At 43.4% G+C, this 57,671-nt stretch carries 28 protein-coding genes (2 of these 28 running past the window's edge); 23 read left to right on the top strand and 5 right to left on the bottom strand.

What is annotated here, in order from left to right:
- Positions 1-604, bottom strand: partial view of an FMN-binding glutamate synthase family protein gene (locus C6Y07_RS17520; RefSeq protein ID WP_066031215.1) — the 5' end (the start) only. The gene continues 977 nt to the left of window position 1, outside the view; 604 of the gene's 1,581 nt are visible here — the first part of the coding sequence; it begins with the start codon at positions 602-604; its stop codon lies beyond the left edge, outside the window.
- A gap of 139 nt (positions 605-743) precedes the next feature.
- Here C6Y07_RS17520 and C6Y07_RS17515 point away from each other — a divergent pair, with 139 nt between their 5' ends.
- On the top strand, positions 744-974 hold the full coding sequence (locus C6Y07_RS17515) for a hypothetical protein (RefSeq protein ID WP_003214314.1): 231 nt from the start codon (positions 744-746) through the stop codon (positions 972-974).
- Here the strand turns inward: C6Y07_RS17515 and C6Y07_RS17510 are convergent.
- Positions 955-1,377 carry a DUF2283 domain-containing protein gene (locus tag C6Y07_RS17510; protein WP_223254163.1) on the bottom strand — a complete coding sequence of 141 codons (423 nt, stop codon included), beginning with the start codon at positions 1,375-1,377 and terminating at the stop codon, positions 955-957. The two genes, C6Y07_RS17515 and C6Y07_RS17510, sit on opposite strands and share 20 nt — an antisense overlap.
- Before the next feature lie 272 nt (positions 1,378-1,649).
- Here C6Y07_RS17510 and pcrB point away from each other — a divergent pair, with 272 nt between their 5' ends.
- The 19 genes from pcrB to C6Y07_RS17415 all read left to right on the top strand — a co-directional run bounded on the left by pcrB (position 1,650) and on the right by C6Y07_RS17415 (position 51,253).
- Complete coding sequence (gene pcrB, locus C6Y07_RS17505) at positions 1,650-2,342, top strand: heptaprenylglyceryl phosphate synthase (RefSeq protein ID WP_066031213.1); 693 nt, start codon at positions 1,650-1,652, stop codon at positions 2,340-2,342.
- Positions 2,343-2,399: 57 nt separating this feature from the next.
- Positions 2,400-4,622, top strand: coding sequence for a DNA helicase PcrA (gene pcrA / locus C6Y07_RS17500; RefSeq protein WP_060595698.1), 2,223 nt, complete (start codon positions 2,400-2,402; stop codon positions 4,620-4,622).
- Positions 4,623-4,666: 44 nt separating this feature from the next.
- A complete protein-coding gene (gene ligA / locus C6Y07_RS17495; RefSeq protein ID WP_066031212.1) occupies positions 4,667-6,673 on the top strand; it encodes an NAD-dependent DNA ligase LigA in 2,007 nt (668 codons plus the stop codon).
- A 15-nt stretch (positions 6,674-6,688) separates the two neighbouring features.
- The gene (locus C6Y07_RS17490; protein WP_060595700.1) at positions 6,689-7,876 is read left to right on the top strand and encodes a CamS family sex pheromone protein; all 1,188 of its coding nucleotides are present in this window, start codon (positions 6,689-6,691) and stop codon (positions 7,874-7,876) included.
- Between the two features lie 133 nt (positions 7,877-8,009).
- On the top strand, positions 8,010-9,209 hold the full coding sequence (locus C6Y07_RS17485; RefSeq protein WP_060595701.1) for an MFS transporter: 1,200 nt from the start codon (positions 8,010-8,012) through the stop codon (positions 9,207-9,209).
- 91 nt (positions 9,210-9,300) lie between these two features.
- Entirely contained in the window at positions 9,301-13,770 is a 4,470-nt protein-coding gene (locus tag C6Y07_RS17480; protein WP_106157132.1) for a non-ribosomal peptide synthetase, read from the top strand.
- Positions 13,771-13,793: 23 nt separating this feature from the next.
- Positions 13,794-15,308, top strand: a complete 1,515-nt coding sequence (locus C6Y07_RS17475) for a serine hydrolase domain-containing protein (protein ID WP_223254162.1) — start codon at positions 13,794-13,796, stop codon at positions 15,306-15,308.
- Entirely contained in the window at positions 15,271-16,251 is a 981-nt protein-coding gene (locus C6Y07_RS17470; RefSeq protein WP_106037210.1) for a C39 family peptidase, read from the top strand. The genes C6Y07_RS17475 and C6Y07_RS17470 overlap by 38 nt, the downstream gene beginning before the upstream one ends.
- Positions 16,248-16,958: a thioesterase II family protein gene (locus C6Y07_RS17465; protein WP_034664703.1), complete on the top strand. Its 711-nt coding sequence runs from the start codon at positions 16,248-16,250 to the stop codon at positions 16,956-16,958. The genes C6Y07_RS17470 and C6Y07_RS17465 overlap by 4 nt, the downstream gene beginning before the upstream one ends.
- On the top strand, positions 16,955-17,812 hold the full coding sequence (locus C6Y07_RS17460) for a 3-hydroxyacyl-CoA dehydrogenase family protein (RefSeq protein WP_066031209.1): 858 nt from the start codon (positions 16,955-16,957) through the stop codon (positions 17,810-17,812). The genes C6Y07_RS17465 and C6Y07_RS17460 overlap by 4 nt, the downstream gene beginning before the upstream one ends.
- Before the next feature lie 14 nt (positions 17,813-17,826).
- Complete coding sequence (locus C6Y07_RS17455) at positions 17,827-18,882, top strand: HAD-IIIC family phosphatase (protein ID WP_034664698.1); 1,056 nt, start codon at positions 17,827-17,829, stop codon at positions 18,880-18,882.
- A gap of 27 nt (positions 18,883-18,909) precedes the next feature.
- Positions 18,910-19,179 carry an acyl carrier protein gene (locus C6Y07_RS17450; RefSeq protein WP_106157128.1) on the top strand — a complete coding sequence of 90 codons (270 nt, stop codon included), beginning with the start codon at positions 18,910-18,912 and terminating at the stop codon, positions 19,177-19,179.
- The gene (locus C6Y07_RS17445) at positions 19,166-20,308 is read left to right on the top strand and encodes an acyl-CoA dehydrogenase family protein (RefSeq protein WP_106157127.1); all 1,143 of its coding nucleotides are present in this window, start codon (positions 19,166-19,168) and stop codon (positions 20,306-20,308) included. Before C6Y07_RS17450 ends, C6Y07_RS17445 begins: the two co-directional genes overlap by 14 nt.
- Positions 20,309-20,327: 19 nt before the next feature.
- Positions 20,328-29,417 (top strand): hybrid non-ribosomal peptide synthetase/type I polyketide synthase, encoded by a 9,090-nt coding sequence (locus C6Y07_RS17440; RefSeq protein ID WP_106157125.1) that lies wholly within the window; start codon positions 20,328-20,330, stop codon positions 29,415-29,417.
- Between the two features lie 20 nt (positions 29,418-29,437).
- Positions 29,438-32,107 (top strand): non-ribosomal peptide synthetase, encoded by a 2,670-nt coding sequence (locus tag C6Y07_RS17435; protein WP_066031206.1) that lies wholly within the window; start codon positions 29,438-29,440, stop codon positions 32,105-32,107.
- Complete coding sequence (locus C6Y07_RS17430) at positions 32,100-36,605, top strand: SDR family NAD(P)-dependent oxidoreductase (protein WP_106157123.1); 4,506 nt, start codon at positions 32,100-32,102, stop codon at positions 36,603-36,605. The genes C6Y07_RS17435 and C6Y07_RS17430 overlap by 8 nt, the downstream gene beginning before the upstream one ends.
- Before the next feature lie 18 nt (positions 36,606-36,623).
- A complete protein-coding gene (locus C6Y07_RS17425) occupies positions 36,624-43,850 on the top strand; it encodes a type I polyketide synthase (RefSeq protein ID WP_223254161.1) in 7,227 nt (2,408 codons plus the stop codon).
- Positions 43,843-50,253 carry a type I polyketide synthase gene (locus C6Y07_RS17420; protein WP_106157120.1) on the top strand — a complete coding sequence of 2,137 codons (6,411 nt, stop codon included), beginning with the start codon at positions 43,843-43,845 and terminating at the stop codon, positions 50,251-50,253. The genes C6Y07_RS17425 and C6Y07_RS17420 overlap by 8 nt, the downstream gene beginning before the upstream one ends.
- On the top strand, positions 50,246-51,253 hold the full coding sequence (locus tag C6Y07_RS17415) for a phosphotransferase enzyme family protein (protein WP_060595710.1): 1,008 nt from the start codon (positions 50,246-50,248) through the stop codon (positions 51,251-51,253). The genes C6Y07_RS17420 and C6Y07_RS17415 overlap by 8 nt, the downstream gene beginning before the upstream one ends.
- A gap of 41 nt (positions 51,254-51,294) precedes the next feature.
- Here the strand turns inward: C6Y07_RS17415 and C6Y07_RS17410 are convergent, their stop codons facing one another.
- The 3 genes from C6Y07_RS17410 to putP form a co-directional block, all read right to left on the bottom strand.
- On the bottom strand, positions 51,295-52,701 hold the full coding sequence (locus C6Y07_RS17410; protein ID WP_106157119.1) for an alkaline phosphatase: 1,407 nt from the start codon (positions 52,699-52,701) through the stop codon (positions 51,295-51,297).
- Positions 52,702-52,813: 112 nt separating this feature from the next.
- Positions 52,814-53,506, bottom strand: a complete 693-nt coding sequence (locus C6Y07_RS17405) for an MgtC/SapB family protein (protein WP_034664661.1) — start codon at positions 53,504-53,506, stop codon at positions 52,814-52,816.
- A gap of 167 nt (positions 53,507-53,673) precedes the next feature.
- Positions 53,674-55,155 carry a sodium/proline symporter PutP gene (gene putP, locus C6Y07_RS17400; protein WP_012009183.1) on the bottom strand — a complete coding sequence of 494 codons (1,482 nt, stop codon included), beginning with the start codon at positions 55,153-55,155 and terminating at the stop codon, positions 53,674-53,676.
- A gap of 402 nt (positions 55,156-55,557) precedes the next feature.
- Here putP and gatC point away from each other — a divergent pair, with 402 nt between their 5' ends.
- The 3 genes in view from gatC to gatB are tightly spaced (at most 14 nt apart) and all read left to right on the top strand, a layout consistent with a single transcriptional unit that may run on beyond the window.
- A complete protein-coding gene (gatC, locus tag C6Y07_RS17395) occupies positions 55,558-55,848 on the top strand; it encodes an Asp-tRNA(Asn)/Glu-tRNA(Gln) amidotransferase subunit GatC (protein WP_003213898.1) in 291 nt (96 codons plus the stop codon).
- 14 nt (positions 55,849-55,862) lie between these two features.
- Positions 55,863-57,320, top strand: a complete 1,458-nt coding sequence (gene gatA, locus C6Y07_RS17390) for an Asp-tRNA(Asn)/Glu-tRNA(Gln) amidotransferase subunit GatA (protein WP_060595712.1) — start codon at positions 55,863-55,865, stop codon at positions 57,318-57,320.
- 13 nt (positions 57,321-57,333) lie between these two features.
- Positions 57,334-57,671, top strand: the start of a protein-coding gene (gene gatB / locus C6Y07_RS17385; protein WP_003214292.1) for an Asp-tRNA(Asn)/Glu-tRNA(Gln) amidotransferase subunit GatB. Its footprint extends 1,093 nt past the window's final position; only the first 338 of its 1,431 coding nucleotides appear in the window; it begins with the start codon at positions 57,334-57,336; its stop codon lies off the right edge, out of view.

Genomic DNA, 57,671 nt, shown 5'->3' with positions numbered 1-57,671 from the left:
TTAATCCAGAGGATAGTGCTGTAATGGCCCTGTCGCCTAAAGATCCGTAGCTCATGGCAGACTGTCCAATCAGGCCTTTTACACGGAAAGGCTTTTGACATGTGTGTTCGCCAATCACTTGTACATCGTCTTGATGGAGATAGTAAGGTTTTGCTTCGACCTCTTTGGTATGTTCACTTCTTCGCAGTAAATTGTCTTGATCAATCTGATACACTTTTGTATGAATTTTTTCAGATTGATCGATGCGTAACTCATCTCGTTGCTTTGGAAAAAGGACGTTGCGAATGTAGTAACCAGGCTTGTCAAAATCACGTTTTGATCCAAAGCCCATCGTCCGGCTTTTGTACTTCCCAGACATGACAGCTTGCTCATATTCTCTTCTTGAGAAAGGAAGCTCCTCCCGATCATTCAGAAAAAGATATTGGCGCAGCTCAGGTCCTATTTTTTCAAAAATAAACCGCAGCTTTCCAATGACCGGATAATTTCGCAGGACAGAATGCTCTTCCTGTTTTTCATCTCGCATCCAAATCCAGATGAATAAAATGATTGGTAAGATGAAACAAATCACTAATAGTGCGCCAATGACAATGAAAGTTGTTGTCACGAAGATCCCCTCTTTTCTCTATCATTGCTGTTGTTATTCCACTTTTCATTGAAAGAGAAACCACTTCAACAGATTGTGACGTTTAGAAATAAAAAGGCGGGGTAACTTACAAATAAGATCATAAGGGGAGGGAACATACATGAATAAGCGTCCAAATGCGTATGTACTTGCAGGATTAGGGGTTGGTGGTGCTGTGTTATTAGCGGTAAAAAATAAACAGCATCTCAAAAAATGGGCAAGCATGTTCCGCTCAGATGAAAAGATTCCTGAAAAAGCCGGACACCCTGATCCATTAGATATTCAAGACAACAAGATGGTCGATGAAGGGGCCATGACATCCGTCCATTATTTCAATGAAGTGAGACAATAGTTTGAAAAAACCGTTTTGACCATTCAAAACGGTTTTTTCTTGTCTTTCTTTTGACGTTATATCGAAGAGGATCGACAATCGTAAAACCGATCAGCCCTTTGTGATCAGGCGTCGAGAATTGAAATTCAATGCCCGATAAATGATAGGTTGAGAGAACTTCCTGATCCGTAAAACGTAACGAAAGCACGTCCTCATAAACGGGTGCATGCTTCAGAACCTCTGCTTCTTCTGCAAATAACTCCAGACCAGCCACTCGGCCCTCTTTATCAATATCTGCATTCACACATTCATTTACGTCTAATTCAATAGTTTCTTTGATTGTTCCGATTCTAGGCGGGATGAGATCAATGTATCCGATGTCGATCGTTTGATCATATGTGATGGTTCTTTTCAAATCATTCACCTGCTTATTAGATAGTAAAATGTTCCTTTATTGTATAATATCATGTGATGAGACGAAGCAGCTCGCATTTCAGTTCAGTATTAATATATTTATCTCCCTTAGTCCTCTTGAAGTGGATCTTTTCACATAGTCTCCATTAGCCTCATTTAGAGTTAAAATCGTCCATTTTCAAAAGAATGAAACTTTTAGCTGAAGGAGGTTACCCATTTTTTGCGGTCACTGATTTTGTTATAATATTTAAATGGAATGAAACGAATGGAGGAACGTTTTTCATGTATGATGTTACCGAGTGGAAGCATGTCTTTAAACTCGATCCAAATAAAGAAATATCCGATGAACAGCTGGAGGCGATTTGTGAATCTGGTACGGATGCCATATTGATTGGCGGCAGTGACAATGTGACAGAGGACAATGTGCTCCAATTGATGTCAAAGGTCCGCCGATTTCTTGTGCCATGTGTGCTCGAAATCTCAACACATGAGATGATTGTGCCGGGCTTCGATCTGTATTTCATCCCGACCGTCTTAAACAGCTCTCATCCTGATTGGATTGTTGGGCTTCATAAGGACGCGATGAAGGAATTCGGTGATTTGATGTCAATGGAAGAGATCGTGCCTGAAGGCTATGTTATTTTAAATGAAGAGTGTAAAGCGGCCAAGCTCACAGAGGCAAATACAGCGCTGGACATCGATGACGTAAGGGCATATGCAAGAGTGGCAGAGCATTTGATGAAGCTGCCCATTTTTTATCTAGAATACAGCGGAACGCTTGGAGACATAGAGCTTGTGAAAGAAACAAAAGCAGTGCTTCATGAAACGGTCCTTTTTTATGGCGGGGGCATTGAAAACGCGAAGCAGGCAGAAGACTTTGCGCAGTATGCAGACGTGGTTGTTGTAGGAAACGTCATTTATGACAATTTCAAAGAAGCATTAAAGACAGTGGGCGCAGTCAAAAAGTCATCATAGTCAAACAAGACGAAACGGGTTAAAATAGAACATAAGTTCGAATTGGCGGTGAATGGAATGAATGAAATATCGAATCATCTATTAGAAGGGCTGAATGACGCGCAGAAAGAAGCGGTCAAAGCAACAGATGGACCTTTATTATTGATGGCAGGAGCAGGAAGCGGAAAGACACGGGTGCTCACACATCGAATTGCCTACTTAATGGCCGAAAAGCATGTGGCTCCGTGGAACATTTTAGCGATTACGTTTACAAATAAAGCAGCACGTGAAATGCGTGAGCGTGTACAAGCCATTTTAGGGCCTGGTGCCGATGACATTTGGATCTCTACGTTCCACAGCATGTGTGTGCGCATTTTACGACGCGATATTGACCGTATTGGTGTAAATCGCAACTTCTCTATATTAGACACATCTGATCAGCTTTCAGTCATAAAAAATATTCTGAAAGAACGAAATATCGATCCTAAAAAGTTTGATCCACGCAGCATTTTAGGTTCAATCAGCAGTGCAAAAAACGAACTCATAGACGCAGAGGAATACGCCAAAACAGCTGGTGATTTCTATGATCAAGTGGTCAGCGACGTCTATACAGATTATCAAAAACGGTTACTCAAAAACCAATCACTCGATTTTGATGATTTAATTATGATGACGATTCGTCTGTTTGAGCGCATCCCTGAAGTATTAGAACACTATCAGCGGAAATTCCAATACATTCATGTCGATGAGTATCAGGATACGAACAGAGCGCAGTACATGCTTGTGAAACTGCTCGCTCAGCGTTTTCAAAATATATGTGTTGTCGGTGACTCGGATCAGTCCATTTACCGCTGGCGCGGAGCGGATATTACAAACATTCTCTCCTTTGAAAAAGATTATCCGTCCAGTGAAGTGATTCTGCTTGAGCAAAATTACAGATCGACTAAACGTATTCTAAATGCCGCAAACACGGTGATCCAAAACAATTCAAACCGTAAGCCGAAAAATCTTTGGACAGAAAATGATGAAGGAGCGAAGATTGCCTATTACCGTGCAGATAATGAATTCGGTGAAGGTCAATTTGTTGCTGGAAAGATTCATCAGCTTCATCAGAGCGGTAAGCGTAAATTATCCGATTTTGCGATTCTTTATCGAACCAATGCCCAGTCTCGTGTCATAGAGGAAACATTATTGAAGTCAAACATTCAATACAACATTGTCGGCGGCACGAAGTTCTATGACAGGAAAGAGATCAAGGACATTTTGGCTTACTTACGCCTAGTAGCTAACCCAGATGACGACATTAGCTTTGCACGTATTGTCAACGTACCAAAGCGTGGAATCGGTGCGACATCTGTTGATAAAATCGCAGCATATGCGGAGATGAATGACCTGTCTATGTTTGAAGCGCTTGGTCAGGTAGATTTCATTGGACTCAGTGCAAGGGCAGCCAATGCGCTTGATGAGTTCAAACAGCTCATTGATCAAATGACGAACATGCAGGATTATTTATCTGTCACAGAATTAACAGAAGAAATCCTAGAGAAAACAGGCTATCGTGAAGCACTGAAGGTTGAAAAAACGATTGAAGCACAAAGCCGTCTAGAAAATATTGACGAGTTTCTCTCCGTGACTAAGAACTTTGAAGAACAAAATGAAGACAAGTCTCTCGTGACTTTCCTGACAGATCTCGCCCTCGTCGCAGACATTGATAAGCTGGATGAGAATGAGGAAGAAGATCAGGATGCCGTCATCTTAATGACTCTTCATGCTGCAAAAGGTCTAGAATTCCCTGTTGTTTTCTTAATGGGCATGGAGGAAGGTGTTTTCCCGCACAGCCGTTCATTAATGGAAGATGCAGAGATGGAAGAAGAGCGCCGCCTTGCCTATGTAGGCATCACACGGGCGGAAGAAGAGCTCTATTTATCAAGTGCCAAGATGAGAACACTCTTCGGCCGGACAAACATGAACCTTGAATCAAGATTCATTCGAGAAATACCAGCTGATTTATTGGACAACCTAAATGAGAAGAAAGAAACGAAAACACCGTTTGGCCAAACAAGAGAAAGACCGCAAAGACGGGGACCTGTCTCACGTCCGCAAACTCAAACCATTCAAAACACAGGCGGCGGAAGTATTGGCTGGGCTGTGGGTGATAAAGCGGCTCATAAAAAATGGGGCGTTGGAACGGTTGTGAGTGTAAAAGGCAGTGGAGACAGCACAGAGCTTGATATTGCCTTCCCAAGCCCTACAGGCATTAAGCGTCTTCTCGCAGCATTTGCGCCAATTGAGAAGCAATAAACCGATAGCACTTATAAAACGGATGAATTGAAAGGAAGAAGCAGATGGATAAAGAAGCAGCGAAACGCCGGATCGAGGAACTGCACCAGATTTTGAACCAATACAACTACGAATATCATACACTTGATCGTCCAAGTGTTCCTGACGCTGAATATGATGCGCGGATGCGTGAGCTGATCTCTTTAGAGGAAGAGCACCCTGATTTAAAAGCAGCGGACTCCCCTTCACAAAGAGTAGGAGGCGCTGTGTTAGACGCCTTCCAAAAAGTGCGTCACGGCACACCGATGCTCAGCCTCGGGAATGCGTTTAATGAACAGGACCTTCTTGATTTTGACCGACGGGTTCGTCAAGCAGTTGGTGACGATGTCGCATACAATGTCGAGCTGAAAATTGACGGACTCGCTGTTTCTCTCCGTTATGAAAACGGTGTGTTTGTCCGAGGTGCCACGCGTGGAGATGGGACAACGGGTGAGGATATTACTGAAAACCTCAAAACCATTCGTTCCATCCCGCTCAAAATCAAACGTCCTCTGTCGATTGAAGTGAGAGGCGAGGCATTTATGCCAAAACCTTCTTTTGAAGCATTAAATGAAAAAAGATTACAAAACGAAGAAGAGCCGTTTGCGAACCCGCGTAATGCGGCTGCAGGCTCGCTTCGTCAGCTTGATACGAAAATTGCGGCGAAACGAAACCTTGATATCTTCGTCTACAGTATAGCGGAGCTTGATGAAATCGGTGTTGAATCGCAAAGCGAGGGACTTGATCTTCTCGACGAACTTGGCTTTAAAACGAACAAAGAAAGACGGATGTGCCACACGATTGAAGAAGTGATCGACCTCATTGAAACATTGAAAACGAAGCGTGCCGATTTTTCATATGAAATCGATGGAATTGTGATCAAAGTCGATTCGTTAGCTCAGCAGGAAGAGCTCGGCTTTACAGCAAAAAGTCCCCGCTGGGCTGTTGCGTACAAGTTTCCGGCTGAAGAGGTCGTGACAAAGCTGCTTGATATTGAACTAAGTGTAGGACGTACAGGCGTCATCACACCAACGGCGATTCTTGAACCTGTCAAAGTAGCAGGGACGACAGTGCAGCGTGCTTCTCTTCATAATGAAGATTTGATCAAAGAAAAGGATATTCGCCTTTTTGATCAAGTGATTGTGAAAAAAGCGGGCGATATTATTCCGGAAGTCGCAGGCGTACTGATCGATCAGCGTACAGGAGAAGAAAAGCCGTTTCACATGCCGACTGAATGCCCAGAGTGTCATAGTGAGCTGGTGAGAATTGAAGGCGAAGTGGCTTTGCGTTGCATCAATCCAGAATGCCCTGCTCAAATACGTGAGGGACTCATTCACTTTGTTTCCCGTAATGCAATGAACATTGATGGGCTTGGCGAGCGGGTCATTACACAGCTTTTCCAAGAACAGCTTGTCTCTCGTGTGTCCGATCTCTACCGATTAACGAAAGAAGAGCTCATTCAGCTTGAGCGAATGGGCGAAAAATCTGTCGACAATTTACTGCGTTCGATTGAGCAATCGAAAGAAAACTCTCTAGAGCGTTTACTATTTGGACTCGGTATTCGATTTATTGGCTCTAAAGCGGCAAAGACCTTGGCGATGCATTTCGGCGACATCGATCAATTAAAGCAAGCGACGAAAGAACAATTACTCGAAGTCGACGAAATCGGTGAAAAAATGGCTGATGCCGTCGTCACGTACTTTGAGAAAGAAGAAATTCTCAACCTGCTAAATGAACTAAAAGAGCTTGGGGTCAATATGACCTATACAGGACCAAAGCCGGTGAAGGTTGAAGAAAGTGATTCCTATTTTGCAGGCAAAACCATTGTACTGACAGGGAAATTAGAAGAAATGGCCCGAAACGATGCAAAAGCAGCGATCGAAGCATTAGGCGGCAAACTGGCAGGTAGTGTGAGTAAAAAAACAGATTTAGTCATTGCCGGAGAAGCAGCGGGAAGTAAGCTGACAAAGGCAGAAGAACTCAATATTGAAATTTGGGACGAAGCTAAAATGCTCGAGGAGCTAAAGAAATAAGAGGAGTGTTTTCTATTGAAAAAGTTGTTATTGCTGCTGACAATGCTCACACTGGTATTGTCAGCGTGTGCACCTTTTGGGGGAAAGGAAGAGGAAGAGGTCACACAAAAAACGGATGAAACGAAGGAAACAGCCATCATCCCGATGTACAATATCTCTGACTCCTATTACAAAATGGTGCTGCCGTTTAAACAAGGGGCTGCGCGAGGATTAACAGCAGAGCGTCTCAACACACGCCTGGACATCGATGAATTTGAAACAGGACTTATGCGCCTTGCAACAGAGTCATTTAATACAAACGACTATCTTTTCCAAGAAGGACAGCATTTAGATGAGGACACCGTTCTCAGCTGGCTGTCGCGCAAAAAAACAGGCAGTGATCTGAAAAAGGCAGAAAAAGAAGATAAAGACTTTAAGAATCTCGGCTTAAACCCAGCTCTTCCAAACTCAGGTTCAACAAAGTCTAAAAATGAAAATAGTCCAATTTACTTAGCTTCGATGCTAGAACATAATTACTTAATTCGAAAAGATAAAAACAGCTTACAGCTTGGCGGAGTTGTCATTGGTCTTGCACTGAACTCTGTTTATTATTACCGTGAAAATATCGGTGATCCGCAGCAAGAGGTGACGATCGATTCATCGAAAAGTTCAAAGAAACTTTTGGCAGAAGGTGAAAAAATCGCTGAACAAGTGATCAAACGAATTCGTCAAATGGATGGACTGCAAAAAGTGCCTGTCATGATTGCACTTTATAAGCAAGCACCAAAATCATCTATCGTTCCAGGAAACTTTATCGCCAAAACGGATGTGAAAGCAGGCTCAGCTGATATCGGCAATTGGGATACGATCAAAGAGGAGAATGTCTTCTTCCCTTCAGATAATGCGAAAGGCAACTACAAAGATGATTCCGAGCGATTTGACCGCTTCAAAACAAAAGTCGAAGACTACTTCCCGAATTACACTGGTGTCGTAGGAAAAGGCTTTTACAAAAACGGCAACCTGCAAAAAATGAAAGTCGAAATTCCAATGCAGTTCTATGGAAAAACGGAAGTTGTAGCCTTCACGCAATATTTAACAGGTGAAGTCATGGATTACTATAAGAGTACCAATATCGAAATTAACATCACATCTTCTGATCAACAAGAAGCCCTGATCACGAAAAATGCTGAAGACAAAGAACCAACTGTTCATATATATGACTAAATAAAAACCGCCTATTGGCGGTTTTTTAAATTAGGTAAAATGTATCAAGTTATGAAAATATTGTTATAAAAAGTAGAAGTGTAGAAAATAATGTATTATTATGGGTGATAATGAAGAGAAAATGGAGATCAATATGAAAAACAAATCATTTTACTTTTTATTAGGGGGACAATCCCTAGCTAATTTTGGGGATTCGCTATATGTCCTCGTTCTGACCATCCTGACATATCAATTAACAAATTCTACACTGATTGCTTCAATGGTGGCTGTTTCGCAGTTTGTTGGACAAGCCCTTGGAGCGGTACTCATTCCTTTCTTTATGTATCAATTTAAGCTGAAAAGACTCATTATCTATTTGCAAATGTGTCAAATTGCTTTCTTCGGTTGCTTGATTTTCATTTATATTCTACAACTATCAACTTTTACTATTCCTTTCTTTTTTATCATTGTATTTTTCCTGTCTTTGATAGATGGAGGAACCATTCCTGTTCGAAATTCGATGATCCCGCGTTTAGTAGAAAAGAACTTTTTACTAAAAGCCAATAGTTATATCTTAACTTCTGATCAAATTGTTCTTTTACTAGGCTGGCTTTTAGGAGGGCTGTTTATTGGTATTCTTGGACCGCAGTTTCTCCTATTGACGACACTTGTTTTATACAGTTTGTCGCTCATATCTATGCTCTTTATGATTGATACTGGGGCTGCAGCTAAACAAGAGCAACAGTCTGAATCATTTGCTACAAGGGTCTTTTCAGGGTGGAAGCTCATGTATGAAAAGCCAACTATTCGAACATTAACGGTTTTAGAAATGCTATCCATGAGCGGTAGAAGTATCTGGACTGGAGCCATTATCCTTGTGTATGTCACAGAAGTCTTACACCAGCCTGAAACATGGTGGGGATTTATTAACGCAAGCTATTTTGGCGGAACCATTCTAGGCGGCCTGCTCGTGCTGCGGTTCGCAAAGCATGTGGAACAGCGTTTGTTTGATCACATTTTTTACAGTTCGGTGATCGTAGCTGTGCTAACCCTTTGCTTAGGATTGAATCATTCAGCATGGATGAGTTTGTTGTTTGTCTTTTTATTAGGGCCAGCTTTTCAGCTTCGCAGCATTTCTATTCGTACCTATGTACAAGATACACTGAGTGAAATTGAATTGCCCAAAATACTGTCAGCTCAACATACACTATCAACTTTTATATACGGAATGTCCATCCTTGTTATGAGCACCATGACCGATCTCTTTGGGGCAAGAGTCGTCTTTTTTATAAACGTTGCTCTGTTTACTGTGTCGGCTTTCCTAGCGTCTAGATTGAAAAATGAACAAATTTAGACATTTTATCTCAATTATTTACAAAAATACCGTTATATGATTTAATATGTTCGTAGAAATGTTAACTATATGAAAAGTAGAGGTGGCGTAATTGACTAGTAGTTTAGTATATTGGCCATTAACACATCCGCAGCGGCGCGTGATGAACATGGAAACATTTTATCCAGAAACACCGATCAATCATATTGGCGGTATCATTTTCGTCAATGGGCCGTTGCAGCTTGATAAACTGAAGCAGGCCATTGCATCTTGTATCATGATGACAGAATCTCTTCGTCTCAAGCTAGTAGAGAAAGATGGTGAGACGCTTCAATACGTTGATCCAAACGCCGATAATCCAATTCCTGCCTATGAGTTTTCCACACATGAAGACATGCTAGAATGGGCCGAAAAAGCCTTCAAAACACCATTTCAATTAACAGAAACCCCTCTCGCCGAATTTGCTGTATTAAAAGTCGGTGAACAACAATCCGGTTATTTCATCAAATGCCATCATACAGTAGCAGATGGATGGTCGATGAAAGTAATCATCGATAAAATTAGCCAGCTTTACACTGCTCTTACCCAAAGCTCCTCTATCGAACAAGAAGCAGACAATCATTCTGTATTTATTGATAAAGAATCAAAATATATGAACTCCCCAAGATTTAAAAAAGATCAGCAATTTTGGAAAGAAACATTATCTGATGTGTCTGATAGTTATTTGGTACAAGGAACTGACCAAATCAAAGGCCATCGGCACAGCCATTACCTTGATCGACAACTCTCAGAACGAATCTATGAATTTATAGATACCCATCATTGTTCAATCAACTCTTTATTTACTTTAGGACTCTTCGTTTACTTGCATAAAAGATACCAGCAAAAAGATTTTATTATTGGGACGCCAGTTCTCAATCGTTCCGGACAAAAGGAAAAAGCCACGTCCGGTATGACCGTCAGTACAATGCCATATCGAATGAAGATCGATCCTCATCTATCTTTGTTAGAAAGTCTGACAGACGTTCAAAAAAGCTATAAGGCTTACTTTCTGCATCAGCGTTATCCTTATGATGCACTTGTCAAAGATTTAGAGCTTGCAAAAGCAGGATATGATCAGCTTTTTCAAATCTATATCAACTCCTACAGCACAAATATGGTGCAGGAGATGGAAGGATACAAAGTTGAATACATAGAGCTTTACAATGGCTTCCAGCCATATGGCTTACAAGTTGCTGTGAAAGAATGGGATGAAAAAGGGCAAATCGAACTTCAATATGACTACAAGATCTCAGATTACAGCAATGAAGACATCGGCTTTCTACACGAAAGAATGCTTCTCTTTGTCGAAACCATACTCGCTCAGCCAAAGCAGCTGTTAAAAGACGTACTTCTCATGACAGAAGACGAGGAACATCGAGAGCTATATCAATGGAACGACACGGGCGTACTATTTCCACAGAAACAAAAAATCCATGAATTGATCACAGACATGTCAAAGTCTTCTCCTGATCGAATCGCGCTTCAGGACGGATCTCATATCATGACATACGGTGAACTTGAGAGAAAAACCAATCAAATGGCGCGTTTTCTACAAACACATGGCTTACAGAGACATGACTTTGTTGCAGTATGTATGAATCATTCACCAGAACTTATTGTGCTGCTGCTGGGGATTTTAAAGGCTGGAGGTGCATATGTTCCGATTGATCCTGAGTATCCGCAGGAACGCATTCAGTTTATTTTGGATGACAGCCAGGCAAAACTGTTTTTCACAGATCACGCATCTGCATACCATTTTAATGGCGGTACGTACAATATCTACAACGTGTGGGATCAGTTGGCTCAGTATGATGCGGAACATCCATTCATTGGGGATGCTGAAGACGTCGCATATATGATTTATACGTCTGGCTCTACAGGACAGCCAAAGGGAGTCATGATTGAGCACAGAAGCTTAGTAAACTATATTATGTCTGCCAAAACACATTATACTGATTCACCAGATGATCATTTTGCCTTGTATTCATCCATTGCATTTGATTTAACTGTGACATCCATTTATACGCCATTGGTCATTGGCAGTACAGTGGTGATCTATCGTCAAGAGGATCAGCCAGGCTTTTTATTAGAACATATTTTGTTTGATCAAAAAGCAAAAGTCATCAAGCTGACACCAGCTCATATGGCACTGTTAACAGATGCTGCACTTTCTCAATCAGTTGTGAAACGGATGATTGTGGGCGGGGAACAATTATCGACCGCTTTGGCCAAAAGAATCACAGAGGCAAGTGATGGAAGGATATCCATCTTTAATGAATATGGACCAACTGAAGCAACCGTCGGCTGTATGATTCATCAATTCCATCAAGATGATGGGGGGACATCGGTGTCAATTGGTGTGCCAATGCCAAATACAGAGATTTACCTTTTAGATGAGAATCAGCAAGCCGTGCTTCCTGGGACAGTAGGAGAAATCTATATTTCAGGTGCGGGTGTTGGCAGAGGGTATTGGCAAAGACCTGATTTGCAAGAATCGCGCTTTCTGCCCAATCCATTTGTAAACGATCGCCGCATGTATCGAACAGGTGATATAGCCAAACGAGCAAATGATGGAAAGATTGATTACATTGGCAGGATTGATCATCAAATCAAGCTGCGAGGCTACCGGATTGAGCTGGGAGAAATTGAACTTGCACTTATGGCACTTGAAGAAGTTGATAAAGCAGCTGTCATTGATCTAACCGATGAATCTGGAGAAAAACAGCTGGCTGCTTATATTGAATTGAAAGAAAAAGAGCTGACGTCCTTTTTACTTAGAAAGAAATTATCAGATCAGCTTCCAGCTTATATGGTACCTGCCTATTTTGTTTTACTAGATGAGCTTCCGCTTACTCAAAATGGGAAAATCAATCGGACAGCACTGCCTGATCCATTGTTGTCTCAAGTGGAAACAGCCGTTGAATGGTCCAAGGAAACAGCGGACATTGAAGAGATCATAGTAGATACAGCAAAAGACATCTTAGGGCATGAAACGATCGAACCGGCTGATCATTTTTATCAGCTTGGCGGTGACTCCATTAAGGCGATTCAATTTATTGCGAAGTTAAAAGACAAAGGACTCTATTTAAAAACCAAAGATCTTTTTACGTATCCCATTTTTAGAGAAATGGCACAAGTCGTTCAGCAGGAACCTGTCTTACATATTTCACAAGAGCAGGCTGCGGGCGATGTGAAATCGATCCCAATTATCGAATGGTTCTGGTCCCAGCGATTAAAAGATGAACATTTTTGGCATCAATCCATCATTGTTCATTCAAAGAAAAAGATGGATGAAAAAATCGTGCAGGATGCTTTCAAAGAGCTCGTCATTCATCACGACGGACTAAGGTTAAAAGTACATGAGGCAACAAACACGCTTCATTATGATGAAGACATTCAGGGTATTCCGCTGATGATCCACGATTTTACGGCATTGTCAGAAGAGAATGTGGAAGAAGCGCTACAAGAAGTAGGGTGTCAGGTCAAGCAAAGAACTCATCTTTATCAAGGACCATTGATTCAGGCAGCGCTTTGTCAAACTGCTTTTCAATCACATCTCATTTTTGCCGCCCATCATCTTTTAGCTGATGGTATGTCATGGCAAATTCTTGTGGAGGACTTGATTCAATTATTGCATGCAGAGAAGGTCACAGCTGAAGTGCTTCCGCCTAAAACCCATTCCTATCAAACATTTACAGAGCGGGTGAACGAGTATGCAGTATCAGAGGAGGTAAAAGAGTCGCTCAGCTATTGGCAAAAAGCGGTGCAGGATATTCAGCCTCTGTATCCAGTTTCTTCAAATGAGGGATATGTCAGAGACGAAGTCAAATTAACCAAGGCATTATCAGTGGAGCTCACGGATCAATTGATCAATCAAGCGAATAAAGCGTATCAAACGCAGCCTCACGAACTGTTAATTTCAGCCTTAACGCAAGCCTGTTATCAGCAAACGAATCAAAAGAGGATTTCTTTGGAATTAGAAGGTCATGGCAGGGATGCTGTGGAGGAAGATATTGATGTATCTAGAACGTTCGGCTGGTTCACCACCATGTACCCTGTGAATGTTCATGTGTCTGAATCTCTCTCAGATCACATACGGGCTGTCAAAGAAACGATACGTGAAGTGCCAAATAAAGGTGCAGACTATGGGCTGCTCTCACTCATCAATAGGCAGCTTCCTAATCATTCAGCGCCGCAATTACGCTTTAACTATCTAGGTGAAATTGATCAGGTGCTGAAACAATCATCTGATTATGAGATGTCTTACTTTACATCGGGGATTGATTCGTCATTGGATAATCCGTTAACAACCGTCATCGATATGGTCGCTACCATCAAGGGTGGTCAGCTGATATTCCATCTTTCTTTTAGCGCAAAACAGCTGTGTGAAACAGACATGACGCAGCTATTACAAGAGGTAGAGCGGCAAATTGAGCGTTTGGTACAGCATTGCTTAGAGAAAGAAGGAATCGAATTTACACCGTCTGATTTTGAAACAGTGGATATGTCTCTTGAAGAAATGGATTCATTATTTACATGAGGAAAAATCAGCATGTTATCTACATGTCATGTTTATTAGCGGTCTTATGGATAAGCAGCTTTGCCGGGGGGACACATGCAAAAGCAGTGATTACACCTAAAGCCATTGATCAAGTGATAGAGGAACAGATGAAGCTTGGGCGCATTCCAGGCATGTCCGTTGTGGTTGTGAAAAAGGACGAAGTGGTGTACCAAAAAGGCTTTGGTTATGCGGATCGAAAGAAAAAGGAGCAAGTGACAGCCAGTACTTTCTTTGAAATTGGTTCTACATCAAAGGCGTTTACCGCCCTTGCTATTGTGGAGTTAGAGAAGCAAGGAAAACTTCATATAAAAGATCCAGTGAGCAGCTATATTCCAGGTTTTTTTCCAACATACCATGGAAAGCCTCAGCGTTTGACGGTGGAGCAATTAATGCATCACACAAGCGGCATTCCCTTTCAAACCATTGCGCTTATCCAGCCTGATCATGCAAAGGATGCATTGAAAAAAACAGTTGATCAGCTGAAATCAATCGAGCTTAATCGTAAGCCAGGCAGCTCCTTTGAATATGCCACCATCAACTATGATGTCCTTGGTCTCATCATTGAAAATGTAACAGGAACGTCGTATGAGGCTTATATGAAAGAACTGTTTAAAAGGCATCATCTTGACCAAACGGAGGCTGGGCTAAAACGCATGAAGTCCGGTGTTGTCTCAGAAGGATTTAAACTGCAATTCCTTGCTCCGCATGCTTATGAAGCACCAGAATATCGAGGCAACACCCCTGCAGGCTATATTGTGATGAATAGTCAGGATGTGGGGACTTGGCTGCAATATCAATTGACCGATTCAACTTGGTCTCGTTTTGTAAAAAATCCTGATCATTTAACTGTGAATGTCCCAGAAGAAGGGAAGCATGTCTATTACAATGCCGGCTGGTATATAGAAAAGGCGCATGGGCAGGTGGACTCGCTTTTTCATGCAGGCTCTAACCCAAACTATTCATCATTTTTTCTGATCCAGCCAAAAGAAGATATTGCTATCGGAGTGTTAGCAAATATGAATAGCAGCTACACCGAGCAAACGGCACGTCTTATTGCCAATACGATCGCGGGTACAAATGAAGAAGCAGAGTCATCAATAGATCCATTTCAGCTCATTGATCAATTGAGTTTAGCAGGGACATGTCTTTTTATTTTGCTGCAAATGGTGTCTATCGTTCGTTTTATCAAGTGGAGGAAGCGTGTAAGAAACGGCGCTTTAGTTCGCAGGGACATGTCACTTGGCGTCTGGCTGAAAAGCATCGGCTGGGTGCTGCTGCTAATTGGGATATTGCTCCTGCCAATGATTCTTTCGCAACTAGCCTTTAATGGGCTGCCTTGGAAAATGACTTTTGTATGGGGACCTTCCTCTCTCATTGAATTAGCGATTTCTTATTATTTGTTTTTCATTTGGTTTTGTACGATTGGTTTCATCAAAGGATTTATGGTGACATCTACTGCTGGAAAGAGAGGAAAAAAAGATGACCGTCAAACAGATTTCGGGCATTCATCCTTATAATGATTTGTTTTATCGAAGCTGTTTCTTCAATTGCTTTTTTCCAATTGTGAAGCTGCATGATCAAGAAGTCGCTCCATACTTATTAAATGATCAATTTGCCTATGGGCTTTCAGAGGACGGCTTGCTGCAGATTGACTGGATGTCGGCACACGATCCAGAAAAGATTATGAATTTACAAGGCATTCAAGTTGAAAAAATGACGTATTGTGTCAATCTCATTGAAAAGGTCAAACAAGATGTGATGCGGGACCGCCCCGTCATTGTGTGGGTAGACCCTTACGTTCAGAGAGGCAGAAAAGAGTATTTGACAACCCATAGCCGTCATTCAATTTTAATTAAGGGTTTCGATGAAAATCAGCAAACCTTTCAAGTATTAGAGAATCGGCATTTAGATAATTTGTCTTATGAGCATCAAGTGCTGTCATTTAAAGATGTACAGAAAGGGTATGACACCTTTCATGATCATTTTCAGCCGAATGATCAATTTCATTCCTATGCGTCCTTCTACTTTGATCCGGACAAGCTCTCGACTGAATTATTTGATCAAAAAACGACTTATTTCCTGAGAAATATGCATGGTCAGATAGACGTAATCGAAAAAGGAATCACAGCTCTTGAAACATTTTATGAGCAGTATCCGCAATTGGATGATATCGAGAAGCTCGTGGCGTCGTTCAATCAGATCATCAATACGAAGAAAGTGGAGCTGTATCGGCTGAATCTCATCAAAGGCGATCTACCTGAGCTGGTGGGATGGATGGAACGTATTGTATCAGAATGGGAGAAAGCGAGGCATCAGGCAGCAAAACTCCTTTTTTCAGGTGAGATGTCTAGTAGGTACCAAGCCAATATCAAAGCTTCTTTAGAACAAATCATCGTTGATGAAAAAGACTGGCTGGAAGCGTTGGCAATCAAATGCAAAAGGGAGTGTGGCGTGTCGTGAAGTTATTTTGCTTACCGTACGCAGGTGGGGCAAGTACCGTATTCAGTACGTGGAAATCTTATATAGACCAGTCGATAGAAATTCATGCCCTTGAACTCCCTGGGCACGGGACAAGAATGACAGAGCCTGTTCTAACCGATTTACAGCAGGTCGCAGATGATCTTTATGTACAGGCGTCCTCCTCTTTAAAAGAAGGAGAGCCCTATGCCATTTTCGGTCATAGCATGGGAGCCGTCCTTGCGTATGAATTACAAAAAAGAATGAAAACAAGGTTAAACAAAGAGCCTGTCCATGTCTTTTATTCTGGGCGCTTTCCACCACATATTCCAGAAAAGAAAGTCTATCATCAACTGTCAGATTCCAAACTAAAAGAGGCGATCATTGCGATGGGAGGCGTTCCTGAGGAACTTGCCGATAACCATGCAGTGCTTGATTTCTTTCTGCCGATTTTAAGAGCAGACTTTCAGCTTTTGGAGACCTATCTGTGTGATGAAGTCGTTCCAGCTGCTTGTCCAATTTCTATTTTTTATGGTACACGTGATTTGCCTTCTGTGCTGTTCGATTTAGACGATTGGGATCAATATACAAGCGAAGATTGTGCGTTTTTTGAATTCGATGGAGATCACTTTTTTATTCATTCATTAACAAATGAAGTCGTAGAAAAAATCAATGTCATTTTAAAGCGAATTGGAGTGTTGGAGAAATGAACACGAAGCACGTAGGTGTGATTGGAGCAGGTGTGATGGGGGCTGATATGGCATTAGACCTTTCAGCAAATGGCTATCAAGTCACATTAGTTGATGTCACAGAAGAAAAACTAAATGAAGCGCTGGAAAAAATCAAGAAGACCTATCAACTGGTTCAATTTGTGAGAAAGAAGAAAATCTCATTGTCTTTAGAAGATGTATTGTCTCAAATCCAGCTGTCAACTTCACTTGAAGGCTTACATGACGCGCATATCGTCATTGAAAATGTGACGGAAGATTGGGAGATTAAAAAACCCATTTATGAAGAGCTGCGAGATATTTGTGCGAAAGAAACCATCTATTTTGTGAACACGAGCTGTATTTCGATTACAAAGGTAGGGTCCCTTATGCATCACCCTGAGAAGGTCATTGGGGCGCACTTTATGAACCCTGTTCCTCTTAAAGCGTTGGTTGAAGTGATTAGAGGAAAAGCAACTTCTGATGACACAGTTGAAACCGCAAAAGGTTTCTTGAAATCGTTTGATAAAACACCTGTTGTGGTGCATGATTTTCCGGGATTTGTTTCCAACCGTGTGCTTATGCTGACAATCAACGAAGCGATTTGGGCGGTGCAAGATCAAGTCGCCACACCAGCGGATGTCGATAAAATTTTCCGCGGAGGTTTCGGCCATAAAATGGGACCACTTGCGACAGGGGACTTAATTGGACTTGATACGATTTTGAATTCATTGCTTGTTTTATACGAGAGCTACAAAGATCCGAAGTTCCGTCCATGTCCTCTACTTGTCAAAATGGTCGACGCAGGCGAGTACGGCAAAAAATCAGGTAAAGGCTTTTTCCAATATGACATGTGAGAGGAGAAAAACAAATGGCTAAGCAAATCAAGTGTGTTGTCTGGGATTTAGATCATACATTATGGGATGGAATTTTACTTGAATCAGATGAAGTGATGTTAAAGCCTTCGATGAAGGAAGTGCTAACAGAATTAGATGAGCGCGGTATCCTTCTTTCTATTGCAAGCCGGAATGATGAAGCAGCCGTGAGGGAAAAGCTCTCCGCCTTTGGGATCGAGCATTTCTTTCTCTATCCAGAGATTCATTGGAATGCCAAATCTAGTTCTTTAGAGAGAATCAGCGAGCGCCTAAATATTCATAAAGATACCATTCTCTTTATTGATGATCAGCCATTTGAACGAGAGGAAGTGAAGGCTGTTCATCCAGAGATTACGTGCTGGGATGCAGTGGATTATATGTCATTACTCACTGATGATCGGCTGCGTCCAGTCTTTATCACAGAAGATGCCAGACGACGCAGAAGAATGTATTTAGAAGCGGACCAAAGGCAGCAGGAAGAAGAGAAATATGAAGGGCCGCCTGAGAAATTCTTGGCGTCTTTACATATGAAATTCGTGATTTCAGAAGCAGGAGAACAAGACCTCCAGCGAGCTGAAGAACTGACCGTCCGTACCAATCAATTAAATGCGAGCGGGAAAACCTATGATTATGAAGAACTTGATTTCTTCCGTCAATCAGATTCTCACTTGCTGCTTGTCTGTGAACTTGAAGATAAATTCGGTTCCTATGGAAAAATTGGACTCTCATTAATAGAAGAAACAGGCGACACCTGGCATGTCAAACTGCTGCTTATGTCTTGCCGCGTCATGTCTCGTGGTGTCGGGACCATTTTACTCACAACGATTTTGCAAGAAGCGAAAAAGCGAGGAAAGCGGCTTGTGGCTGACTTTAAACAAACCGACCGAAACCGCATGATGTATATCACATACAAGTTTGCGAATTTCAAAGAAATCGAGAAGGGGGAGGATGGCTATATCTTGTTTGAAAATGATTTAAGCATGATTCAGCCTTTCCCAGAATACGTAGATGTCAATATTGAATTAAATCAGAAAGATCCAGCCAAACAATAAAAAAGCGAAAAGCGAGGAGATTAAATCATGAACCTACACGAACAAGTAAGAGCCTATATCGAGCAAAACCTAGTGGTATTTGATGAGGAAATTGAGCTTGGAAATGATGATCATATTTTTGAACAAGGCTTTGTCAATTCTCTATTTGCGATGAAACTAGTGAACTATATCGAAAATGATTTTCACTTCCAATTAGATAACGAAGACCTCGACATTGCTCATTTTAGTACGGTCAATCGCATTGTCGCCTTAATTGAGAGAAAACAACAGGGGGCCGCTCTTCATGAAAACAGCTGAACAAACGATCGATGCCATTGAAGAAATACGACAGTATTGCGATGAACATATCCGTCCGTTTGCCAATGAATTCGACGAGACGGAACATTTACCAGAGTCGCTCATTCGAGATATGGCGAAAAGAGGCTACTTGGCAGCAGGTATCCCGTCTTCCTATCAAGGGCTGGGGCTTGATCCAATAGCATATGGACAGTTCACGGAACAAGTGGGAAAAGCTTGCTGTAATGTACGGACATTATTGACAGTGAATTCACTTGTAGGAGAAGCCATTCTTCGTTATGGAACAGAAGACCAAAAACAAGGCTGGCTTGTTGAATTAGCTAAAGGAGAAAAAATCGGTGCCTTTGCTTTGTCAGAGCCGAATATTGGTTCAGATGCCAATCATGTTGAAACAAGCTATCAAAAAGAAGGACAATCCTATGTATTAAATGGGAAGAAAAAGTGGATTTCCTTTGGAGCGATTGCAGATTTCTTTATTGTGATTGCAAGAGACGGTGAACAAGTCACGGCATTCCTTGTCGATCGAGATCAGCCGGGTGTAGAGATTGAGAGAATTACAGGAATGATGGCCAATCGAGCATCATATTTAGCGGAAATCACTCTAGATCATGTCCAGGTGCATGAAGACAGTGTCTTAGGACCTGTTGGGGGTGGATTTAACCACGTGGTGTCACTCGCATTAGACCATGGAAGATACAGTGTCGCTTGGGCAGGGCTTGCCATCGCACAAGAAGCCGTTGATTCTCTTGTCACGTATTCACGTAAAAGAACACAGTTTAATGAAAAATTGTACAAGCATCAAATGATCAAAGGCATGATCGGAGATGCGGTTACCCAGCTCCATGCAGCGAGAGCCTTATGCCTAAAGGCTGGAGAAATGAGAGAAGCGAATCACCCTGATGCGATCACAGAAACATCCATTGCAAAATATTTCACCTCTAAAATCGCCGTTGACATTACAAATACAAATGTCCAAATCCATGGCGGAAGTGGATTTAGCCGGGAAAACTCAGCTTCAAGACTATATCGTGAAGCGAAGGTGCTTGAAATTATTGAAGGAACGTCGCAAATTCAGCAGCAGGTTATTGCTAACTATGGTTTACGCCATTATTTCGTGAAACATTCTTAGAGAGAAAGGAGATGATCCCATGGCTTTACAGCCGCAGAAGCTGGATAAACAGAACATTGAAAATATGTTAGGTATCACTACGATCCAAGAGGGACTGCTGTTTCATCATTTAATGGAACCGAACGGAACGGCTTATTTTGAACAACTGCTGATCGAAATAGACGGACCGATAGATCGAGACATTTTTGAACAATCATGGACGAATGTCACCAAACAGCATGAAATGCTTAGAACATTGTTCAGATGGCAGGAACTCGCAAGACCAGTACAAATTGTGCTGAAGCAGCACCAGCCAGACATTCGATATCGTGATTTGACACAAGCGAAGGAGCCTCTTCATGTGCTGAAAGAGGAGGTGACGGCACAGAACCGAGAAGAACGCTTTGATCTGCAGGAAGTCCCATTTCGCCTGACGTTATGTGAAGTGAATGATGAAGTCAGCTGGGTTCTCATTAGCTTCCATCACATTTTATTGGACGGATGGAGCCTTGGGATTGTATTAAGCGATTGGATGAGTGCATATGAGCGTTTATCGAATGGGGACAAACCTCTTCTTGAACAAAGACCGTCCTACCAATCATTTGTCAAATGGCAGCAGAAAAACCTTCAACAGACAGAAGCACAAGCCGCCTATTGGAAAAATGTTTTCAATGGCTGGAGTTATGCAGAACTGCTTCCGAAGTCAAGCGGCGCATATGAAAATTCAGAAGTTTTTCATCAATATGAACATCAAGTGGATACTTCCATTGCGGAGAGCCTGAGCAAATTCACGAATCAATATGACGTGACGCTCGCATCTGTGATGTATACGCTGTGGGGAGTTTTGCTATCTAAGTATGCCAACCAAGATGATATTGTCTTTGGGACAACAGTATCAGGGAGAAATGCGGATGTCCCTCATATTGAAAAGATGACAGGGCTGTTCATTAATACATTGCCGCTGCGGGTCTCATTCGAACAAGAGCGGCCGATTCTTGAACAGATGCAGGAAGTGAGTCGTGAGATAGCTGTAAGAAATGAATATGAACATACACCGCTATCTGATTTAAAGAAATATGCAGGAATGACGGCAGAGCAATCGTTATTTGATTCAATCGTCGTCATTGAAAACTATCCACTAGATCAAATGCTTACGAAAAACGATCAGCCTATTCGTATTCGTGGATTTGAGATGACTGAGCAGACAGAATTCGATCTCACGCTTAGTGTCCAGGCGTTTGATGATCAGCTGCACTTTTCATTGGTGTATAACCCAGTCAGCTTTTCAGCTGAACAAATCGAAAAGTGGTGTCAGCATTTTCTTCATCTCCTGTCTGATGCCTGTGCTCATCCGCACAAATCTGCTGCTCAGCTACAGCTGCTATCAGAAGAAGAGAAAGAAAAGCAATTAGCGGTCTTCCGGCAGTATGGCGGGGCAACATCTAGCAATGAACCAACGGTGATTGACCTTTTTGAAGCACAAGTGGAACGAACGCCAGCGGCAGCCGCAGTTGAGTTTGGCGATACGACGGTTACATATGAACAACTCAATAAGAGAGTGAACCAGCTCGCACATTATTTACAAAACAAAGGAGTCAAACAGGAGCAGCGTGTCGGCATTTTAGCAGAGCATTCCATTGAAATGGTGATAGCATGCTTAGCGATCTTAAAAGCTGGCGGTGCATACGTGCCGATTGATCCTGAATACCCGCAGGAACGAATAGAATATCTATTAGAAGACAGCGGAGTAGAATGGCTCTTAACTCATCCAATTAAAGGGCTCACCTATGCTTATCATGGAGAAAAAATTGATATCACACAGCCGGATCTATACACCGGACCATCAGACAACTTGGCAGAAGCCATCACCTCAGACCAAACAGCCTACTGCATTTATACATCAGGTACGACCGGAAGACCTAAAGGTGTACTCATTCATCATCTTGGCTTAGCCAACTATATTGATTGGGCGAAGCAAGTTTATGTTCGAGGAGAAACAAGGCATTTTGCTTTGTATACTTCACTGTCCTTTGACCTGACGGTTACTTCTATTTTCACGCCGCTCATTTCAGGAAATACCATCATGATTTACCACCATGAAAACCGGCAGCTGCTTGTCGAAGACATCATAAAAGATAATCGCGTACATGTGATGAAACTGACACCATCTCATTTACAGTTTATTAAGCATTTGTCTTTCCCAGACAGCCAAATGAAATGTTTCATTTTAGGCGGAGAACAGCTGGAAACATCTCTAGCGAAATCCATTCAGCAGTCCTTCCCGCAGCCAATTGAAATTGTGAATGAATATGGACCAACTGAAACGGTGGTTGGCTGCATGATTCATCGATATGACCAGGATTATGATCAAGACGTGTATGTACCGATTGGAAAGCCTGCACAGCATACAGATATTCTTCTTTTTGACAGACATATGAATCTCATGCCGGAAGGAACCGTCGGTGAATTATATATTGGCGGGAAAGGTGTCGCAAAAGGGTATTTGAATCGACCGGAACTCACCGAAGAAAGGTTTGTCGATCACCCTTTCCAGCCAGGTGAAAAAATTTATAAAACAGGTGATGCAGCCCGCATTCTGCCTAATGGGCTCATTCAATTTTTAGGTCGAAATGATGATCAAGTGAAGCTGAGAGGCTATCGTATTGAAACAGGTGAAATTGAATTTTGGCTGAATGAACAGCCAGGTATGAAAGCAGCAGCTGTTGTTGTAAAGCCAGATGCTTCTGGTACACCATGTTTGGCCGCATATGTTGTCACGACAGCCAGACTTGATCAAGCTGCAATGAAACAAGCGTTGGCTGATCAGCTGCCGGATTATATGATCCCAACTCACTTTGTTCAATTGGACGATATGCCGCTGACTGCCAATGGCAAACTAGATAAACGGGCATTACCTGCTTTGAAACAGGCGCAGCAAACGAATAAGCAGGCGGGCGCTGCCAATCTTTCTGATACTGAGAAAGTCATTCAAGACATCTGGAAAAAAGTCCTCGGCTTAGATGAGGTAAGTGTTCATGACAAATTCTTTGACATTGGCGGGCATTCACTCAACTTAATCCACGTCAATCAACAGCTCGCTAAGCAATTGAATCAAAGCATTCCAATGGTCGAAATGTTCCGCCGTCCAACGATTAGAGAGCTTGCCGCATATTTAAGCGGCGATTCAGAGCAGGTAGCGGCAGGCACGCAGCCTGTGAAACAAAAGACAAGAAAAGCCAATGAGCCGATTGCCATTATTGGAATGGCTGGTAAATTCCCTGGTGCGAAAAATGTTGAGGCATTTTGGCGAAACTTGAAGAATGGAGAAGAATCAATTTCCTTCTTTTCCGATGAAGAACTGCTTGAAGCTGGTATTGACCGTCAGACCTTCGAACGACCCGATTATGTGAGGGCAAAAGGTGTGATTGATGGACCTGATTTATTTGATGCATCCTTCTTCGGCTATTCGCCAGGTCAGGCAGAAATGATGGATCCTCAAATACGCCTCCTGCATGAGTACGCCTATAAGGCGCTGGAAGATGCGGGGTATGTGCAAGAAGATTATACGGGTAAAGTTGGGTTGTTTACTGGGTCCACATCGAACTTTCAATGGATTCAGCGTTTTGCAGCTTCCCTTGATAGCAGCATGTCAGAGCTGTTTGAAGTGGGTTCACTCAATGATACGTATACCGTGAGTACAAGAATTGCCCATAAATTGAATTTGAAAGGACCGGCGCTCACGCTGCAAACCGCTTGTTCGACTTCTTTGGTCGCTTTGCATTTGGCCTGTCAATCCATTGCAAATGGTGATTCAGATGTAGCACTTGCAGGAGGTGTGTCGATCCTGCACCCAGTGAAATCAGGCTACGTTTATCAGCAGAACATGGTGAAATCAAGCGATGGCCATTGCCGCGCCTTTGACGATCAAGCAGATGGAACGGTTGGCGGAGATGGTGTTGGTCTTGTTGCTTTAAAAGCACTGAGTGAAGCCATAGAAGATGGTGACCATATTTATGCGGTCATTAAGGGCTCTGCCATCAACAATGATGGTGATCAAAAGGTTGGTTTCAATGCTCCAAGCGTTGAAGGACAGACACGTGTCATTCAGGATGCCTTACATCAAGCAGATGTTTCACCAGATACGATTGAATATGTAGAAACACATGGAACTGGAACATCACTTGGTGATCCGATTGAAATAGAGGCGCTAACAAAGGCTTTCGACACAGAGAAAAAACAATTTTGCCGTATTGGGTCTGTCAAAACCAATATTGGACATTTGGATGCAGCGGCAGGAGCAGCTGGCTTGATCAAAGCTGTGCTTTCGCTTCAGCATCACACATTTGTACCTAGTCTTCACTTCAAAAAAGCCAATGAAAACATTGCATTTGAGCATAGCCCTTTCTTTGTAAACACTGAGCTGACTGACTGGAAGCAGCCAGCTTCACATTTGCGGCGGGCTGGGGTGAGCTCATTTGGAATGGGTGGAACCAATGCACATGTCATATTAGAAGAAGCACCACAAAGAGATCGTCAGCAAATGCCTCGTTCTGCTGAGCTGCTTGTTCTTTCAGCAAAGAGCAAAACGAGCTTGGAACGAATGAAAGACAAACTCGTAAACCAAATAGAAAACACGCCTTCTATCAATTTGGCAGACGCAGCTTATACTCTGCAAACAGGAAGACAGTTCTTTGGTTTCCGTCAGGCATTTGTTGCGGCAAGCAGAGAAGATGCTTTGCGAGTATTAACAGAAAAGCAAGGCAAGGGCATTGGAAAGCTCATGCATTCGCATGTGGAGCAACAAAAGATTATTTTTATGTTTTCTGGACAAGGCAATCAATATCTCAATATGGGATTAGATTTGTACCGGGAAGAGCCTTACTTTAAGAAGCAAATGGATGCTTGTTTTCAAGCATATGAAGAAGCAACGGGGCGAAGTCTTGCCCGTATTCTTTACCCATTAGCGGCTGAAACAGAAAAGGCGCGTGAAAAATTAGCAAGTACTCAATATGCACAGCCGGCCATTTTTGCCATTGAATATGCCTTATCCATGCTCTTCATTGAATGGGGCATTCGTCCTGATGCAATGATCGGCTATAGCTTTGGCGAATTAACGGCGGCCGCTATATCAGGGCTATTCAGCTTAAAGGACGCAATGTCCATGGTCGCCTATCGTGCGAATGCGATGCAATCGTCACCAGCTGGCGTCATGATGAGTGTTCCATTACCTGAGGCAGAGCTAAAACCGATGCTTCCAAAAAATATTTCTCTCGCGGTTGTCAATGATTCCTCATGTATCGTGTCAGGTCTAGAAGAAGCGATAAGTGAATTTGAACAAGAGCTGAAAAGCAACAGATTGATGTGTATGCGGTTAGGTGGAACCATTGCTGCCCACTCACATGTCATGAAGGAGGCAGCGGAGCAATTCGGAGAAAAATTAAAGCATATGAAAGCCAAAACACTTCGTATTCCATTTATTTCGAATTTGTCAGGAGATTGGATGACAGATACGAGTGCGAAAGATATGTCTTATTGGAAAAGGCATATGACCGATACAGTTCGCTTTGCTGAAGGCATCACCAATATTTTACAAGAGGACAATATTCAATTAATTGAGATTGGACCAGGACAAGATTTAAGCGTGATGGTCAACAGGTCATTGAACGGCCTGAATCAGCATGTATGTCATGTGTTAAGACATGCAAAACAAGATGTGACGGATACTGAATTTTTACTTAGTCAAATGGGACGTCTATGGACAAACGGATTATCTATTGATTGGGACAGGTTCCATCTAAACCGTCAGCCGCGGAAAATGCCGCTGCCAACGTATGCGTTTGATCAAACCTCCTATTGGTATGATGCAGCAGATCGTGTGAAACAAGAAAAACCAAAGCAGTCTGGACGAAAGCAGCAAATGGATGAATGGTTCTATACCCCTCATTGGGAAGCGGATCTTTTACCTTGCGTGCCATCAGAAGATACATCTGGCGGAGCCTTGCTTTTGTTTGCAGAGCCATCTGCTCTCGGAGAGAAGATTGCGGCTGAGCTCCTGACGAAACGGAACGAGTTCGTAGTGGTTCGTAAAGGAAATGAATTTACGAAGCATGACGAAAAAAGCTATACCATTCGGTCACATGAGCCATCTGATTATGAAAGGCTCATTTCAAATCTGGCAGATGACGAAATGAACGTGTCAGAAGTTTGTCATCTATGGGGGCTTTCAGAACGACAGCCATCTCACACGGAAGAAGAATGGGTGAAGCAAACGCAGCAAGATGCTTATTACTCCTTGCTTTATATCGGCCAGGCATTGAAAAAATATGTTTTGGACCAAAAGGTATCGATTACCGTTCTTTCCTCATTGACATATGCTGTTGGCGGTGAACCTGTACTTTATCCTGAAAAAGCGATCCATCTAGGACCTGCCATGGTTATATCACAAGAAACACCGAACTTGCGTTACCGCATTCTTGATATTGATCGCCCGGTGGAAAATGGGGTTCAAGAAAAGCGATTGCTGAAGCAAATAAGCGATGAGCTAGATCGAGCGTATGGACAGCTTCTCACGGTCTATCGACGAAATAAGCGATATGTGAAAAAGTATGCGAAAGGTTCAGTTCCCGAAACAGGACATGCTCATTTGGCTAAAAAAGATGGTGTCTACATTTTAATTGGCGGACTTGGGTTTATTGGATTGAATATCGCCCAGACTTTGGCCGAGCAAACGAAGGGAACCTTAATCTTAACGAGCAGGTCTGGACTCCCTGATAGAAGCAAGTGGCAAGAATGGCTGTCTACGCACGATGAACAGGATCCAACAAAGAAAAAAATACAAAAGGTAATGGCACTGGAAGAGACAGGCGCAGACGTTCTCATACAGAAAGTAGACGTTCGTCACAGGGAAGATATCCAGCAATTGATCAACACAGTGGATGCGTCATATGGACAGATCGACGGTGTGATCTATGCAGCTGGAGTGACAGGCGACCAATCTTTCCGGGTGATGGAGCAAACAGATGTCACATTTTCGGAGCCGCATTTTGAAGCGAAGATGAATGGCGTACTTCATCTTGATGCCGCCTTAGGTGATCGATCCCTTGATTTCTGTTTTGTACTGTCATCTTTGTCACCGATCTTGGGCGGACTCGGTTTTACAGCCTATACAGCTGTGAATCATTTCATCGATGCGTACGTGTATGAACGCAATCTACGTTCAGAAACACAGTGGTCTGTCATTAGCTTTGACGGCTGGGAATTTGAGCAGGGGAAGCAGCTCGATCTTCCAATCGGAGATGATGTCACCGAAACGTTAATTACAGAAAAAGAAGGAAGAATGATCTTTGAACGATTGCTTTCACTGGATCAAGTGGAACAAATGGTTATTTCGACAACATCTTTACATGATCGTATTCACAGATATGTAGACCGTTTATCCCGTGAGGAAGAGAGCGGCGGAGAGCATGTACAAGATGGAAACTTGTATTCTCGGCCAGCGCTTTCAACGAATTATGCGGCACCTGAAACAGAGCTGGAGAAGGAATTAAGTCAACATTGGCAAGCATTCTTTAAGATTGATGACATTGGCATAGATGATCATTTCTTTGAAATGGGTGGAGATTCTCTTAAGGCGATTACCTTCATTGGCATCATTCATCGTGCATTTAGTGTAGAGCTGACGCTGCCACAATTTTTCCAAATACCTACGATACGATTAATGGCAGCATATATCGACCAAGCAGATACTGCTGCTTATCATGCGATTGAAAAAGCCGAAGTGAAGGAGCATTATCCTCTGTCGTCTGCGCAAAAACGGTTGTATCTCATGCAGCAAATGGATGTAAACAGCACAGGATACAACGAGTTTAAAGCGGGGCGAATCAAAGGAAAACTCGATATCAGCAGGTTGGAATGGGCATTTCAGCAGCTCATTAAGAGACACGAAAGTTTGCGGACAGCGTTTGTACTAGAGAATGGCGTCCCTTATCAAAAGATTGAAGAAGAGGTACCATTTGCAGTCACATTGTTTGACCTCACAAAGGGATCGACACAAGGATCTGAGGAAGATCAAAAACAAGTGATTGAACAATTTTTGACTGCCTTTACGTTAAGTGAGGCTCCATTGATGAGAGTCGGTGTGATGAAGCTGGCAGAAGAGGAATTCGTGCTCATGCTGGACATGCACCACATTATCTCAGACGGTCTTTCTCAAGATATTTTGGTCAACGACTTTATGCAGTTATATGACGGCAGGACGCTTGAGCCTCTCGCTCTGCAATATAAAGATTTTTCAGAATGGCAAAATGACATGCTTGCGTCTGAAGCACTGAAAGAATCGAGTGATTACTGGAAAAACCGGTTAGAGGGTGCCCCGCTACTTGATCTGCCAACAGATTTCGATCGGCCAGAGGTGAGACAATTCCGCGGCGGACATTATACATTCCGTATAGAAGAAGCGGAGCTGAACGCGTTTAAGCAAATGATTTTAAAAGAAGACGCCACTCTGTTTATGGGTCTGTTAAGTGTGTATCAGATTTTGCTTCATAAATTAAGCGGACAATCAGATATCACGGTCGGGGTTCCGGTAGCAGGCAGAAAACAAGAGGAGCTGCAGCAAGTCATCGGTATCTTTGTCAATATGCTGCCACTTCGTTTATATCCTAAAGCAGAGCTGACGTACCAGCAATTCCTTCAGGATGTGAAGGCACATGTCATCGGCGATTTCGGACATCAAGAATATCAATATGAACAAATGGTTCAAGACCTCCAGTTAAGCCGGAGTGTCAGCCGGAATCTATTGTTTGATGCTGTGTTCGCTTTGCAAAATATGAATCAGCCAGAACTGAAGGTAGGCGGTTTAACCTTTAGTGATTATCCGTATGAGACAGGAACGTCGCGCTTTGATTTACTCTGGATTGCGTATGAGCAGGAAGACGGTCTTTCTTCAACGATTGAATATAATACTGAGCTATTCAGTGAGGAAACCATTCAGCGGATTGCAGGCTTGCTGAAAGACATCATGCGGGCTGTTTCAGCAGATGCGATGAGAATAGAAGAGATCGAACTGACTTCTTCATTCAAGCAATTAGACGACGTATCTCTTTTCGAATTAGATGACTTAAAAATATAAGTAAAGAGGTGAATGGAAGAGTGATTGAACATGATGATTTTCAACTGAAAGCAGCGGCGAAGGAAAGGGCGTTAGAAAGAGTCTACTGGACATCTGTCTTATCAGGTGTACAACTGGATGGCCGGATCCCTCATACGGTTTCACAAGCCCATTCTGCTGCAATGAACCGATCGCTTCATTCGTCCTTCCCTGTGGCTATGAACCATTCGTTAAAGCAATTATGTGGAGATTCTGATTTGCGCCTGTTTATCGTGCTGACCACAGCTGCTTTTGGCTTGCTTCAACGTTATAGCGGAAAAACTGAGTTGATGGTGACTGTTCCTACAATGGAACAGTCTGCCAATCAATCAGCCATTAATCATATGCTGCCGCTTAAGGCAGAGATTGAGCCTCATATGAGCTTTAGCGCAGGGCTAGAGGCAGTGAAACAATCGTTTCAGGAGGCAGTGCGTCATCAAAACTATCCTGTTCATATTTTAATGGATGAGCTTTGGCATTCAGTAGGAGAAGACAAGAGGCGTGTCAATCTGGCATGTGCGTTTGAGACATTGCATGGGCATGCTGACCGAGAGCAGCTGCATGCAGATGTGCTCATTGTTTGGAAGAAAGAACAAGATCACCTTCATGCTGAAGTTCACTGGGATGCTTCCATTTATGACGATCAAATGATGGAGCAGTTCTCCAGACATTTCATGACACTCACAGAGCAATGTCTCAAAACGCCTGAACAAGCGATGAGCACACACTCATTTTTATCTGATATGGAGAAAAGTCAGCTGTTTGATTCGTTTCAAGGAGAGTCGCTCGCTTATCCAGTGGATCGTGATATTGTGTCGTTATTTCAAGAACAAGTCCAATTGCATCCAGCACGAACGGCTGTTGTGTTTGGCACCACCTCCTATACATATGAAGAGGTTGATGATTTATCGAATCGCATTGCACTTAGACTGTCTCAAAGTGAGATGACACGTGAGACTCCTGTTGGACTCAGAATGAATCGGTCTGCTGAACTGGTCATTGCCATTCTTGGCATTTTAAAGGCTGGCTATGCTTATTTACCGATTGATGTCCATCTGCCGATCGAAAGAATTCGGTATATGCTCAAAAACAGCGGTGCTGCAGCTATTGTCTCGGATGCAGAAGGATATGAAGGATTGGATGTCGAGGTTCATGTGATTCAAGACATGCTTCAAGAATCGCCAATAAAAGAGAATCTGACTTGGTCTATTTCGCCTTCGGATATGGCGTATGTCCTGTATACATCAGGAACGACAGGGCATCCAAAAGGGGTCGTTATTGAACATCGTCATGTCATTAATTTGGTATATGGAATGAAAACGCGCTTTTTTGATCTGCTCCCTGATCCTTTGCAAGTAGGGATGCTGGCTTCACACATTTTTGATGCGTCTGTTCAAACATTGTTCCCGGCATTGCTCCTCGGGCATACGCTGCATATTGCCAAAGATGAAGTCCGTATGGATGGGCATGCGTTATGGTCGTTTTACCAAGAAAACCACATTCAGCTGTCAGATGTGACCCCTTCTCACTTAAAGCTGATGAACAAGGCAGCAGCGCAATCAAAACAAGACCTGCCTGCTTTGAACATGCTGCTAGTGGGCGGAGAGGTGTTCACAAAAGAGCTGATGGATCAATTTTTACAGCATATATCAGGTGAAAAACCAATCATGATTAATGCGTATGGACCGACTGAATGTACGGTTCAGTCATCATCCTTTTTGATTCCCCATGACTGGGACGAGCAGGTCATTCCTATTGGGCAGCCGATGCCGAATGAGCATATTTTCATATGTGACGCGCAAGGGGAGCCAGTTCCGATTGGCGTCTTTGGCGAACTATATATAGCAGGCGATGGTGTAGGTCGTGGGTACATCAATCACCCTGATCTGAGCAAGGAGAAATTTATCAAAAAACCAGAGCTGAGCAGCGGGATGTTATACGGTACGGGAGACCTTGCAAGATGGCGGTTTGATGGGTTGATAGAATTTGCTAAAAGAAACGATGGCCAAGTGAAAATCAGAGGGTATCGAATTGAGCTCGAGGAGATTCGCAGAGCGATTCTTGATGACCCGCATATGCAAGGGCTGATTCAAGATGTCATTGTCGTTCCTAAGGAAACGAAGGATCAGGACCAATACATTTGCGCATATATGATGGCAAAACAAGCGATAGATCAGCGTGCGCTTCGTCAGTCTTTAAGTGAAAGGTTACCAGGTTATATGGTGCCGAGGCATGTCATTCAAATAGAACAATTTCCTTTGAATCTATCAGGGAAATTGGATATCCAAGCACTGCCGAATCCAGAAGATCAGGCGGCAGCCAATCAAGAGCCGTTGACCATTCAAGCACATAATGAAACAGAGCAGAAGCTTGTTCGCATTTTCGCATCTATTTTACAAGTCCCTGCTGCGCAGATTCGTATAGATGAACCGTTTTTCGATTTAGGCGGGAACTCTTTTAATATCGTTGAGCTGTCCAATAAAGTGAAAGAGGAATTTCAGCAGGAGCTGACAGTGATGGAGCTGTTCCAATATACAACTGTTTCGCAAATAGCCGCTCAATTGAGAAACAAAGTCTCAGGGCAAGAGAAACAGATCGAAAATGATGGAGAAAATGAAGCGGATGACTTAGAAAGTGCCGCTCAACTGTTAGGCGGGATGATAGATGAGTAAGTTCACAGGATTAGAGGTTGCAGTGGTTGGGATGGCCTGCCGTTTTCCGGGAGCAAAGAATATTCATCACTTTTGGGACAACCTTGCAAATGGAAGAGAGTCCATTACGTTCTTTTCGAAGGAAGAGCTGCTGGAGGCAGGGGTTGAGAAAAAAGCATTAGACCATGAGCAATATGTACGTGCTAAAGGAGCAGTCGATCAGCATGATCACTTTGATGCAGATTTCTTTGGTTATTCACAGCGTGAAGCAGAAGTAATGGACCCGCAAATCCGCATGTTTCATGAGGTGGCATGGGAATCCCTTGAAGATGCAGGCTATAACCCTGAAACCTATCAGGAACCGATTGGTTTATTTGGAGCTGCTTCTGCTAATTTATATTGGCAAGCTGCTTCCATGCTGATGAGAACGAATCACTCATCTGAACAATTTGCGGCTGTTCAATTAACAGATAAAGATTTCATGAACACAAAGGTATCCTACAAATTGAATTTGAAGGGACCGAGCGTAGCTGTTGATACAGCTTGTTCTTCCTCTTTGACTGCCATTCATATGGCGGCGCGCGCCCTGATTACTGGAGAATGTAAAATGGCACTCGCAGGCGGCGTCACCATTACGACCCCTCACAAAAAAGGATACATGTATCAAGAGGGCATGATCATGTCGCCAGATGGGCACTGCCGGGCTTTTGATGAACAGGCAGAAGGAACCGTTGGCGGCGAGGGCTGTGGAGTTGTTGTGCTCAAATCATTAAAGCAGGCACTAAAGGATAAGGACCATATCTATGGCGTGATTAAAGGTTCAGCCTATAACAATGACGGCGGGCGGAAGGTTGGCTACACAGCACCAAGTATAGAAGGACAAAGCGAAGTCATTAAAAAGGCACTCAACATCAGTCGTGTAGAAGCTGAGAGTATATCTTATATTGAAGCACATGGCACAGGTACAACTCTTGGAGATCCAGTTGAAATTGAGTCACTAAAGCAAGCTTTTCAAACGGATAAAAAACAGTTTTGTGCGATTGGGTCTGTGAAAACCAATATTGGTCATCTTGACTCAGCCGCAGGGATTGCAGGTTTTATCAAGACAACGCTTAGTCTGTACCATCAGATGCTGCCGCCTAGCCTTCATTATAAAAAAACGAATCCGAAAATTGATTTTGAATCAAGCCCATTTTATGTAAATACAACACCCGTACCATGGACGAAATCAGAGCAGCCGCTGCGTGCCGGTGTCAGTTCATTTGGAGTCGGCGGAACGAATGTACATCTGATCATGGAAGAGGCACCCGCCGCCGACAAACCGTCAGTAGAAAGAGATCATGAACTAATGGTGATTTCGGCAAGATCGAAGCAGGCGGTTCAAAAGTCTGCTGAACAAATGACCTCTTATTTAAAAGAACATAAGCATGTCACACTATCCGATGCTGCATTTACCCTGCAAGAGGGACGAAAGCATTTTCCTTATCGACAAGCTTTTCTTGCAGGTCCGGGCCGCACATTCCAGTCAGCCGGCCAGCCGCAAAAGGCCTTTCAACAGCCTGCGATCGTTTGGATGTTTTCTGGTCAAGGTGCTCAGTATGTGAATATGGGCAAGGATTTATATGAGAAAGACCCTGAATTTAAAGAAACGCTTCAGAAATGTTTTGCCATTATTTTATCGTTATCAGGTGTTGAGATCGAGAACGTGTTATATCCAACAACCGAAGAAGAGTTCATAGAAGCAGCACAACTCATGCAGCAAACATCATATACACAAATCATCTTGTTTAGTTTTGAGTATGCGCTCGCATCGAAGCTGATGGGACTAGGCATATGTCCGCATTATTTCATTGGTCATAGTATTGGAGAAATCACGGCTGCCTGCGTGGCCGGTATGATCAACCTTGAAGATGCCATCCGGATCGTTTTAAAAAGAGGCAGTTTGATGCAAAAAATGCCTCCAGGTGAAATGGCCGGTGTGTCACTCCCTGCCGAAGAGATTGAACATGATCTTCCAGAAGGTGTCGAGCTTTCTGCAGTGAATAGCTCACAATTATCTGTTGTTTCCGGTCCTTCAGAACGGTTACAGATTTATCTCGAACAAGCTGAAAAAAGAGGAGCTTCTGTCCAAAAGCTGAAAACCTCTCACGCCTTTCATACGAGTATGATGGATGAAGCGTCCGAACAGTTTAAGAACGTTCTCTCGGAGATCACCTACCAGCAGGGCGAGATTCCGATCCTTTCGAATGTGACAGGGAGCTGGTTAACAAATGAACAAGCCGCATCACCTGATTACTGGGCATCTCATATCAGGCAGCCTGTTTTATTTAGTCAAGGAGTAGAGACGTTACTTGGACTTGGAGAAGTGGTTTTCATTGAAGTGGGGCCAGGTCATACGTTAACTCAATTTGTGAGACGACATGATGACTATGATGTGAACAAAGCAGCGGCTGTTTCAATGGTGAGACATCCAAAAGAACAAGCTGCTGATGATGAATATATGAAAAAGGCTATAGGGAAGCTGTGGAGTTTTGGAGTGGAACCGAATTGGAGCGCTGTCAGAAAAGAAAAGGCCCCATATCGAGTGTCACTGCCAACATATCCATTCGAGCATCAAATATTCCCCTCTCCGCAGTTTAAAGCGGATCAGCTGATGACCGCTTTAGCGCCATCAGAAAAGGGGGAGAAACTCTCAGCTGATTTTCAAGACTGGTTTTACATTCCGGTATGGGAACGCTCTGCACCTGTACTAAAAGAGCAGCATCATCAAGGGAAGCGTATCTTGGTTTTTGAGAAAAATGGTCATATTGGCGCTTATTTGAAAGAACGGCATGCAGAGGTTGTCAGCGTCTGTCAAAGTGATCATACGATCAAAGAAAATGACCAGTTGATGAAGGCGGACGTTCATATGCTGTCACATTTAGAGTGGGTGATGGCTGAACTGCAGCAATCTGAATTTATACCGGAAGAGATCATCTGGATGCATGATGAACTAACAGAAGATACAGGTGATCAGCCAAACTACTTATCTGTGCTCGATCTCGTCAGGCTGATCAGCCAGTATCATAACACAGCCATCCGTCTTCATCTTGTGACAAACCAAGCGCATGATGTAATCGGGATGGAGAAGGTCAATCCTCTTCAAGCAACATGTACTGGGCTGGCTCTGACCATTCCTCAAGAATATCAGCATATTGCGTGTCAGCACATTGATTTATGTCAGGAAACAAAGGCGGACTGGCCGCTATTTCTTTCATACGAGGTTGCAATGCACGATCAAGATGCGGTCGTGGCGTATCGCGTGAACAGCAGGTGGGTTCGAAAGGCTTCAAGCACCCCTTTAAACAAAGAGGAATCGTCCAAGCAGCCTTTCAGGACTCATGGCGTTTACCTCATGACCGGCGGTATGGGGGGCATTGGCTTCACATTAGCTAAACATTTAGCAGAAACGTATCAAGTGAAACTTGTGTTCATGAGCCGAGTACAAATACGTGAACGCTCTGCATGGCTTGATCTGCGTGATGCGGAGGGGAAAGAAGCTGAAACCGTGAAAAAGCTGATGACTCTTGAAGGGTTAGGAGCTGATGTACAAGTTGTACACGGTGATGTGTCAGATCAAGATGCTGTGCAGAAAGCGGTCCAGCTGGCTCATACGTCATTTGGTGATTTACATGGTGTCATTCATGCGGCAGGAGAGGCAGACGGGAAGATCATCCAAGCAAGAACAGCAGACGATGAAATTCGCATGTGTCAGGCAAAAATCAACGGGACCTATGTGCTGGATGAAGCACTCAAGGATGAAACGCTCGACTTCTTTTTACTTTGTTCATCCCTAGTGTCCTTTCTTGGAGCGGCTGGACAAGTGGCTTATGCGGCTTCCAATGCTTTTATGGACAGCTTTGCTCATGCGAAGAGGCAGGAAGGAAAGCCAGTGATTTCTTTAAACTGGGATCGGTGGGAAAAAGTCGGTATGGCACACGACTCAGCATTAGCGGCTAAAGTCAATGACATGATGGCACTTGAGGAGCAGGCGGGAATTTTACCAGAACAAGGGATAAAGGCCTTTCAGGAAGTGCTGCGTCTAGATTATCCGCAAATTCTTGTTTCTGTTCGAGACATGGGTGAGAGAATGAAACATCGATTAACACCTATGCAGCAGGAAGAAGAGCCGTCTCAACAAATATCGAAGGTCATAGATGATCGTCTAGAAGCATCATTGAGTGATGTACTCAGCTCCTTTTTTCATCATGAACCGGATGTGAATGAGAACTTTTTTGAAATGGGTGCGACATCCCTTGATTTGCTGCAGATGAGCGGTCATATCAAATCAATTTATGGCATAGAGGTTCCGGTAGTCATGATGTATAGCCACCCGACCATCGCGTCATTGGCTGCCGAACTGAAGAAGATACATGGGGTAAAGGAAGAAAAGCAAGCTGTCACTGAATCATCTAATCTCCGTAAACAGGCGATGGCAGATGGGAAAAACCGCCGTAAACAGAGATTAAAACGAAAATAGATGGGAGAAATGCAGCGTATGTCTGATCAAGAGCAATGGACCGAATCTGGACTTGAAATTGCAGTCGTAGGATTAGCAGGTACGTTTCCCGGAGCACCGAATGTGCAAACGTTTTGGGAAAATGTATCGCAAGGGAAAGAATCCGTTACGTTTTTCACTGATGAAGAATTAAAGGCAGCGGGTGTAGATGAGACGCTGCTAAAGCGTTCTGATTATGTGAAGGCAAAACCATTTTTACAAAATGCATCATCATTTGATGCAGACTTTTTTGGCTACTCTCCGCGAGAGGCATCCATTATGGACCCGCAAATTCGATTGATGCATGAATGCACATGGCATGCGCTAGAGGACGCAGGCTATGAGCCTGAGCAATACGAAGGATTAATTGGTCTTTATGCCGGGGCATCTAGCAATCTATCGTGGATGGGGCAGCATATGTCGTCACTTGAAAAGAACGAAGATGTATTTCAAATCATGCATCTCAATGACCCATCCTTTGCTTCTCGGATTGCTTATAAATTAAATCTAAAAGGTCCAAGCGTATCGGTACAAACGGCTTGCTCCACGTCGCTTGTTGCTATTCATATGGCCTGTCAAGGATTAATCGGAGGTGAATGCGACCTTGCGTTAGCAGGAGGTGTCACACTCCATCAGCCGCAAATCACAGGCTATCAATACCAAGAAGGAATGATTTACTCTCCTGATGGCCATTGCCGTCCGTTTGATGAAAAAGCAAAAGGAACCATTTTTGGTGAAGGTGCAGGCGTGGTTGCGCTAAAACGATTGAAAGATGCGATAGAAGACGGAGATTTTATTTATGCCGTCGTAAAAGGATCTGCAACGAACAATGATGGAAGCAATAAAGTCGGCTATACAGCCCCAAGTGTGAGTGGACAGGCAAGTGTCATTGAATCTGCGTTAGAAATGGCTGAGACAGAACCAGAGACGATTTCTTATATCGAAGCACACGGAACGGGTACGCCTGTTGGAGATCCGATTGAGATTGAGGCGCTTACTCGAGCTTTTCAAACAGATCAACAAGGCTATTGCCGGATTGGATCAGTCAAAGCCAATATTGGGCATTTAGATGCTGCAAGCGGCGTGGCTGGTTTTATCAAAACAGTCATGATGCTGCATCATCGTCAATTTGCCCCGATGCCGCACTTTGACAAGCCGAATCACCGTATTCCGTTTGATCAAACGCCATTTTATGTTGGGACAGACAAAGCGGAGTGGAAGACGTCTCATTTGCCAAGGAGAGCTGGAGTCAGTGCCTTTGGTATAGGGGGAGCAAATGCTCATGTCATCTTAGAAGAGGCGAAGCCGAGAAAAGCAAACAGCACGGCCTCGTCCAAAGAATTAATTGTGCTTTCAGCTAGATCAATGCATGATATGAAGAACATGACAAAAAACTTGAAGGAATATGTCTCCTCACATCATGAACTCTCACTTGGCCAAGCAGCTTACACCTTACAAAGTGGAAGAAAAGCCTTCAAATATCGAAAAACGTTTGTCTGTTCGTCGCGGGATGAATTATTAGAGCAACTGCAAGTGCAAGATACAGCAGGGAGAGAAAGTCTTCTTTATAAACGGATCAGCATGAGGCTGACGGGGTATCATGAGTCAGGTTTACGTGATTACATCAAGCTGTATGAGAAAGATCATTCTTTCAAAACAGAAGTGGATCGATTAATGAGCCTCGTCCAATCTGCGGTACCTATCAAAAAAGACGAGCTGTTCCATTCCAAACAAAGCAGACAATCAGAAGTGGCTATGCTGATCATGACATCGGCTTTTGCCAACGAGCTAAGGTCACTCGGAATTGAACCAGATGGTTGGATTGGAGAAGGCAGCGGAGTCTGGACAGCTTTGTATGCAGCAGGCGGGCTTGAGCTAAGAGACGCAGCATCAATTGTGTACGACCTTCATGACACCGAGACGGTTAATCAAAGGCTGGTTTCCCTGCCTCAGAGAACACTCCAACAGCCTGTTTACATGCAGCAAACCGGGGAGGAACTAACCACTTTCCACCCATTGTCTGCAAAGCGTTTTCTTGATATGGATCAGCCTGTAAAACCGCCTTTGATTGAGCAAGAATCAACAGCCTTGATCATTGATCTTTCAATAAAACAAAGCATTGTGGTTGAAAAGGGAGCAGAAAAATCAATCGAACCACTTGATGGAGACATTCTTCAAATCGCCGGTGTTCTTTGGGAAATGGGGGTCGGCTTATCCTTTCCTTTAACAGAGGAGAAGAACAGGCAGCGCATTCCGCTACCTGGGTATCCATTTCATAAAACCGATTTTTCTGCACAAACAAATACGATGGCAGCCATTGAGCCACAAAAGCCGCAGGATGTAAAGCGTGTTTTTACTTCGCTCGCTTCTTTACAAAAAGATATTCACGACATTGTTCAAACTCATTTTGGATTTGATCAAATGGATGATGAATCGCCATTTTTTGAATTTGGTGCGACATCACTTGATATATCTCAGCTTGCAGCGAAAATATCTGAGCGAATGGATCAACAAATTGACACTGTTCAATTGTATCGGTTTGCTACAGTGTCAAGCCTTGCTGAATATTTGTTTGAAGAACAGATGGAACGCGATCAAACATCTGCTTCTCTCCCAATAAAGAACACGTCCCAGGAGCATACGGATATTGCGATTGTCGGAATGGCAGGAAGATTCCCAGGGGCTTCGTCGCTAGAAGACTTTTGGCAGCGTCTTGTGAATGGCGAGGAAATGATTCACTTTTTCACAGAAGAAGAACTCAAGAAAGCAGGGCTGGATGCGTCTGTCTATCAGCATCCGAATTTCATTGGAGCAAAAGGCCGTTTACAAGAGATCGAAGGCTTTGATGCAGACTTCTTCAACTATTCTGCTAGAGAGGCAGAGCTCATGGATCCGCAGTTCAGGCTCTTGCATGAATGTGCTTGGGAAGCGCTGGAGGATGCTGGCTGTGACCCTGATCGAATGGCAGGGAAAATTGGCGTTTATACAGGAACGAGTCCAAATCATGAGTGGCTGACGCGCTTTGCACATCAAATGGAAGCAACCGAGCAATTCAGCGCAATGCTGTTAAATGATCGTGAATTCTTTAGTACGCAGCTTTCTTATAAATTGAATTTACACGGGCCTAGCGTGACCATGCAGACAGCTTGTTCGACCTCACTTGTCAACATTGGCATGGCTTGTCAAGCATTATTGAATCAAGAATGTGATGCAGCACTGGCTGGCGGTGTGACGGTCAGTTCTCCAGAAAATATCGGCTACATCTATCAAGATGGGATGATTCAATCAAAAGATGGACATTGCCGTCCGTTTGACCAAGAGGCGAGCGGAACCATTTTCGGAGATGGAGCGGGGATTGTTCTGCTAAAACGTTATGAAGATGCGATGAGAGACGGCAACCCGATTCATGCGGTCATCAAAGGGGTTGGTGTGAACAATGATGGCAGCCGAAAAGCTGGTTTTACCGCTCCGAGTGTGGAAGGACAGGCAGAGGTTTTAAAAGAAACGTATGAAAAATCAGGTATCGATCCCGCATCCATTGGTTATGTAGAAGCACATGGTACGGGGACAAAAATGGGAGATCCAATTGAGGTATCTGCCCTTAGTCAAGTGTTCAAAGGGACAGATCCGCTGACGATTCCGATCGGTTCTGTGAAAAGTAATGTCGGCCACTTAAATAGTGCGGCAGGGATTGCAGGTCTGTTTAAAGCCATTTTGGCCCTCCAGCATAAAACGATCCCGCCAACCATTCATTATGAATCACCCAATCAGGAGATCCCTTTCAAAGATACACCGTTTTATGTGAATCAAAAGGCGTTGTATTGGAAGGAAGCAGATGGCCCGAGAAGAGCGGGGGTTAGCTCTTTCGGTATCGGTGGAACGAACGCCCATATGATCATAGAAGAGGGCATACAGGCGAAGCAAAAACCAGCTTCTAACCAAAAGCAGCTGCTCGTCTTATCAGCAAAAACGGATACTGCTTTAGCGAAAATGACAGAGCAATTAAAGCAGTATGTGATCCAGCACCCTCAAGTTCCGCTTGAAGATATTGCTTATACATTGCGGTATGGCAGAAAGCAATTTCCATACCGAAAAGCCATCGTGCTCGCGTCTGCTGATGAATGGATGCAGCAGAACCAGCTTGAAACGAGTGTGTTCCGAAGCAAAAAATGGCGTAAAGCGACCTTTATGTTTTCGGGTCAAGGCGCTCAGTATGCTGGTATGATGCGCGGATTATACGATGCAGAGCCAGTGTTCAAATGGGAAGTAGATAGATGCTTTAAATATGTAATGGAAACGGAGCAAGTTGATTTAAAGGGCATTGTTTTTTCCAAGAATGAAACGAACGAAGACATCACAAAAACGTCAAATGCTCAGCCGCTTCTCTTTATATTTGAGTATGCATTAGCCAAATTGCTTCAGCATAGCGGTGTTGAGCCAGAATCAATGATTGGACACAGTATCGGCGAATACGTTGCCGCTTGCTTGTCAGGGGTCTTTTCTCTGGAGTCTGCATTAACACTCGTGATGGCAAGAGGAAGATTGATGCAAGACATGGAAAAAGGCGCCATGCTTAGTGTGCAATTACCTGAGGCAGAGCTGACTTCGATGATTGATGAATCGCTTTCTGTTGCTGCTGTCAATGCAAAAGACCTTTGTGTCGTTTCTGGAAGAGAAGAGCATATCACTGCATTTGAAAAGAAACTGCAAGACAAAGGAATTGTCACAAGACAGCTCCATACTTCTCATGCCTTTCATTCCTATATGATGGAGCCGATGCTTGAGGCGTTTCAACAATTCGTAGAGAAAGTAGAATTGCATGAGCCGACGATTCCGTTTATATCGAATGTGACAGGCACCTGGGCAACAAGTGAAGAGGTGATGACAGCATCTTATTGGACGAGCCACCTGCGTGGAACCGTTCGTTTTCATGAAGGTCTATCTCAGCTGTTAACCGATGAAGTACGAGCGCTCATTGAAGTTGGACCTGGAAACAGCTTGACGGCATTAGCGAAACGTCATGATAACAAAGAGTCTCATCATGATGTTCTGAATATGGTGAGGCATGCAAGAGAACAAGCGGATGACCATGCATATTTCTTAAAAAGAATAGGAGAGCTATGGGCAGGCGGCTACGAGGTCAAAGCGCAGCAACAACCAAATCAAGAGGAACGTCAGCTCGTATCGCTGCCGACCTATCCATTCGAACGGAAACGATATTGGATTGAAGCAGGAAAGCCGGCTTCTCCGCAGCTATCCGCTCCTAAGGAAACGAAGAAGAAAGAGATGGAAGAATGGTTCTACCTGCCTTCATGGGAGCAGCAGCCGCTAAAACCTGTTTTCGAAAAAGAAACAGAAGAACAAACGTGGCTCATTTTCAGGGAACAGGATGCTTTTCATGAACTGTTTACCCATTCATTTAAGCAACAAGGTATCAAGGTCATTTCTGTCACAAAGGGTGAAGCTTATCAAGAGCAAGATCAGTCGTTTACGATCAATCCGGCAGAAGGCCAGCACTACCGTAACATGCTAGATTCATTGTCTAATAGAGGTGTCAATATCCATCGGATTCTGCATTTATGGGAAGCTGCGAAAGAAGATGACAACTCGAATCGTCAATCCGCTTTTCAGGCGCACATTGAAAAAGGCTATTACAGCTTAATTTTCTTATCTCAAGCGATTGCTGCCCAAAAAAATATTCGAGAATGCCGTCTGTTTACGATCACTAGCGGAATTCAGCCAGTCACAGGCAATGAGACGATATGTGCAGAGAAAAGTGCAATGCTTGGACCGTGTAAAGTGATTTCACAGGAATACCATCATATCAAATGCTGGAATATCGATGTGGAAGATGTGCCAGAAGTCATGTCTTGGAAGGAACAAGTACTTGTCGATCTTATTGTGCAGGAAATCATGCAGCCTGGAAAGGACCAGCTTGTGGCGTATCGCAATCGTCAACGCTGGGTGCAGAGCTACAAACGTTTGCCGCTGCAAAAAGAAGATGGACTTCCGAAGATGATCAGGCCAAATGGTGTGTATCTGATCACAGGAGGTTTAGGCGGCATCGGATTTGTTCTATCAAAGATGCTGGCGAAGGAAGGAAATGTACATCTTTATTTAACTGGAAGAACGGCATTGCCGCCGAGAGATGAATGGGCGTCATACGTTCACCAAGTAAATGCCGATGAAGCGCAGCGTACGAGAATTGAGAAGGTGCTTGAGCTCGAACGATTAGGTGCAACAGTAGAAGCGGTGCAGGCGAATGCAGGAGATCTGGATCAGATGAAACGTGTATTTGATGCCATTCGCAAAAAGCATGGCGGCGTTCATGGTGTATTCCATGCGGCAGGATTACCAGGAAGTACATCCTTCCGTGCAATCAAAGATATCCCTTCTACACTGGCGCAGGGAGAGGATCAATTCCAATCAAAGGTGAAAGGGCTCGATGTGCTAGAGCAGCTGCTGGAACAAGAACAAGCAGATTTTTGTCTTCTCTTTTCTTCCATTAGTGCATTGCTTGGGGGCTTAGGATTCTCCGCTTACTCAGCGGCTAACTTATATATGGATGCATTTGCAGCTAGACTTAATCAACATAGTCAAACCCCGTGGATGTGTGTGAACTGGGATGCGTGGAATTTCTGGGGTGAGCTAGAATCCACAATTGGTGAATCGATAAATGAGCTTGCGATATTACCAGAAGAGGGTGCTGAGCTGTTCCAGTATGTTCTGTCTAACCGGCAGAATCGACACATGCTCGTGTCCACGGGAAATCTTGAAGAACGAATGGATCAATGGCTGTCACTAGAGCCGAAGGCAGCAGAGAATGAGGATTCATATGAGGTGTCTAAGCACGAAAGACCAGAGCTCGGCAATCCATATGTGGCTCCTCGAAATGAAACTGAAAAAGCGATCTGTCAAGTTTGGCAGGATTTTATGGGCATGGAACAAGTGGGCATTCACGACAATTTCTTTGATCTCGGCGCAAGCTCGCTGGATATTGTTCAAGTCACCAATCGGTTAAATCAAGCACTTCAAACAAATGAAGCGGTTGTGACCTTGTTTACGTACCCATCTGTTGCTGAGCTTGCGAAATATATCCAGCCTTCTGAGGACTCGCAGGAAGAAGCGATGGAAGAAGAACTAGCCGTCGTCACTTCAGGTGATCGAAGAGCTCGTTTTAAACAGCAACGGAATAAAAGATTGAGAGGCGGAATCGAGAATGAATGATACAACGAATCACTATCATGGCGCAGAAATTGCTGTTATCGGTCTTGCAGGTCGTTTTCCAGGGGCCAAAAATGTAGAAGAGTACTGGGAGAATCTGAAAAAGGGAAAAGAAACCATCTCTTTTTTTACAGAGGAAGAATTACGGCGTGAAGGTACAGATGAAGCCTTATTGAAAAACCCCCGTTTTGTTAAAGCAAAAGGGATGCTAGATGATGTTGATTTATTTGATGCGGATTTCTTTGACTATACACCAAAGGAAGCGGCTATGATGGATCCGCAGTTCAGACTGTTTCATGAATGTGTGTGGACGGCGCTTGAAGACGCTGGGTACGATCCGTTTGAATATAAAGGGCAAATTGGTCTTTATACAGGTGCAGGAATCAATACAGAATGGGTCATGAGAGCACTTCAAGGGGCGGCTCAAGGTGAGGATTCGAAAACACTGGAAGCTGCCGTTCTGAATATGCGTGATTATTTAGCGACGATGATTTCATATAAATTAAATCTGAAGGGACCGAGTATGGTGGTGCAAACCGCCTGCTCGACCTCAATGGTGTCGATTCATTTAGCCGTTCAGGCTTTATTAAGCGGCGACTGTCATATGGCTGTTGCAGGCGGCGTGTCCATTCGCCTGCCGCAAAAATCGGGCTATCTTTATCAAGAAGGCATGATCCATTCATCTGACGGACATTGCCGCGTCTTTGATAACAAGGCCGATGGAACCGTTTTTGGTGATGGTGCAGGAGCCGTTATTTTAAAAAATTTAGAGGATGCCATTGAAGACGGCGATCACATTTATGCTGTCATTAAAGGATCATCTATTAATAATGACGGAAATAGAAAAGTAGGATATACAGCGCCGAGTACGAAAGGTCAAGTATCAGCGATTAAAACAGCACTTCGAATGGCTGAGGTGGAACCTGAAACCATTTCGTACATTGAAGCACATGGAACCGGAACAACCCTCGGAGATCCGATCGAAATTGAAGCGCTCAAGCAAGCGTTTGATACAGATAAAAAAGGCTTTTGCCGCATTGGTTCTGTCAAATCAAATGTTGGTCATTTGAATGATGCGTCAGGTGTCGCCGGCTTTATTAAAACCGTTTTAAGCTTAAAGCATCAAGTGATTCCGCCGACGATTCATTTTGAAACGCCGAATGAAAAAATTGAATTTGCCAATTCGCCTTTCGTTGTAAACACAGACTTGACGCCATGGAGCAAGCATGAATCTCCTCGCCGTGCAGGTGTAAGCTCATTTGGGATTGGTGGAACAAATGCTCATGTCATTTTAGAAGAAGCACCTGCTACACGTGTCGCCGCAGATAGCCCTGAGGATAGTGAACTCCTTTTATTATCTGCCAAAACACCAGCAGCTCTTGAGAAAATGACCGATCGCCTTGCGGACTATTTACTTCAGCATCAGCAGCATGTTCGTCTAAGTGACGTTGCCTATACGCTGCAAACAGGGCGCCATCATTTCCCGCATAAACGTGTCATTCTTGGAAGTAACACGGCTGACATGTTACAGGCGCTGAATCAAAGGTCAAAAGAGGTGGTCAAGACGGCAAGCTCCCAAACATCGAGCCGGCCAGTCGTCTTTCTTTTCCCAGGTCAAGGATCTCAGTATGTAGACATGGGGCGTCAGCTTTATGACAAATATCCAGTCTTTAAGGAAGCGCTGGATCAATGCTTGAATCAATTCAAACAGCATATCTCAGTTGACCCATTCAGCATTTTATTCTCAACAGAAGCAAGTGATGATCCTCAGCTGATCAACCAAACAGAATATACGCAGCCGCTTCTGTTTAGTGTGGAATACGCTTTGGCTAAATTGCTGATTCATTTTGGCGTCAAACCGCAGGCACTGATCGGCCACAGTATTGGAGAATACACAGCTGCTGCCGTATCTGGTTTACTATCTGTTGAAGATGCCGTAGATCTTGTGTCTTATCGCGGACAGCTCATTAGCAAGCTTTCAAAAGGCTCTATGCTGAGCGTTCCTTTGAGTGAACAGAACGTGCTGCCATATTTAACAGATGATCTTTCACTTGCAGCAGTAAATGGTCCTGAGTTATGTGTAGTGTCAGGGGAGACCGCAGCCATTGATGCACTTGCTGAGAAGCTGGAGGCTGCTGGACATGGGTGTAGAAAGCTTCACACCTCACATGCCTTCCATTCTAAAATGATGGATGACATCCTGCCATCATTCAAAGAAAAGGTAGCTGAGTATCAATTGAATGCACCGTCTATCCCGTATATTTCTAACGTCACAGGTACGTGGATTGACCATGAAGCAGTGCAAGACCCGGCATATTGGGCTGATCACTTGCGGCAAGCGGTCCGTTTCCGTGATGGAGCGGAGACATTATTAACGGAGCTTGATCCTATTTTCGTTGAAGTCGGGCCGGGGAATACGTTAAGTGCCTTTATTCGCCAAGCCTCAAAGGAACACCATCAGCAGCCGATTCCATTGATGCGTCACCCGAAAGAAGAGGCAGCAGACGACCGCTACCTGCTGGGCAGGCTTGGTGACATCTGGCTTCAAGGGGTGCCGGTTGACTGGACAAAATGGCGAAATCAGACATCAAATCAAAAAGTATCCTTGCCGACCTATCCATTTGAACGACAAAGATATTGGATTGAAAAGGTAGATACATCCGCATTATCTTCATCCTCAGGTGTGCAAATGGTGGTGCCGAAGGAAAACAAGGCACAGGGAATAGAAAAAAACAATCAAGTCCATTCCGCCGCAGCGAATGATATTGAGGCAACGTTACAGCGGATGTGGAAAGACATTTTAGGAATTGAAAAGGTGGAAAGAGACGACCACTTCTTTGAGCTTGGCGGACATTCGTTAAATGCGACCGGTCTGATTTCTCAAATTCACAAAGAGTTTGGTGTAGAACTTACGCTCACAGACATGTTCAACAATCCGACGATTGAAAAGCTCCAAGCATTCATCGAAAAGGCAGAGAAGCATCAATATTTCAAGATTGAACCAGTGGAAAAGAAAGACACGTATCCATTATCTGCTGCTCAAAGACGGACATTCCTCATTCATCAGCGTATTGGTCAAGTGACCTCATACAACATGCCGATGGCACTAAGATGTAAAGGTGAAATTGACGTCGAGCGCTTTGAGCAGACCTTCAAGCAATTAATTGATCGTCATGAAACATTGCGAACGACCTTTGAATTAAAAGATGGAGAACCGGTTCAGCGGGTCCATGATGATTTCCACTTTGCTGTTGAAATGACAGAGGCTGATGAAGAAGGATTAGAAGCACAAATCGATGAATTCATTCGTCCATTTGACTTAAAGGCTGCACCATTGATCCGTGTGCGTTTTGTGAAAATCGCAGCACATGATCATCTCTTATTAGTCGATATGCATAATATTGTGGCGGATGGAGCGAGCATGAACATCTTTATTAAAGAATTTACTGAGCTCTATCGAGGGGAAACCTTGCCGGAACTGACCGTTCAATATAAAGATTATGCAGAATGGCAAGACAAATATTTCCGCAGCGAGATGTTTCAAAAGCAGCAGGATTATTGGAAGCAGCAAATTGGCTCAAATGTGCCAACTTTGACAATGCCATATGATTTTGAACGGAAGGAACAATCCTTCTTAGGAAGAGCGATTAAATTTAATATTGAACCGCACATCGTTGAGAAAATTGAACAGCTCGCTGAACAGTATCAACTGACAAATAACGTCATCTTGTTCCAACTCTATGGGCTGCTGCTCTCACGTTATGCGGATCAGGAGGAATTGATTGTCGGTTCACTTGTGGCTGGACGACGTCATGCAGATATCGAGCATACAATTGGCATGTTTACGAACTTCCTGCCAATTAAACTAGACATGGTACAAGAAGCAACCTTTACAGAGCAATTGGCGCAGACAAAGCAAGTACTGCTGGATGCGTATGACCATCAAGAGTACCCATTTGACCAAATGGTTGAGCATCTGAATCCAAAAACAAGACCGCATCGCAATCCATTCTTTGATACGATGCTCATCTATCATAATGAGTACGATCCGAATATTAAAATTGAAGCCGATGGACTGACATTTGAAACTCATGAGTTTGCAAAGGGAATTTCCAAACTCGATATGAAAATGGATGTTGTCAGAGAGGTAACGGGCGAGTTAAAGTGCGTGCTTCAATACAATCTGGCTCTGTTTAAACATGAGACGATGCAAGCTTTCGTCAACCACTTCCAGCACTTGGTCGAACAGGCTGTTCAAACACCTGATCAACTGCTCAAGGATTTCGCTGTTCTTTCACAGGAAGAAGAACAAGCAGCAAAAGAAAAAAGGGAGCGCGCAGAGGAAAAAGCACCGCTCGTACTGACAGTCAGCTCGACATTTACAGCAGATCCAGTCGCACCTTATATTCAGTACTGGACCAAGCAGTTTGATGTGCAGCTCGATGTTCAATTTGCACCGTATGGGCAGGTATATCAGGAATTACTAAATGAGCGCAGCCTTATTTCACAGAAGAAAAACGGTGCGAATCTTCTGCTCATTCGTTTAGAGGATATCACTGGTCCAGCTCATCTTTCACTGGAAGAAAAGAAAAAACTGGCTTCAGAGCATGCTGAAGAACTTGCTAACGTTCTGAAATCAAAAACGAAACATAACCTATATTTTGTTGGGATTCTGCCGATAAGTGCTGCTCTTAAAGACACCCTGCAAGACGTGGAACAAGAGTGGATTGCTCAGTTATCTGAGATAGGCGGTGTTCAGTTGATCGATTGTCGTCAGCTTGCTCAGCAATATCAGATGGATGACATCTTTGATGAAAAAGGAGAGCAAGCCGCACACCTCCCATTCACTGAAGTCTTTTGTGGAGCTATCGGTACAAAAGTCGCACGCGAGATCATTGCATGGCAAGGTGCACCATTTAAGGTAGCGGCCATTGACTGTGATCATACGCTTTGGAGAGGTGTCGTTTCAGAAGACGGTGTGGAAGGCATCGACATTACGCCAGAACATCAAATGCTTCAGCGCTTTTTAAAACAAAAGCAGCAAGAAGGGCTCCTGCTTGTCTTAAGCAGCAGGAACAATGAAGAAGATGTGTGGCGCGTGTTTGAAAACCACCCAGATATGATCTTGCAAAAAGACGATATCGTCGACTGGCGCATCAATTGGGAAAGTAAACCGGCACATCTAAAAGAGATGGCAGATTCTCTGAACCTTTCATTATCTCAGTTTATTTTCTTAGACGATGATCCAGCTCAGTGCTTGCGTATGAATGAAGAGCTGCCTGAAGTAATGACGCTGCTGTTACCTGCCAATGAAAAAGCGATTCCATTATTCGCCCAGCATGCTTGGGCATTCGACCGCTATGATGTCACAGATGAAGATAGAGGACGAACAACGAGCTACAAGGCTGAAAAGGCTCGTCAAAAAGAGAAAGCAGAGTCGCCGTCAATGGAGCAATTTTTACAAGATTTGAATTTGAACATGAGTGTAACAGAGTGGGGAGAAGAGCACCTTGCCCGCGTGGCGCAAATGAGCAGCCGTATTAACCAATTCCGCTTAAATGAGCAGCGCTTTGATGAACAGCAGCTGAGAGAGCGGATGGAAAATGAGCATGTCCAGGGCTGGGTCATTGAAGCAGCGGATCGCTTCAGTCATGAAGGGATTGTAGGGGCTATCTTGGCTCATCATGCAGACGGCACCTTGAAAATTGATGCATGGATGCTAAGCTGCCGTGCTCTAGGGAAAGGGATTGAGCAAAAATGTCTGACATGGCTCGCTGAATACAGCTGTCAGCACCAGCTTTCTTCCATTGAATTTACATTTGCATCGACTGGACGTAATGAGCTGTTCAAGTCATTTATGCAAGAGCACCAGATGCAGGAGGTTGAGGGGCAGCAAACATATCGTATACAAGTGGAAGAAATCGATTCACTGAGCAATCACATTCAGATCGTCGACCACCTGTCACCTCGTCAGCACTCGGCAGAAGAAATAGAGGGTCAAAGGGTGGAGGCAGCAAGTCATTCAGCTTCTAAAGGTTATACATGGGAAACGGTTCAACCAGATCAAACGCTGCACAGCGGTTATGTAAAAGCCCTTAAGGTACATGATCAAGAAGGTCTTCGTGCATTATTAAAGACGGAACTGACACAGGATCATGGACTTTACGCACAGCCAACCAATGAACGCGAGGCATTGCTTTTTGATATTTGGTGTGACATTCTTCATGTGGAAAAAGTAGGAATTGACAACGACTTTTTCGATTTAGGAGGAAATTCTTTACTTGCTGTCAAAATGGAAGTAGAGATTGAAAAGAAGGGTTGGTATGTTGATGATTTGAATTTTGCTGAAAAACACACCATTCGAGAATTAGCAAAATATATGAAGAGGGAGAATCAGCATGCATAAAGATGTAAAAGCCATATATGAAGAATCAAAAATTTTAGATGAGGCCACTCATTTATACGGGGTCCAGCGAAGTGACATCCACTTTATCGCAGATGCAGAAAACTATGTGTATGAACTTAAAAAAGACGGAGAGTCTTTCATTTTAAAAATTACCCATACCATCCGCAGATCACCTGATTATATTTTAGGTGAAATGGAATGGCTCCATCACTTAGCGAAGGGCGGACTTTCGGTTGCGAAACCAATTGCTTCATTAAATGGCCGTGATATCGAGCAAGTAGACGATGGGCAAGGCGGTTCATTTTTGCTTCGAGTCTATGAAAAAGCATCAGGCCATAAAGTGGAAGAGGCAGACTGGAACGATGAATTATTTTATGCCCTTGGACAGTACACAGGGCGCATGCATAAACTGACAAAAAGCTATCAGCTGTCAGACCCACGTTATAAAAGACAAGAGTGGGATGAAGAGGAGCAGCTTAAACTGCGTAAGTATGTCCCAGCCGATCAGACTCTTGTGTTTGAACAAGCGGATCGGTTGATGGAAAAGCTGGCAAAGCTTCCGAAAAATCAGGATACGTACGGATTGGTTCATGCGGATCTTCATCACGGAAACTTCCACTGGGATCAAGGGAAAATTACGACCTTTGATTTCGATGATATCGGGTACAACTGGTTTATAAATGACATCAGCATTTTGCTATACAATGTCTTGTGGTACCCAGTCATTCCATACGAAGACAAAGCTGCTTTTGCAGGAAACTTTATGAAGCAATTCCTTAAAGGCTATCGTGAAGAGAATGAACTTGGGGATGAATGGCTTGCCTACATTCCTGACTTCCTTCGCTTACGACACATGCTGATCTATGGCTTGCTGCATCAAGCATTTGATTTGGCCACCATTGGAGAAGAAGAGAAGGCCATGCTCGCTGGCTTCCGCTCCGACATTGAGCAAGCAGCACCGATTACGACGTTTGACTTTACAAAACTAAGTCAATCTTAAAATGAAAATCCCCGCCTATATGATGAGGCGGGGGTTATTTTTTATGGGCGATAGGTGGACGGTGATTCAATAATGTGAAACAGGTTCTTTCCTTGCTTTGTATTATCGATCCAGCCTTGAAATGCTGCTTTACCAGGTCCATATGCATAGACAGGGACATCCTCACCTGTATGGGCAAAGGTTGTCCAGCCTGAGAAAGAACGCTGATCAAAGATATGTTGAATGCTGAGTTGGATCGTACTGGCCTTCCCTGATTGTGCCGCTTTCTCTACCTGTGAGATTTCCTCTTTTGTGAGCGCGAAATCAATATTGGTGTGAAGGACATCACGTACAGATTGACCCCCTGCGATTTTCTTTGCCATATACACAGGCGTTTTCTTAGCAGCTAGAATGGGTGCTGGGTCCCATTTATAGCCGGTCTCACTTGTCATACCATCTGCGCCAAAGGAAAATCCTCCAGTCGCATGATCTGCTGTGATGACGACGAGGGTTTCTTGATCCTTTTTAGCGAATTGAAGAGCCGCATGAACTGCTTTCTCAAAATCCTCCATCTCACTCATTGCGCCGACCACATCATTTTCATGTCCAGCAGAATCAATGGTACTGCCTTCAAGCAGCATGAAAAATCCATGCAGGTTGTCTTGATTTAATTGGGTTAATGCTGCCTGCGTCATGTCTTTTAAAGTAGGCACATGCTTTGGGCGATCAATGGCTCGATCCAGCTCGTCCTCCTGGAATAAGCCGAGCATTTTCGAAGATGATTGAGAGGTTAAATCATCTTTTGATCGTAGAATGGAATACCCGCTCTTCTTAAATTCTTGCACAAGATTACGGTCTTTTCGATCAAAATATTGCATTCCGCCACCTAGAAGGATATCAACTTTGTGCTCTCCGCCTATTTTCTCATCAAAAAAGTGGTCTGCAATTTGTTCTTTGTTTTTTCGGGAGACGTTATGTGTGCCATAAGCGGCAGGTGTTGCATCGGTGATGTCAGATGAGACAACAAAGGCTGTTTTCATTTGTGCTTCCTTTGCTGCTTCAACGACACTTCTAAGAGGTTCTTTTTCTTGGTTGACGGCGATGGCATCATTGTATGTCTTTTTCCCAGTCGCCATGGCCGTGGCTGCGGCTGCTGAGTCGGTAATATTATCTCGAGGATCATCTGGATGTGTGGTCTGCATCCCGACTAAATACGGGTCCCAGACGGTTTGTGCTTTTGTAGAACCAAGCTTTTCCTGCTTGAATGTGCGGTAGGCTTTGATCACGGGCATCCCCATTCCATCGCCAACGATAAAAATAATATTTTTTGGTGTTTTCGTTTGTTTCTTGTCTGCCGCATTTGTTGATACGGGAGTGACATCATGTGAGGTTAATAGAACAGCTAATACGAGTACCGCTAGAATCCCACTCATAAGAAAAATACGATTTTTACGATCCATAGAGCCCATGAAAAATCTCCTTTTATCATTTATTTCATAATTTGTATTTTATTTGAATGAAGGCGATGGTTCAACCCTTTTCCCATAAAAAAAGGCGATGAGACTTTTATCTCACCACCTTTTATACCGTATCACACTTCACGCCAACGACGCCTTCTAGATCTTTAATATCAAAGTACACATCGGTTGTATAGCGATCTTTATGCACGCGTACGCGTACTTCCATAATCGGGTAGTTCTTTTCTGTTAAATCATCAATTCGAACAGAATGAATGCGAATATTGAGGGCTTTCATTTCTTTTAAAATATCCGTCATGCGGTTTCGATCAGAAAGAGACATTCTGATGCGGATTTCTTTTTCCTGTAAGCGAATCGGCCCGATCCGCTGGAAGAGCCATGGTAGAAATTCGACACTGATCAGAATAAAGAAAAGACTGAGGAAGGCTTCTTTATAAAATCCTGCACCTGTTGCAACCCCAAGTCCTGCTGCTCCCCAGATCATCGCAGAAGTCGTGAGACCTGAGATGACATCATTGCTTTTTCGCAGAATCACACCTGCTCCAATAAAACCAACACCAGATATAATTTGCGCCGGTAACCTGAGTGGGTCCATTTGAAGCTTAGAGACTCGAGGGAAATTGTAGGCTGCATCAATGCTGATGATGGTTAATACGCAGGAGCTGACAGCAATGACAATACACGTTTTTAAGCCGAGGGGCTTTTTCTTCAGCTCTCGTTCAAGCCCGATAATCAAACCGATTAAGGTGGCCACGGCTAATTTTAAGACCGTATCCCATTCAATTGTCCAAAACATGCGTATCGCTCCTTCACTTCATGTACGTTTCACATCATGTATATGATCTTCTCACAGCCCATATGGCTGCACAACTCTTATTTTATTCAGAATCAGAAGAAAGAAAAGCTTTTTATTTTATTTAAAAAGAGAGTCATCCGCATAAGGCAGATGACCCTTCATGTTCTTTATTTTGTTTCTTCTTCAAGATGATTTTCCATTTTGGTAAAAAGCTTCTTAGAAGCTTTAGATGGTTTATTGGTCAAGAGGCTGACAATGATGGCAGTCAAACCACTCAAAATAAATCCGGGAACCATTTCGTACAAGCCAGTTGTATTATTCAAGCCAGTTGAAATCCATGTTAAGACAACAACTGCTCCTACAACCATTCCTGCTAGTGCACCGTGATGGTTCATACGCTTCCAATATAGGCATAGAAGGATAACTGGACCAAATGAAGATCCAAAGCCTGCCCAAGCATAACCAACAAGGTCAAGAATGGTATCACTTGGATTAAGTGAAAGACAAAGCGCGATAATGGCAACGACTAGTACAGACATACGTCCAATCATCACCAGTTCTTTGTCTGACGCTTTCCTTCTAAAGAAGGTCCGGTATAAATCCTCTGTCATTGCACTTGCAGTCACGAGCAGCTGTGAAGAAATCGAACTCATAATCGCAGCTAAAATGGCAGAGAGTAAAAATCCAGTAATATACGGATGGAATAACACCTTAGAAAACACAATAAAGATGGTTTCTGGGTCTGCTAAAGTGGTACTAGTCTCATGTACATAAGCGACACCGACTAATCCAACAGACAGTGAACCAATGACAGACACAATCATCCAGCTCATACCGATACGACGTGCTGGCTTTAAATCTTTTACGGTCGTAATGGCCATAAATCGAACAATGATGTGCGGCTGTCCAAAGTAACCAAGCCCCCATGCTAAGAAGGAAATAATGCCAATGACGCTCGTTCCTCTGAATATATCAAGCAATTTTGGATCAATTTGTTGTATATCTTGATACGTGGCAATTGGACCACCTAATTGAGTAAAGGCAACGATCGGCACGAGCACTAATGCTAAAAACATAATGGCCCCTTGAACAAAATCAGTTAAACTAACTGCCAAAAAGCCGCCGAATAAAGTGTATAGGATCACGATACTAGAGGTTAAAATTAAACCAAACATATAATTCGCACCAAACGCAGATTCGAATAAACGTCCGCCAGATACCATACCTGATGAGGTGTACAGTGTAAAGAAAATCATAATAATGACAGCTGAGACAGCTTTTAATAAAGTAGAAGAATCTTTAAATCGTTTGTCAAAAAAGTCTGGAATGGTGATCGCGTCATCAGCAACCTCTGTATACGATCGTAAGCGAGGAGCTAAGAATAGATAATTCAAGTAAGCCCCACTAATCAAACCAACAGCAAGCCATCCTGACGAAAGTCCTGTTGTATACATCGCGCCTGGAAGTCCCATAAGCATCCAGCCGCTCATATCTGAAGCACCAGCAGATAGAGCTGTCACGTAAGGACCCAGCCCGCGTCCGCCTAACATATAATCATTCAAGTCATTTGTTTTTCTAAATGCATACCAGCCAATGGCCAGCATTCCAATAAAATAAATAGATAGAGAAATTCCAATCTCAATACTCATGTTTCCATATCACCTTTTTCGTATTAATTTGACATCACCTCATTCAAAATATAAAACACAGAACATCTGATATAGCTGTCTGCTCACTGCTATGGTTACTTAACCTATCAGAGTATTCCCGACTGATCAACCTTCTTAAACCTCCTTCTTACATAAAAAAATGCGTGAATTATTGATGAGAATCCATATGTAAGCGTTACCAATAATATTTAAAAGAAAAAATTTTCTGAGAAATAATCAATTCCTGATACAAATCATTTTCATACTTTCTGGTTTGGGGTGAATGGCTACCTTCTCAAGCCTGCGTAAAGTTGCTTTAGAACAGTAAAATTTGATATGATAAAGTGTATATGACTTATGATCATGACCATGAACACGTATCATTTTTGGAGGTGAACCTGCATGTCTAGAATTTCAATAGAAGAAGTAAAGCACGTGGCGCATTTGGCACGGCTTGCAATCACAGAAGAAGAAGCTGAAATGTTTACTGAACAGCTTGATAGCATCATTTCATTTGCAGAGCAGTTAAACGAGGTAGATACGGAAAACGTTGAACCAACAACACACGTATTAAAAATGAAAAACGTCATGAGAGAAGATGTTCCGAATAAAGGTCTTTCCATTGAGGCAGTCATCAAAAACGCGCCTGATCATAAAGACGGCTATATTCGTGTGCCATCAATTTTGGACTAAAGGAGGCCTGAGACATGTCACTGTTTGATCACAAAATTTCTGAATTAAAAGAGCTTTTACATAAAAAGGAACTGTCTGTTTCTGATTTAGTGGATGAGTCTTATAAACGAATCAATGAAGTAGACGGGAAAGTACAAGCATTCCTTGCACTGGACGAAGAGAAAGCTCGTGCGTATGCAAAGGAATTGGACGAGGCAGTTGGTGAAAAGGACGAGCTTGGTCTATTGTTCGGTATGCCAATCGGTGTGAAAGATAACATCGTCACAAAGGATTTACGTACAACAGCATCTAGTAAAATCCTGCAAAACTTTGATCCTATTTATGATGCAACGGTTGTCAATCGTCTGAGAGATGCGGAAGCAGTCACAATCGGTAAATTAAATATGGACGAATTTGCGATGGGATCTTCTACAGAGAACTCAGGCTACAAAGCAACGAAAAACCCGTGGAATTTAAACACTGTTCCAGGTGGATCAAGTGGTGGCTCAGCAGCTTCTGTTGCAGCAGGTGAAGTACCATTCTCACTTGGATCAGATACAGGCGGTTCGATTCGCCAGCCAGCATCATTCTGCGGAGTTGTGGGACTGAAGCCGACATATGGCCGTGTATCTAGATACGGTTTAATCGCATTTGCTTCATCATTAGATCAAATTGGGCCGATTACGCGTAACGTAGAGGACAACGCATACGTACTTCAAGCGATTGCTGGTGTCGATCAAATGGACGCAACGAGTGCAAATGTCGACGTGCCAGATTTTCTTTCTTCATTAACTGGAGACATCAAAGGCATGAAAATTGCAGTGCCAAAAGAATACCTTGGAGAAGGTGTTGGCGAGGAAGCAAAAGAGTCTGTTCTCAAAGCGTTAAAAGTATTAGAAGGACTTGGTGCAACATGGGAAGAAGTGTCTCTGCCGCATTCTAAATATGCGCTTGCGACTTACTACTTACTGTCTTCTTCAGAAGCATCTGCGAACCTTGCGCGCTTTGACGGCATCCGCTATGGCTACCGTACAGATCATGCCGACAACCTGATTGATTTATATAAAAATACACGTTCAGAAGGCTTTGGAAACGAAGTGAAACGCCGCATCATGCTTGGGACATTCGCTCTTAGCTCAGGATATTATGATGCATACTATAAGAAAGCACAAAAAGTCCGTACATTGATCAAAAAAGACTTCGAAGATGTTTTTGAAAAGTATGATGTCATTGTAGGGCCAACAACGCCAACTCCTGCATTTAACATTGGAGAAAAGACAAGCGATCCACTGACTATGTACGCGAACGATATTTTAACGATCCCTGTGAACCTTGCAGGCGTTCCAGGAATCAGTGTGCCTTGTGGATTTGCAAATGGTCTTCCGTTAGGACTGCAAATCATCGGCAAGCACTTTGATGAAGGAACGGTTTACCGCGTGGCTCACGCTTTCGAGCAAGCAACAGATCATCATAAAGCAAAACCTGAACTGTAAGGGGTGAATCAGAATGAACTTTGAAACGGTAATTGGACTTGAAGTCCACGTTGAGCTAAAAACACAATCGAAAATTTTCTCCAGCTCGCCGACACCTTTTGGTGCAGCTGCCAACACGCAAACAAGTGTCATTGACCTTGGATATCCTGGCGTACTGCCTGTATTGAACAAAGAAGCGGTAAACTTTGCGATGAAAGCGGCCATGGCGCTGAACTGTGAGATCGCAACAGATACAAAATTTGACCGTAAAAACTACTTCTATCCTGATAACCCAAAGGCGTATCAAATCTCTCAATTTGATAAACCGATCGGTGAAAACGGCTGGATTGAAATTGAAGTAGAAGGCAAAAC

It is taken from the genome of Bacillus sp. LNXM12-1 (assembly GCF_003004375.1).
Classification (GTDB): domain Bacteria; phylum Bacillota; class Bacilli; order Bacillales; family Bacillaceae; genus Bacillus.
This window is presented reverse-complemented; position numbering and strand designations above follow the sequence as displayed.

Excerpts from the sequence above, each read along its gene's own strand:
- C6Y07_RS17415 (WP_060595710.1), top strand. The coding sequence starts at position 50,246 with ATGCATAAAGATGTAAAAGCCATATATGAAGAATCAAAAATTTTAGAT.
- C6Y07_RS17445 (WP_106157127.1), top strand. The coding sequence starts at position 19,166 with ATGAAAACAGCTGAACAAACGATCGATGCCATTGAAGAAATACGACAG.
- C6Y07_RS17405 (WP_034664661.1), bottom strand. The coding sequence starts at position 53,506 with ATGTTTTGGACAATTGAATGGGATACGGTCTTAAAATTAGCCGTGGCC.
- C6Y07_RS17475 (WP_223254162.1), top strand. The coding sequence starts at position 13,794 with ATGTCATGTTTATTAGCGGTCTTATGGATAAGCAGCTTTGCCGGGGGG.
- ligA (WP_066031212.1), top strand. The coding sequence starts at position 4,667 with ATGGATAAAGAAGCAGCGAAACGCCGGATCGAGGAACTGCACCAGATT.
- gatC (WP_003213898.1), top strand. The coding sequence starts at position 55,558 with ATGTCTAGAATTTCAATAGAAGAAGTAAAGCACGTGGCGCATTTGGCA.
- C6Y07_RS17455 (WP_034664698.1), top strand. The coding sequence starts at position 17,827 with ATGGCTAAGCAAATCAAGTGTGTTGTCTGGGATTTAGATCATACATTA.
- C6Y07_RS17450 (WP_106157128.1), top strand. The coding sequence starts at position 18,910 with ATGAACCTACACGAACAAGTAAGAGCCTATATCGAGCAAAACCTAGTG.
- C6Y07_RS17440 (WP_106157125.1), top strand. The coding sequence starts at position 20,328 with ATGGCTTTACAGCCGCAGAAGCTGGATAAACAGAACATTGAAAATATG.
- C6Y07_RS17460 (WP_066031209.1), top strand. The coding sequence starts at position 16,955 with ATGAACACGAAGCACGTAGGTGTGATTGGAGCAGGTGTGATGGGGGCT.
- C6Y07_RS17410 (WP_106157119.1), bottom strand. The coding sequence starts at position 52,701 with ATGGGCTCTATGGATCGTAAAAATCGTATTTTTCTTATGAGTGGGATT.
- C6Y07_RS17420 (WP_106157120.1), top strand. The coding sequence starts at position 43,843 with ATGAATGATACAACGAATCACTATCATGGCGCAGAAATTGCTGTTATC.
- gatA (WP_060595712.1), top strand. The coding sequence starts at position 55,863 with ATGTCACTGTTTGATCACAAAATTTCTGAATTAAAAGAGCTTTTACAT.
- C6Y07_RS17515 (WP_003214314.1), top strand. The coding sequence starts at position 744 with ATGAATAAGCGTCCAAATGCGTATGTACTTGCAGGATTAGGGGTTGGT.
- C6Y07_RS17430 (WP_106157123.1), top strand. The coding sequence starts at position 32,100 with ATGAGTAAGTTCACAGGATTAGAGGTTGCAGTGGTTGGGATGGCCTGC.
- pcrA (WP_060595698.1), top strand. The coding sequence starts at position 2,400 with ATGAATGAAATATCGAATCATCTATTAGAAGGGCTGAATGACGCGCAG.
- C6Y07_RS17485 (WP_060595701.1), top strand. The coding sequence starts at position 8,010 with ATGAAAAACAAATCATTTTACTTTTTATTAGGGGGACAATCCCTAGCT.
- pcrB (WP_066031213.1), top strand. The coding sequence starts at position 1,650 with ATGTATGATGTTACCGAGTGGAAGCATGTCTTTAAACTCGATCCAAAT.
- C6Y07_RS17470 (WP_106037210.1), top strand. The coding sequence starts at position 15,271 with ATGACCGTCAAACAGATTTCGGGCATTCATCCTTATAATGATTTGTTT.
- putP (WP_012009183.1), bottom strand. The coding sequence starts at position 55,155 with ATGAGTATTGAGATTGGAATTTCTCTATCTATTTATTTTATTGGAATG.
- C6Y07_RS17425 (WP_223254161.1), top strand. The coding sequence starts at position 36,624 with ATGTCTGATCAAGAGCAATGGACCGAATCTGGACTTGAAATTGCAGTC.